This is a genomic window from Ruegeria alba, assembly GCF_022321465.1.
In the GTDB taxonomy this organism is placed as follows: domain Bacteria; phylum Pseudomonadota; class Alphaproteobacteria; order Rhodobacterales; family Rhodobacteraceae; genus Ruegeria_B; species Ruegeria_B alba.
Window position 1 is genome coordinate 224,799 of record NZ_JAKOEM010000002.1, and the last position, 54,899, is coordinate 279,697.

At 63.5% G+C, this 54,899-nt stretch carries 61 protein-coding genes (1 of these 61 only partly in view); 27 read left to right on the top strand and 34 right to left on the bottom strand.

The features are described 5' to 3' along the window. Positions 1-118 precede the first annotated feature (118 nt). The 9 genes from sdhA to MB818_RS04845 all read right to left on the bottom strand — a co-directional run bounded on the left by sdhA (position 119) and on the right by MB818_RS04845 (position 6,934). On the bottom strand, positions 119-1,924 hold the full coding sequence (sdhA, locus tag MB818_RS04805) for a succinate dehydrogenase flavoprotein subunit (RefSeq protein ID WP_238904165.1): 1,806 nt from the start codon (positions 1,922-1,924) through the stop codon (positions 119-121). A 16-nt stretch (positions 1,925-1,940) separates the two neighbouring features. Further along, complete coding sequence (sdhD, locus tag MB818_RS04810) at positions 1,941-2,312, bottom strand: succinate dehydrogenase, hydrophobic membrane anchor protein (protein WP_011046120.1); 372 nt, start codon at positions 2,310-2,312, stop codon at positions 1,941-1,943. Positions 2,313-2,324: 12 nt separating this feature from the next. Continuing rightward, complete coding sequence (sdhC, locus tag MB818_RS04815) at positions 2,325-2,711, bottom strand: succinate dehydrogenase, cytochrome b556 subunit (RefSeq protein ID WP_234165621.1); 387 nt, start codon at positions 2,709-2,711, stop codon at positions 2,325-2,327. Positions 2,712-2,929: 218 nt separating this feature from the next. Beyond that, on the bottom strand, positions 2,930-3,589 hold the full coding sequence (locus tag MB818_RS04820; protein ID WP_234165620.1) for a DUF1194 domain-containing protein: 660 nt from the start codon (positions 3,587-3,589) through the stop codon (positions 2,930-2,932). A gap of 105 nt (positions 3,590-3,694) precedes the next feature. Beyond that, the gene (locus MB818_RS04825) at positions 3,695-4,141 is read right to left on the bottom strand and encodes a DoxX family protein (RefSeq protein WP_234165619.1); all 447 of its coding nucleotides are present in this window, start codon (positions 4,139-4,141) and stop codon (positions 3,695-3,697) included. Between the two features lie 127 nt (positions 4,142-4,268). Then, positions 4,269-5,297, bottom strand: a complete 1,029-nt coding sequence (locus tag MB818_RS04830; RefSeq protein WP_234216093.1) for a MaoC family dehydratase — start codon at positions 5,295-5,297, stop codon at positions 4,269-4,271. Continuing rightward, positions 5,297-5,503 (bottom strand): DUF1737 domain-containing protein, encoded by a 207-nt coding sequence (locus MB818_RS04835; RefSeq protein WP_234216094.1) that lies wholly within the window; start codon positions 5,501-5,503, stop codon positions 5,297-5,299. The genes MB818_RS04830 and MB818_RS04835 overlap by 1 nt, the downstream gene beginning before the upstream one ends. Before the next feature lie 12 nt (positions 5,504-5,515). Further along, the gene (locus MB818_RS04840) at positions 5,516-6,070 is read right to left on the bottom strand and encodes an NnrU family protein (protein WP_234171139.1); all 555 of its coding nucleotides are present in this window, start codon (positions 6,068-6,070) and stop codon (positions 5,516-5,518) included. A 6-nt stretch (positions 6,071-6,076) separates the two neighbouring features. Beyond that, on the bottom strand, positions 6,077-6,934 hold the full coding sequence (locus MB818_RS04845; protein WP_234184475.1) for an HpcH/HpaI aldolase/citrate lyase family protein: 858 nt from the start codon (positions 6,932-6,934) through the stop codon (positions 6,077-6,079). A gap of 311 nt (positions 6,935-7,245) precedes the next feature. Between MB818_RS04845 and MB818_RS04850 the strand changes: the two genes are divergently transcribed. After that, positions 7,246-7,560 carry a hypothetical protein gene (locus MB818_RS04850; protein WP_011046112.1) on the top strand — a complete coding sequence of 105 codons (315 nt, stop codon included), beginning with the start codon at positions 7,246-7,248 and terminating at the stop codon, positions 7,558-7,560. Positions 7,561-7,642: 82 nt separating this feature from the next. Here MB818_RS04850 and MB818_RS04855 read toward each other — a convergent pair whose 3' ends face one another. Beyond that, a complete protein-coding gene (locus MB818_RS04855) occupies positions 7,643-8,398 on the bottom strand; it encodes a sulfite exporter TauE/SafE family protein (RefSeq protein WP_238904167.1) in 756 nt (251 codons plus the stop codon). Between the two features lie 162 nt (positions 8,399-8,560). Here MB818_RS04855 and mdh point away from each other — a divergent pair, with 162 nt between their 5' ends. Continuing rightward, positions 8,561-9,523 carry a malate dehydrogenase gene (gene mdh / locus MB818_RS04860; protein ID WP_234137245.1) on the top strand — a complete coding sequence of 321 codons (963 nt, stop codon included), beginning with the start codon at positions 8,561-8,563 and terminating at the stop codon, positions 9,521-9,523. Between the two features lie 50 nt (positions 9,524-9,573). Here mdh and MB818_RS04865 read toward each other — a convergent pair whose 3' ends face one another. After that, positions 9,574-10,659, bottom strand: coding sequence for a glycosyltransferase family 2 protein (locus MB818_RS04865; RefSeq protein WP_234219691.1), 1,086 nt, complete (start codon positions 10,657-10,659; stop codon positions 9,574-9,576). Between the two features lie 314 nt (positions 10,660-10,973). Here MB818_RS04865 and sucC point away from each other — a divergent pair, with 314 nt between their 5' ends. The 8 genes from sucC (at position 10,974) to lpdA (ending at position 20,911) form a co-directional block, all read left to right on the top strand. After that, positions 10,974-12,167, top strand: a complete 1,194-nt coding sequence (gene sucC, locus MB818_RS04870) for an ADP-forming succinate--CoA ligase subunit beta (RefSeq protein ID WP_234137243.1) — start codon at positions 10,974-10,976, stop codon at positions 12,165-12,167. Positions 12,168-12,256: 89 nt separating this feature from the next. Beyond that, on the top strand, positions 12,257-13,141 hold the full coding sequence (gene sucD, locus MB818_RS04875; RefSeq protein WP_234216097.1) for a succinate--CoA ligase subunit alpha: 885 nt from the start codon (positions 12,257-12,259) through the stop codon (positions 13,139-13,141). Between the two features lie 49 nt (positions 13,142-13,190). After that, on the top strand, positions 13,191-13,742 hold the full coding sequence (locus MB818_RS04880; protein ID WP_234137240.1) for a DUF805 domain-containing protein: 552 nt from the start codon (positions 13,191-13,193) through the stop codon (positions 13,740-13,742). Beyond that, positions 13,739-14,500, top strand: a complete 762-nt coding sequence (locus MB818_RS04885) for an alpha/beta hydrolase family protein (protein WP_238904169.1) — start codon at positions 13,739-13,741, stop codon at positions 14,498-14,500. Before MB818_RS04880 ends, MB818_RS04885 begins: the two co-directional genes overlap by 4 nt. Positions 14,501-14,517: 17 nt before the next feature. Beyond that, a complete protein-coding gene (locus MB818_RS04890) occupies positions 14,518-17,475 on the top strand; it encodes a 2-oxoglutarate dehydrogenase E1 component (protein WP_238904171.1) in 2,958 nt (985 codons plus the stop codon). 3 nt (positions 17,476-17,478) lie between these two features. Next, positions 17,479-18,999 (top strand): 2-oxoglutarate dehydrogenase complex dihydrolipoyllysine-residue succinyltransferase, encoded by a 1,521-nt coding sequence (gene odhB / locus MB818_RS04895; protein ID WP_238904173.1) that lies wholly within the window; start codon positions 17,479-17,481, stop codon positions 18,997-18,999. A gap of 182 nt (positions 19,000-19,181) precedes the next feature. Then, a complete protein-coding gene (locus MB818_RS04900; protein WP_234137236.1) occupies positions 19,182-19,451 on the top strand; it encodes a hypothetical protein in 270 nt (89 codons plus the stop codon). 71 nt (positions 19,452-19,522) lie between these two features. Next, positions 19,523-20,911, top strand: coding sequence for a dihydrolipoyl dehydrogenase (lpdA, locus tag MB818_RS04905; protein ID WP_234162792.1), 1,389 nt, complete (start codon positions 19,523-19,525; stop codon positions 20,909-20,911). Between the two features lie 124 nt (positions 20,912-21,035). On the opposite strand, the gene MB818_RS04910 is transcribed toward lpdA, so the two are convergent. The 3 genes from MB818_RS04910 to MB818_RS04920 are packed head-to-tail and all read right to left on the bottom strand — an operon-like array spanning position 21,036 to position 23,337. Further along, positions 21,036-21,767 carry a lysophospholipid acyltransferase family protein gene (locus MB818_RS04910; RefSeq protein ID WP_234162793.1) on the bottom strand — a complete coding sequence of 244 codons (732 nt, stop codon included), beginning with the start codon at positions 21,765-21,767 and terminating at the stop codon, positions 21,036-21,038. Beyond that, on the bottom strand, positions 21,764-22,663 hold the full coding sequence (locus tag MB818_RS04915) for a cell division protein FtsX (RefSeq protein WP_234137233.1): 900 nt from the start codon (positions 22,661-22,663) through the stop codon (positions 21,764-21,766). Before MB818_RS04915 ends, MB818_RS04910 begins: the two co-directional genes overlap by 4 nt. After that, the gene (locus MB818_RS04920) at positions 22,660-23,337 is read right to left on the bottom strand and encodes a cell division ATP-binding protein FtsE (protein ID WP_234137541.1); all 678 of its coding nucleotides are present in this window, start codon (positions 23,335-23,337) and stop codon (positions 22,660-22,662) included. Before MB818_RS04920 ends, MB818_RS04915 begins: the two co-directional genes overlap by 4 nt. 194 nt (positions 23,338-23,531) lie before the next feature. Here MB818_RS04920 and MB818_RS04925 point away from each other — a divergent pair, with 194 nt between their 5' ends. Continuing rightward, complete coding sequence (locus MB818_RS04925) at positions 23,532-24,350, top strand: zinc-ribbon domain-containing protein (RefSeq protein WP_234137232.1); 819 nt, start codon at positions 23,532-23,534, stop codon at positions 24,348-24,350. An 18-nt stretch (positions 24,351-24,368) separates the two neighbouring features. Here MB818_RS04925 and MB818_RS04930 read toward each other — a convergent pair whose 3' ends face one another. The 4 genes from MB818_RS04930 to argH form a co-directional block, all read right to left on the bottom strand. Continuing rightward, positions 24,369-26,927: a TIGR02302 family protein gene (locus tag MB818_RS04930; RefSeq protein WP_238904175.1), complete on the bottom strand. Its 2,559-nt coding sequence runs from the start codon at positions 26,925-26,927 to the stop codon at positions 24,369-24,371. A 39-nt stretch (positions 26,928-26,966) separates the two neighbouring features. Further along, positions 26,967-28,232: a diaminopimelate decarboxylase gene (gene lysA / locus MB818_RS04935; RefSeq protein WP_234137230.1), complete on the bottom strand. Its 1,266-nt coding sequence runs from the start codon at positions 28,230-28,232 to the stop codon at positions 26,967-26,969. A 206-nt stretch (positions 28,233-28,438) separates the two neighbouring features. Beyond that, complete coding sequence (locus MB818_RS04940; RefSeq protein WP_234137229.1) at positions 28,439-28,621, bottom strand: hypothetical protein; 183 nt, start codon at positions 28,619-28,621, stop codon at positions 28,439-28,441. Further along, positions 28,618-30,009 (bottom strand): argininosuccinate lyase, encoded by a 1,392-nt coding sequence (gene argH, locus MB818_RS04945; protein WP_234216102.1) that lies wholly within the window; start codon positions 30,007-30,009, stop codon positions 28,618-28,620. Before argH ends, MB818_RS04940 begins: the two co-directional genes overlap by 4 nt. Positions 30,010-30,033: 24 nt before the next feature. On the opposite strand from argH, the gene MB818_RS04950 reads away from it, so the two are divergent. The 9 genes from MB818_RS04950 (at position 30,034) to yddG (ending at position 38,006) form a co-directional block, all read left to right on the top strand. After that, positions 30,034-30,597 (top strand): TlpA disulfide reductase family protein, encoded by a 564-nt coding sequence (locus MB818_RS04950; RefSeq protein WP_234137227.1) that lies wholly within the window; start codon positions 30,034-30,036, stop codon positions 30,595-30,597. 181 nt (positions 30,598-30,778) lie between these two features. Continuing rightward, on the top strand, positions 30,779-31,144 hold the full coding sequence (locus tag MB818_RS04955; RefSeq protein WP_234137226.1) for a hypothetical protein: 366 nt from the start codon (positions 30,779-30,781) through the stop codon (positions 31,142-31,144). A gap of 73 nt (positions 31,145-31,217) precedes the next feature. Next, on the top strand, positions 31,218-31,604 hold the full coding sequence (locus MB818_RS04960; protein ID WP_234137225.1) for a hypothetical protein: 387 nt from the start codon (positions 31,218-31,220) through the stop codon (positions 31,602-31,604). Beyond that, on the top strand, positions 31,601-32,533 hold the full coding sequence (locus MB818_RS04965) for a sterol desaturase family protein (protein ID WP_234137224.1): 933 nt from the start codon (positions 31,601-31,603) through the stop codon (positions 32,531-32,533). Before MB818_RS04960 ends, MB818_RS04965 begins: the two co-directional genes overlap by 4 nt. A gap of 218 nt (positions 32,534-32,751) precedes the next feature. Next, the gene (locus tag MB818_RS04970) at positions 32,752-33,591 is read left to right on the top strand and encodes an EAL domain-containing protein (protein WP_238904177.1); all 840 of its coding nucleotides are present in this window, start codon (positions 32,752-32,754) and stop codon (positions 33,589-33,591) included. Between the two features lie 167 nt (positions 33,592-33,758). Then, positions 33,759-34,934 (top strand): acetyl-CoA C-acetyltransferase, encoded by a 1,176-nt coding sequence (locus tag MB818_RS04975; protein ID WP_238904178.1) that lies wholly within the window; start codon positions 33,759-33,761, stop codon positions 34,932-34,934. 188 nt (positions 34,935-35,122) lie between these two features. Next, positions 35,123-35,845 (top strand): acetoacetyl-CoA reductase, encoded by a 723-nt coding sequence (gene phbB, locus MB818_RS04980; protein WP_234162798.1) that lies wholly within the window; start codon positions 35,123-35,125, stop codon positions 35,843-35,845. 350 nt (positions 35,846-36,195) lie between these two features. Beyond that, on the top strand, positions 36,196-37,143 hold the full coding sequence (locus tag MB818_RS04985; RefSeq protein WP_234137220.1) for a transcriptional regulator GcvA: 948 nt from the start codon (positions 36,196-36,198) through the stop codon (positions 37,141-37,143). Continuing rightward, complete coding sequence (yddG, locus tag MB818_RS04990; protein ID WP_238904181.1) at positions 37,140-38,006, top strand: aromatic amino acid exporter YddG; 867 nt, start codon at positions 37,140-37,142, stop codon at positions 38,004-38,006. The genes MB818_RS04985 and yddG overlap by 4 nt, the downstream gene beginning before the upstream one ends. Here the strand turns inward: yddG and MB818_RS04995 are convergent. The 3 genes from MB818_RS04995 to MB818_RS05005 form a co-directional block, all read right to left on the bottom strand. Next, positions 38,003-38,167 (bottom strand): YdcH family protein, encoded by a 165-nt coding sequence (locus MB818_RS04995; RefSeq protein WP_011046083.1) that lies wholly within the window; start codon positions 38,165-38,167, stop codon positions 38,003-38,005. The two genes, yddG and MB818_RS04995, sit on opposite strands and share 4 nt — an antisense overlap. A 113-nt stretch (positions 38,168-38,280) precedes the next feature. Beyond that, complete coding sequence (locus MB818_RS05000; protein ID WP_238904183.1) at positions 38,281-39,054, bottom strand: tRNA1(Val) (adenine(37)-N6)-methyltransferase; 774 nt, start codon at positions 39,052-39,054, stop codon at positions 38,281-38,283. Beyond that, positions 39,051-39,266, bottom strand: a complete 216-nt coding sequence (locus tag MB818_RS05005) for a putative signal transducing protein (RefSeq protein ID WP_234137217.1) — start codon at positions 39,264-39,266, stop codon at positions 39,051-39,053. Before MB818_RS05005 ends, MB818_RS05000 begins: the two co-directional genes overlap by 4 nt. Positions 39,267-39,322: 56 nt before the next feature. On the opposite strand from MB818_RS05005, the gene MB818_RS05010 reads away from it, so the two are divergent. After that, positions 39,323-40,321: a polyprenyl synthetase family protein gene (locus tag MB818_RS05010; RefSeq protein WP_234137216.1), complete on the top strand. Its 999-nt coding sequence runs from the start codon at positions 39,323-39,325 to the stop codon at positions 40,319-40,321. 77 nt (positions 40,322-40,398) lie between these two features. Here the strand turns inward: MB818_RS05010 and MB818_RS05015 are convergent, their stop codons facing one another. The 3 genes from MB818_RS05015 to MB818_RS05025 all read right to left on the bottom strand — a co-directional run bounded on the left by MB818_RS05015 (position 40,399) and on the right by MB818_RS05025 (position 44,744). Then, positions 40,399-41,226, bottom strand: a complete 828-nt coding sequence (locus MB818_RS05015) for a 4-(cytidine 5'-diphospho)-2-C-methyl-D-erythritol kinase (RefSeq protein ID WP_234137215.1) — start codon at positions 41,224-41,226, stop codon at positions 40,399-40,401. Continuing rightward, a complete protein-coding gene (locus tag MB818_RS05020; protein ID WP_234176310.1) occupies positions 41,216-42,922 on the bottom strand; it encodes a tetratricopeptide repeat protein in 1,707 nt (568 codons plus the stop codon). The genes MB818_RS05015 and MB818_RS05020 overlap by 11 nt, the downstream gene beginning before the upstream one ends. Before the next feature lie 175 nt (positions 42,923-43,097). Continuing rightward, the gene (locus MB818_RS05025) at positions 43,098-44,744 is read right to left on the bottom strand and encodes an electron transfer flavoprotein-ubiquinone oxidoreductase (protein ID WP_234142528.1); all 1,647 of its coding nucleotides are present in this window, start codon (positions 44,742-44,744) and stop codon (positions 43,098-43,100) included. A gap of 231 nt (positions 44,745-44,975) precedes the next feature. Here MB818_RS05025 and MB818_RS05030 point away from each other — a divergent pair, with 231 nt between their 5' ends. Further along, positions 44,976-45,284 carry an EthD family reductase gene (locus tag MB818_RS05030; protein ID WP_238904185.1) on the top strand — a complete coding sequence of 103 codons (309 nt, stop codon included), beginning with the start codon at positions 44,976-44,978 and terminating at the stop codon, positions 45,282-45,284. 7 nt (positions 45,285-45,291) lie between these two features. On the opposite strand, the gene soxR is transcribed toward MB818_RS05030, so the two are convergent. Then, positions 45,292-45,747, bottom strand: a complete 456-nt coding sequence (gene soxR / locus MB818_RS05035) for a redox-sensitive transcriptional activator SoxR (RefSeq protein ID WP_234165600.1) — start codon at positions 45,745-45,747, stop codon at positions 45,292-45,294. A gap of 83 nt (positions 45,748-45,830) precedes the next feature. On the opposite strand from soxR, the gene MB818_RS05040 reads away from it, so the two are divergent. The 3 genes from MB818_RS05040 (at position 45,831) to MB818_RS05050 (ending at position 47,838) form a co-directional block, all read left to right on the top strand. Then, positions 45,831-46,211, top strand: coding sequence for a VOC family protein (locus tag MB818_RS05040; protein ID WP_234142523.1), 381 nt, complete (start codon positions 45,831-45,833; stop codon positions 46,209-46,211). A gap of 135 nt (positions 46,212-46,346) precedes the next feature. After that, on the top strand, positions 46,347-46,817 hold the full coding sequence (greA, locus tag MB818_RS05045; RefSeq protein ID WP_234137209.1) for a transcription elongation factor GreA: 471 nt from the start codon (positions 46,347-46,349) through the stop codon (positions 46,815-46,817). A 13-nt stretch (positions 46,818-46,830) separates the two neighbouring features. Then, positions 46,831-47,838, top strand: coding sequence for a hypothetical protein (locus tag MB818_RS05050; protein ID WP_234137208.1), 1,008 nt, complete (start codon positions 46,831-46,833; stop codon positions 47,836-47,838). Positions 47,839-47,861: 23 nt separating this feature from the next. On the opposite strand, the gene MB818_RS05055 is transcribed toward MB818_RS05050, so the two are convergent. The 5 genes from MB818_RS05055 to fdhD form a co-directional block, all read right to left on the bottom strand. After that, the gene (locus MB818_RS05055; RefSeq protein WP_238904187.1) at positions 47,862-49,121 is read right to left on the bottom strand and encodes a molybdopterin-binding protein; all 1,260 of its coding nucleotides are present in this window, start codon (positions 49,119-49,121) and stop codon (positions 47,862-47,864) included. Further along, positions 49,118-49,918, bottom strand: a complete 801-nt coding sequence (locus MB818_RS05060) for a molybdopterin guanine dinucleotide synthesis (RefSeq protein WP_238904189.1) — start codon at positions 49,916-49,918, stop codon at positions 49,118-49,120. Before MB818_RS05060 ends, MB818_RS05055 begins: the two co-directional genes overlap by 4 nt. Then, positions 49,915-50,406, bottom strand: a complete 492-nt coding sequence (mobB, locus tag MB818_RS05065; RefSeq protein ID WP_238904191.1) for a molybdopterin-guanine dinucleotide biosynthesis protein B — start codon at positions 50,404-50,406, stop codon at positions 49,915-49,917. The genes MB818_RS05060 and mobB overlap by 4 nt, the downstream gene beginning before the upstream one ends. Continuing rightward, on the bottom strand, positions 50,403-51,044 hold the full coding sequence (gene mobA, locus MB818_RS05070) for a molybdenum cofactor guanylyltransferase MobA (RefSeq protein WP_234137204.1): 642 nt from the start codon (positions 51,042-51,044) through the stop codon (positions 50,403-50,405). Before mobA ends, mobB begins: the two co-directional genes overlap by 4 nt. A gap of 61 nt (positions 51,045-51,105) precedes the next feature. Beyond that, complete coding sequence (gene fdhD, locus MB818_RS05075; RefSeq protein ID WP_238904193.1) at positions 51,106-51,996, bottom strand: formate dehydrogenase accessory sulfurtransferase FdhD; 891 nt, start codon at positions 51,994-51,996, stop codon at positions 51,106-51,108. A 49-nt stretch (positions 51,997-52,045) separates the two neighbouring features. On the opposite strand from fdhD, the gene MB818_RS05080 reads away from it, so the two are divergent. Together MB818_RS05080 and MB818_RS05085 are read left to right on the top strand one after the other, a co-directional pair. Then, complete coding sequence (locus MB818_RS05080; RefSeq protein ID WP_234142515.1) at positions 52,046-52,762, top strand: AzlC family ABC transporter permease; 717 nt, start codon at positions 52,046-52,048, stop codon at positions 52,760-52,762. Then, a complete protein-coding gene (locus MB818_RS05085; protein ID WP_234137201.1) occupies positions 52,759-53,091 on the top strand; it encodes an AzlD domain-containing protein in 333 nt (110 codons plus the stop codon). Before MB818_RS05080 ends, MB818_RS05085 begins: the two co-directional genes overlap by 4 nt. A gap of 8 nt (positions 53,092-53,099) precedes the next feature. On the opposite strand, the gene MB818_RS05090 is transcribed toward MB818_RS05085, so the two are convergent. The 4 genes from MB818_RS05090 to MB818_RS22035 all read right to left on the bottom strand — a co-directional run. Further along, positions 53,100-53,717, bottom strand: coding sequence for a hypothetical protein (locus MB818_RS05090; RefSeq protein ID WP_238904195.1), 618 nt, complete (start codon positions 53,715-53,717; stop codon positions 53,100-53,102). A gap of 19 nt (positions 53,718-53,736) precedes the next feature. Then, complete coding sequence (locus MB818_RS05095) at positions 53,737-53,871, bottom strand: aa3-type cytochrome c oxidase subunit IV (RefSeq protein ID WP_234137199.1); 135 nt, start codon at positions 53,869-53,871, stop codon at positions 53,737-53,739. A 62-nt stretch (positions 53,872-53,933) separates the two neighbouring features. Further along, entirely contained in the window at positions 53,934-54,494 is a 561-nt protein-coding gene (locus tag MB818_RS05100) for a hypothetical protein (RefSeq protein WP_234137198.1), read from the bottom strand. Beyond that, a protein-coding gene (locus tag MB818_RS22035; protein ID WP_238904197.1) for a glycerophosphodiester phosphodiesterase crosses the window boundary here: on the bottom strand, positions 54,481-54,899 show its 3' end. The gene runs 1,426 nt beyond the window's last position; 419 of the gene's 1,845 nt are visible here — the last part of the coding sequence; its start codon lies beyond the right edge, outside the window; its stop codon occupies positions 54,481-54,483. Before MB818_RS22035 ends, MB818_RS05100 begins: the two co-directional genes overlap by 14 nt.

The window sequence follows — 54,899 nt, forward strand, 5'->3', positions numbered from 1 at the left end:
TCCCTTCGACTGCGCACAGCGATGACGGCCCGAAAACGGGCCGGGCCATAGTGGCAGGATATGAGCGCGGTGTCGGCCATGGGAACGGAGGACCGCCAAAGCGGTCCCTACCTCCTGTCTAGAAAGTCCGCGCCTTGGGCGCGATTTTCTTCAGGCTGATGCCACCCTGCTCTTCGGTGGTGAGCGGGTCGGTGATCACCGGGCGATAGCTCAGATCGACCTTGTTGCCCTCCACGCGCGACACGGTGTGAACGCGCCAGTTTTCGTCGTCGCGGGTCGGGAAATCCTCATGCGCATGGGCGCCACGGCTTTCCTTGCGCGCTTCGGCACCGACGATGGTGGCCAGCGCGCTGGGCATCAGGTTGGTCAGTTCCAGCGTTTCCATCAGGTCGCTGTTCCAGACCAGGCTGCGGTCGGTGACGCTCAGATCGTCCATCTTGGCCGCGATCGCGGTCATCTTTTCGACGCCCTCGGCCATGGTCTTGGCGGTGCGGAACACGGCGGCGTCGGCCTGCATGGTCTTCTGCATCTCCAGCCGCAACTCGGCGGTGGCGACATTGCCCTTGGCGTTGCGCAGCCCGTCGAACCGGTCAAACGCCTTTTCAACCGAGGCGAGGTTCAGCACCGGGTTCGGCGCCGCGGGGTCCACCACCTTGCCAGCGCGAATGGCCGAGGCACGGCCAAACACAACAAGGTCAATCAGCGAGTTCGAGCCGAGGCGATTGGCCCCATGCACCGAGGCGCAACCGGCCTCGCCCACGGCCATCAGGCCGGGCACGACGGCGGTCGGGTTGTCGGCGGTGGGGTTCAGCACCTCACCCCAATAGTTGGTCGGGATGCCGCCCATGTTGTAATGCACGGTGGGCAGAACCGGGATCGGTTCCTTGGTCACGTCGACGCCCGCAAAGATCTTGGCGCTTTCCGAGATGCCCGGCAGGCGTTCGGCCAGCGCCTCGGCCGGCAGGTGGCTCAGGTTCAGGTGAATGTGATCGCCATCCTTGCCCACGCCACGGCCTTCGCGGATTTCCATGGTCATCGAGCGGCTCACATAGTCGCGCGGCGCCAGGTCCTTGTACTGGGGCGCATAACGCTCCATGAACCGTTCGCCTTCGGAGTTTGTGAGGTACCCGCCCTCGCCGCGCGCGCCCTCGGTGATCAGGCAGCCCGAGCCGTAGATGCCGGTGGGGTGGAACTGAACGAATTCCATGTCCTGCAACGCCAGGCCGGCACGTGCCACCATGCCGCCACCGTCGCCGGTGCAGGTATGGGCCGAGGTTGCGCTGAAATAGGCGCGGCCATAACCGCCGGTTGCCAGCACCACCATCTTGGCGTTGAAAACGTGGAAGGTGCCGTCATCCAGCTTCCAGCAGACCACGCCCTGACACTGCCCATCTTCAGACATGATCAGGTCGATGGCGAAATACTCGATATAGAATTCCGCGTTGTTCTTGAGGCTCTGACCATAGAGCGTATGCAGGATCGCGTGGCCGGTCCGGTCCGCCGCTGCACAGGTGCGCTGCACGGGCGGGCCTTCGCCGAACTCGGTGGTGTGGCCGCCAAACGGGCGCTGATAGATCTTGCCCTCTTCGGTGCGCGAGAAGGGAACGCCATAGTGCTCCAGCTCGTACACCGCCTTGGGGGCTTCCCGCGCGAGGTATTCCATTGCGTCGGTATCGCCCAGCCAGTCCGACCCCTTGACGGTGTCGTACATGTGCCACTGCCAGTGGTCGGGCCCCATGTTCGACAACGACGCGGCAATCCCGCCCTGCGCGGCGACAGTGTGCGAGCGGGTCGGGAACACCTTGGTCACACAAGCGGTGCGCAGGCCTTGTTCGGCCATGCCCAGCGTGGCCCGCAGACCGGCACCGCCGGCGCCGACCACGACCACATCATATTCATGCGTTTCGTATTCGTAAGCAGCCATTGAAAAAGCTCCGGTCTTAAAGGGCGATGCGGGCGATGGCGAAAAGGCCGGTCGCAGCAGCGGCATAGGAAAGGCAGATCACCAGGATGATCAGGATTTTCTGCATCAGGCCATGCACGTAATCCTCGATCAGCACCTGGGCGCCGTCGGCGAAGTGTTTGAAACCGACGACCAGTGTCAGGGCGGCGACGATGGCCGGGAAGGGGCGCGAGAAATAGTCCAGCACCGCCTGGTGTGGCTCACCCAGCATCGGGCCAAAGGTAAAGACGAACAGCGGGATCAGGATCAGCAGGGCCACCGAGCTGACCTTCATCGCCCAGAAATGGGCGGTGCCCGTCTTGGCCGAGCCCATGCCAACGGCGCGTTTGCGGTCTGTGAGATAGCGCATCTTTGGCCTCCGTTACGCGATGACCAGAAGGGTCAGGATGGTGAGGACGACAGACCCGACCACAACGGCCCAGCCCAGTTTCTCGGCTGTCGGAAGGTCAAGGCCCAGCGCGTTGTCCCAGATCAGGTGCCGGATACCGGCCAGCGTGTGATACCACAGCCCCCAAAGCGACAGCGCCATCACCAGATCCCCGATCAGCGAGGTGACCACTGCATCGGCGACAGCGAAATACTCGGGCGAGGTCGCGGCGGCCAGGAACCACCAGACGATCAGCAACGCCGCAAGCAACAGCGCATTGCCCGTGATCCGCGTCAGGATCGAGGTGATCGAGGTCAGCTGCGGTCGATAGATCGAAAGATGCGGCGAAAGCGGGCGGTTACCCCGATTGACATCGGCCATGATGGCTCCTTTCCGTTGGCTGCGCTTGGTTTTACCTCTTTTTTGCGTCCTGTCACGCGCCGCAACTGCAAAAGGGCGCGGTTTTTTGGCACGCATGGCAAGATTTGCCCCTTTGTGATCACGGTGATCTAGCGTGTGATCACATTATTCTCCGTATTCTCCGCATGTGAGCGTTAGCATAGCAGGTCGGATGTGATCACGAATCTCTCACCGGCACCTCAGTCCAATGCCGCAGTCTGCTGCGTGACCTCGCGCAGCAGCTTTTTGCGGATGCGCGCGGGATAGTCAGCGAAACCATTGGCAGTCTCGACAAAGGCCCCCTCGCCCACGATGACGTTTTCATAGAAATAGGCGGTCAGGTCCGGTTCACTCTGCTCTATGGCAATCGCGTTCACCGTAATCCCCAGCGCACGCAGGTCGCGATGCACCGCCAGCGGCTCGATCCCCTCGTTCGAAGGGCCATCGCCGGAGACGTCGATCAAATGGCGGGAACATTCGGGAACCTGGGAAAAGGCGGCCATGGTAATTTCCAGCGCCTCGCCGATTGCAGTGGAATAATTACGCCAGACACGCGGATCGGCAGCGACCCGGTCGGCAAACCGGTCCAGCGCGTCGAAATTGCTGGCTTGGGTCCAGGGGATGGTCACCCGCTGGCGGGCAGCGCCGGTCCATTGCACCAACATCAGCTGCGCCTCCGCCCGCACCAGCGCCTCGGACACCACCGGATCGCGCAGCGCATGAGCAAGCCCGTCCATCTGAGTACGGTACTCGCCTTCATCGACGGATCCGGAAACGTCCACGGCCAAGGCCAAGGCCAGATCACAAGCCGCGACGGGGCCAGAGATCGAAAACGCTAACGTCGAAAGCAAAACTCGCATGGCAAACAGGCTACAACAGGCAGAGCAACCTGTCGTGTGATAATGGAGCCATACCCAATTTCTATCACCAGCGCCCAGCGCCATGAGATTGCAGGTCTTGTGGCCTCAAGCGTTGTTCCCTCTGAAAACAAAGAACAACGCAACGGCGATCAGTGTAACCTGAAACTCCATCCCACCATAAGGATGTGTTTCACTCGGCGCAAAGCTCCACTGCCCCCAATGCACCACCGATATAGCCCCGACCAGAATCACGATTGCCAGCAGCCCCGCAAGCCTTGTCAGCATGTCGCCCAATTGATTGCTTGAAACACCCCCCAAGGCCAGAAATGCGGGGACTGCGAACTCCACGGAGGCAACCATGCTCATCGTCCCGACCGACAAACCGAACGCCTCAGCTGCATTCGGAATCTGCGTTGCTTTGTTTGCACCGTGGAACAGGAACGTTGCCGACAACGCGAATCGTAGAAGCCAATGCGCAGCTGGCGCATCCATGGAAAACGTGGCTCCTAGGTTTTTTCTTTGAAAATCATATTCCTTGTAACGCTCTGTCACGGGTCGAATCCTTTCGATTGCGAGTCCGTCAACTTCAAGTCTGGAGTATAGCAAAAACGCGATCCATTGACACGGACCGCGCTATGTTTCTTCCAAGACGCCGCTTCGATCGCGTCGGAGGTCGCCTTCAGACCGGCATCAGTGCCCAATAGTCTAGGTCAAGCAAAACGTCAGACCTATATTTCCCTGCGGGGTCGCGCAACTCGAACGGCGCGCCGCCTTTGGTGGCCACCAATCGCAGACGCAACGCTCCGACGCCGGGCGCTGTCGTATCGGCCTTGTCCAGCACCTCGGTCCAGGCCTTAATCGTGTCGCCGGCAAAGCAGGGATTGGCATGCGCCCCGCCGTTCAGCCCGACGACCATCTGCGCATTGGCCAGCCCGTTGAAACTCAGCGCGCGCGCCATCGAGATCACGTGCCCGCCGTAGATCAACCGCCCATCGGGGCGGAAGGTCAGGTCGAAATGCACCTTGGCGGTGTTCTGCCACAGGCGGGTGGCCAGCATATGCTCGGCCTCTTCCACAGTGACACCATCCACATGGTCGATGGTTTCGCCAACGGCATAATCATCCCAACGATGCGGCTCGCCCGCCAGTGCAAAGTCGTAGGCCGAGAAATCCAGCCCGTCGGGCACCACCAGATCGGTTGGCGCCAACGCCTTTTTCAGTTCGGGCACCACTGTTTCGGGCGCAGGCGCATCCAGGTCGCGTTTGCGCACCATCACCCAACGGACATATTCCATCACGGTCTCGTCACGCTGGTTCAAGCCGCGCGTGCGGACATAGACCACCCCGGTCTTGCCGTTGGAGTTCTGTTTGAGCCCGATCACCTCGGAAACCGAGCGCAGCGTATCGCCCGCATAAACCGGCTTCAGCCAGCGGCCTTCGGCATAGCCGAGATTGGCCACCGCGTTCAGCGACACATCCGGGACCGTCTTGCCGAAGACCACATGAAACGCCGCCAGATCGTCGATCGGGCTGCCCGGCAAGCCGCACGCCTGCGCAAACGCATCCGAGGAGTAGAGCGCATGCCGCGCGGGATAGAGCGCATGATAGAGCGCGCGCTCGCCATTGGTCACGGTGCGCGGCACCGCGTGATGCAGGGTCTGGCCGACAGTGTAGTCTTCGAAGAAGCGGCCCGGATTGGTCTTTGCCATCATTGTTGTCCCAGTTTCATGTCAGGGGAATAGTCGGCCGGAACATCCTTGGTCACAGCCTGCGCACAGCGCATGATGCCGTTCGCCGCGTCATAGGCATAGGCGGGGGAGCCATAAAGCTCCCACCCCTTGGCCAGCGCATCGGAAACCTTGTGGCAGAAGGCGGAGGTATCCTCCTCGGTCAGGAGGCGATAGAGCTTGGCCATGATCGCGCGTCCTTATGCCGGGAAGGGCCAGGGGCCGACCAGCCCGTGAATATACCCAATAACCGCCATCAGCACGACCGAGGCGACCAGGAACATCGCATCCTTGCCCAGCGTGCCGGGTTCGCCCGGGCTCCACTCGGGTTCAGCGGCGTTGATCGCGGCGACCTCGACAATGCCCCAGACGAATAGTCCGCCGAACAGGATAATCGACGCCAGATCTCCGTTCACCAACAGGTGCGCCGCCGCCCATGCGCGAAAACCAGCCAATTGCGGATGGCGCATCTTGTTGAGCAGCTTGCCCTTGGTTCCGGCCGGGCTCATCATCCAGATCGCAACCAGCACCAACAGGTTGTTGGCATGGGTCAGATAGGCGGGCGGCGCCCAGACATGCACATAGGGCGTCATCCTGAACCCGATCACCATCAGCACGACCGAGCCCAGCAACACCAGCGCCACCTTGCCCTTGCCGCGATCGCCCATTGCGGCGCGCTGCGCAGGCCGAACCCGCTTGAACAGATGCGCGGCCCACCAGAGTGCCACACCAAGGATCAGAAGAACGAAGCCCATGAGAGTTTATCCCGCTTGCAAAGCCAATATCGCCTCTGCTTTTGCCAGAGTTTCACGGGCGGTGGCAACGTGCAGGTTTTCCACGATCTTGCCATCCACCACGGCAACGCCCTGCCCGCTGGCCTCGACCTCGGCAAAGGCGGCGATCTGGCGCCGGGCAAGGTCGATCTCGGCCTCGGACGGGGCAAAGGCCGCGTTGGCAATATCCACCTGCGCCGGATGGATCAGCGTCTTGCCGTCAAACCCCATGTCGCGGCCCTGCGCGCATTCGGCCGCCAGCCCCTCGTCATCCTTGAACGCGTTATAGACGCCGTCGATGGCGATGAGCCCCTCGGCCTTGGCCGCCAGCAGGCACAGGCCCAGCGAGGTCATCATCGGCAGACGGTCGGCCCGAAAGCGGGTCTGCAACTCCTTTGCCAGGTCGTTGGTGCCCATCACGAACCCGGTCAGCAGTGGATGCGCGGCGATCTGCGCGGCGTTCAGCATGCCACGCGGGGTTTCCATCATCGCCCAGATCGGCAGGTCGCCGGTGATCGCGGCCAGCGCATCCACATCCGCCGCGCTGCCCACCTTGGGCAACAGCACCACGTCGGTATCCATCTCGCGCACCGCCTCGGCGTCGGCCCGGCCCCAGGGCGTGTCCAGCCCGTTGATCCGCACGATCTTGACCCGCGCGCCATAACCGCCCTGCGCCAGTGCCGCCTTCAACGTCTCGCGGGCGTTGTCCTTTTCATCGGCGGCGACCGCATCCTCAAGGTCAAAGATGATCGCATCCACCGGCAGGCTGCGCGCCTTGTCCAACGCCCGCTCCTTGGAGCCGGGGATATAGAGGACGGAACGATAGGGGCGCTGGCGCGGATCCATGTCAGATCTCCCAAGAGAAATATTGTTGCGCGGAGAGGTGCATTTTTTGCCGGAATGTTCAAGGCAAAAAACGCCGCAATGCAGCATCAACCTTGCGCAACGGGCTGGCGCGCGCCGGATTAACCGGTTTTCAGCACCTTTTCGGCAGGGTTTTCGTATCGGAACAGGGCATGCGGGTCCTTGGGGCAGGCCACCGGGCAAGACGGGCCGAGACATGTTCTGCCATGACCACCGGCAACGGGCGGTGCGGCTGACCGGGAATACCGGCAGGCCTGGGCGCATCGCGGCTGCCCCGGAAAAGGGGACGACCCATGAAGACGATGATGATCAAGATGACGATGGGCCTGGGCCTGATGGCGCTGGCCGCCGGCCAGCTTCAGGCGCAGGGCAACAACTGCGCGCCGCGCCAGATGGTGCTGGATCAACTGGCGCAGAAATATGGCGAAGCGCGGCGCGGTATCGGACTGGTTCAGCAGGGCTCAGTGATGGAGGTCTTTGCTTCGGACGAGACCGGAACCTGGACCATCACGGTGACCCTGCCCAATGGCATGACCTGCATGGTGGCCAGCGGCCAGTCTTATGAGGCGCTGGCCGAGGCACTGCCGACCAGCGGCAACGACGCCTGAAACGGGTTGCGCGCCGGTCCGATGTGCCCCCGTCCCTCGTGGGGGCCTTGCGGATCGGATCGGCGCGCCACTTTGACCCGGCTCAGTTGAACGCATCCCAAATCAGCTTGATCCCGGTGAGTGTCAGCATGACATGGGCCAGCGCAAAAAAGGCCCGTTCCGGCACCAGGTGATGGGCCTTGACGCCCAGCCACGCCCCGAGCAGGGCAAAGGGTGCCAGCAAGAGACCCGCTCGCGCGGTGTCGAGCGTGAACATTCCCAGCCACGCATAGGGAATGAACTTTGCGATGTTGAGCGCCCAGAAGGTCAACACCGTGGTGGCCTGAAACTCGGTCTTTCCCAGCCTTTGAGACAGCAGATAGACTGCCGCCGGCGGCCCGCCCGCATGGCTGACAAAGCTGGTGAACCCGGCCACCGTCCCCGCCAGCAACCCAGCCATCGGAGGCAGGCGCGAGGCGAATTCGCGCACCCAACCGCGCCCGCGCGCCATCTGCCAAGCCACAAACGCCAGAGAAATTCCCCCGATCAGCAGGCGCAACAGATCAGCATCGGTCGCGCGATAGAGCAGCGCTCCCAGCGCCACACCGGGCAACCCACCCAGGATCAGCAACCGGGCATCCGGCCAACTCCATCTGCGCCAATAGGGCTTCAACGTCGCCAGGTCGATCAGCATCAACAAGGGTAGCATCAGCGCCAGCGCCTGCCCGGGATCGAGATAGACCGCCAGAATCGAGGCAGAGGCAAAGGCCACACCCGAGCCGAAGCCGCCCTTGGAAATACCCGCAAAGATCACCGCTGGAATGGTCACCGCGAAAAAGCCGATATCCGGTTCCAGCACGCGCCAATTCCCCCTAACCTGCTACATCACAACACTTTTAGCGCAATCACCCGCTTTCGGACAGGGGGAATGCGCCGTGATGCCGCGTCGCAGAACACTTGCGCGACGCCGCTTTACGCACTAGCACAGCGACGATTTTCAACCGGACCGGAGATACTCCAAATGGCCAGACCCAAGATCGCGCTCATCGGCGCAGGTCAGATCGGCGGCACGCTCGCCCACCTCGTCGCGCTGAAGGAACTGGGCGATGTTGTCCTGTTCGACATCGCCGAAGGCACGCCCGAGGGCAAGGCGCTCGACATCGCGGAATCCGGCCCCTCGGAAGGGTTCGACGCCAAGCTCAAGGGCACCCAGTCCTATGCCGATATCGCGGGCGCCGATGTCTGCATCGTCACCGCCGGTGTGCCGCGCAAGCCGGGCATGAGCCGCGACGACCTGCTGGGCATCAACCTCAAGGTCATGAAATCGGTCGGCGAAGGCATCCGCGATAACGCGCCTGACGCCTTCGTCATCTGCATCACCAACCCGCTCGACGCGATGGTCTGGGCGCTGCAACAGTTCTCGGGCCTGCCCGCGAACAAGGTCTGCGGCATGGCAGGCGTGCTCGACTCGGCCCGTTTCCGCCACTTCCTGGCCGAAGAATTCAACGTGTCGATGAAGGACGTCACCGCATTCGTGCTGGGCGGCCATGGCGACACCATGGTGCCGTCGGTCCGCTACTCGACCGTTGCCGGCATTCCGCTGCCGGACCTGGTCAAGATGGGCTGGACCAGCCAGGAGAAGCTGGACGCCATCGTGCAGCGTACCCGTGACGGCGGCGCCGAAATCGTTGGCCTGCTGAAAACCGGTTCGGCCTATTACGCGCCCGCCACCAGCGCCATCGAAATGGCCGAAGCCTATCTGAAGGACCAGAAACGCGTTCTGCCCTGCGCCGCGCATTGCAACGGCGAACTGGGCGTCAAGGGCATGTATGTAGGTGTGCCCACCGTGATCGGCGCCGGCGGGATCGAGCGCATCATCGACGTGACGCTGACGAAGGAAGAACAGGAGATGTTCGACAACTCGGTCAACGCGGTCAAAGGCCTGGTCGAAGCCTGCAAGGGCATCGATAACTCTCTGGCCTGATCCCCGGCGATGCAAGCTTCAAGGCCGGTCCCCATTGGGGCCGGCCTTTTTCATGCCTGTTTCCGATCGGCTTCTGCAAAATGCAGGCGATAGAGCCGTCGCCACCTGATCCGGTGTCGGTCGAAATCCGGGATGTCGAACTCCAGCCCCTCGTCAAAGCTGGCTCGTGATAGGTCGGCGGGTTGCCCCAGCGCGCGAAGGGCGGCGCCCGGATCGATCCGCGAGCGTCGCAACAAGCCGATCGCCTCCAACCGCTCCAGATCGCTCAGAGGCAGGGCCTTGAGTTGCTGATGAAGCTGCAACAGGGCAAACATGTCCCCCCTGTTCTCGTCGACATAGGCAATCTGCGCCTGTCGAGCGGGTGCAAGCCCTGCATGAGCGGCCGCCCCTCCGCCCCGGTCTGTCCAACCGCGCAAAAGCTTCATGATCCAATGGAACCCTGTCAGCCCGTCGAAATGCAGAATTCGCGCATTGACGGCAGGCCAGAGCAGTAACCTGTCGTGGCCCGCCGGCGCGCGAGGCGAGTGAATGCCCGGCCACAGCTTGCGACCGGTCCGAACCGCCGATTTCCCCTGCGAATGCGCGACAATTCCCCGATGCAGAAAGGGCTGGATCGCCGGATCGAGCATATCGGCCTGCTCCGGCCAGCCCCGGAGCAACGGTGCGCGCATGTAGCCGTCGAACAAGTTCTCCTGGGGTTCTGCTGCATCGAAGACTCGTTCGAGATTGGGCAGGTGCAGGAAATCCACCGTTTCGGGCAGCCCGCCCAGGATCCGGACCAAAGGCAGATCGGTTTCCAGAAACTCGTCCGCATCCAGATGCAGCAGCCAATCGGCCTCTGCCCGCAAATAGGACCGGCTTGCGTTGCGGATCTGACGCTTTTCATTGGTCGCCGGGCGCGGGCCGCCAAGTTCGTCCTGCCAATAGCTGTGGTCGCACAGTGTGACCCGGCACCCCGAAATGCCCGCCAATGCCGATTGCAGCGCCGGATCCGGCGCATCGAGGTAAAGCTCGACATATTTTGCGCCGAGCGAAAGGTGATGCGCGACAAAGGCAAGAACCAGCACCGCCGGTTCGCGGCAGGTGGTCACCACCGCCCAACTGGCTTGCCCGTCTCCACCCTCTCGAAAATACATTCCTGCTCTCGCTACGCTCTCTGACGGCGCGGGACCCACGCTATCGGCCACCCTGGTCCAGATCAACCACCAGCCCGCCGAGCCGTTAGCGCAAAAGCCGCAAAACCCCGCTACAAAGCCGTTTTTCCCTGCAGTCGCAAACAGCGAATCACAAACGTTCGCAAGGTTTCGCATATGTGATCACAGCCAGAAACCGTGTGATCACAAACGTGCAAAATCTTCACGATATTTCCCGTCCGCGTCAAATAACCCTTTAAAAATGGCCGCTAGACCACCCTATATCGGGTCAATCGCAGTCAGACGGGACAGATGCAATGAACATCCATGAATATCAGGCAAAGGCCCTTCTGCGCAGCTATGGCGCGCCGGTTTCGGACGGCCGCGTGGTGCTGCGTGCAGAAGACGCCAAGACCGCCGCAGGCGAACTCGATGGCCCGCTATGGGTCGTCAAGGCGCAGATTCACGCGGGCGGCCGTGGCAAGGGCAAGTTCAAAGAGGCCGATGCCGGTGAAAAGGGCGGTGTCCGTCTGACCAAATCGGTCGAAGAGGCCGCCGAGGAAGCCAAGAAGATGCTGGGCCGCACCCTGGTCACCCACCAGACCGGCCCGGCAGGCAAGCAGGTCAACCGCATCTATATCGAGGCCGGATCGGGCATCGAACGGGAACTGTACCTGGCCCTTCTGGTCGACCGTCAGACCAGCCGCATCTCGTTTGTCTGCTCCACCGAGGGCGGCATGGACATCGAAGAGGTCGCCGCCAGCACGCCCGAGAAGATCCTGTCCTTCAGCGTCGACCCGGTGACCGGCTACCAGCCCTATCATGGCCGCCGCATCGCGTTTTCGCTCGGCCTTTCCGGCCCGCAGGTGAAACAATGCGTCTCGCTGATGGGTCTCCTCTACAAGGCCTTCGTCGAGAAGGACATGGAGATGCTGGAAATCAACCCGCTGATCGTGGCCGAGGGTGGCAGCCTCAAGGTGCTGGACGCCAAAGTCGGCTTTGACGGCAACGCGATCTACCGCCACTCGGACATCGCCGAACTGCGCGACACCACCGAGGAGGATCCCAAGGAACTGGAAGCCTCCAAGTACGACCTGAACTACATCGCACTGGATGGCGAGATCGGTTGCATGGTCAACGGCGCCGGTCTGGCGATGGCAACCATGGACATCATCAAGCTCTACGGTGCCGAGCCCGCCAACTTCCTCGACGTCGGCGGCGGCGCCACCAAGGAGAAGGTGACCGAAGCGTTCAAGATCATCACTTCGGACCCCAACGTCAAAGGCATCCTCGTGAACATCTTCGGCGGTATCATGCGCTGTGACGTGATCGCCGAGGGCGTGGTCGCCGCGGTCAAGGAAGTGGGCCTTCAGGTTCCGCTGGTCGTCCGTCTCGAAGGCACCAATGTCGAGAAAGGCAAGGAGATCATCAACACCTCCGGCCTGAACGTCATCGCCGCCGACAACCTGTCGGATGGTGCCGAGAAGATCGTGAAAGCGGTCAAGGGCTGAACGTAGGGTGGGCGGCCCGCCCACCATCCCTCAATGAATGGTGGGCAAGTCTGCCCACCCTACGACAGATTTCAAAGGAGAACGCCAAGATGGCAGTCCTCATCGACGAAAATACCAAGGTCATCTGCCAGGGCTTCACCGGCTCGCAGGGCACCTTTCATTCGGAACAGGCCATCGCGTATGGCACCAAGATGGTCGGCGGGGTCACCCCCGGCAAGGGTGGCCAGACCCACCTGAACCTGCCCGTCTTCAACTCGGTGCACGAGGCCAAGGCCGTGACCGAGGCCAATGCAACCGTGATCTATGTGCCGCCCCCCTTTGCCGCCGACTCGATCCTCGAGGCAATCGACGCCCAGATGGAGGTGATCGTCTGCATCACCGAAGGCATCCCGGTACTCGACATGATGAAGGTCAAGCGCGCCCTCGAAGGCTCGTCCTCGCGCCTCATCGGCCCCAACTGCCCCGGTGTCATCACGCCCGATGCCTGCAAGATCGGCATCATGCCCGGCCATATCCACAAGCGCGGCAGCGTCGGCGTGGTGTCCCGTTCGGGCACCCTGACCTATGAGGCGGTGAAACAGACCTCGGATATCGGTCTGGGCCAGTCCACCGCCGTGGGCATCGGCGGCGACCCGATCAAGGGGACCGAACATATCGACGTGCTGGAATGGTTCCTGGCCGACGATGAAACCGAAAGCATCATCATGATCGGCGAGATCGGCGGCAGCGCCGAGGAAGAGGCCGCCCAGTTCCTGAAAGACGAGGCCAAGAAGGGCCGCAAGAAGCCGGTCGCCGGTTTCATCGCGGGCCGCACCGCGCCTCCGGGCCGCCGCATGGGCCACGCGGGCGCCATCGTCGCCGGCGGCAAGGGCGGCGCCGAGGACAAGATCGAAGCCATGCGCTCGGCCGGGATCGTCGTAGCCGACAGCCCGGCAACCCTGGGCGAGGCCGTTCTGGCGGCCATCGGCAAGTAACCGGCCTGCCCCGCGTCAATGCGGGGCGGCGCGCAAATCGGGAGGACACATGACGTTCGGCAAGGCCATAGGAACGTGTTTCTCGAAATACTTCACCTTCTCCGGGCGGGCCTCTCGCCCGGAGTACTGGTATTTTTTCCTGTTCATGGTGCTGGGCAACGTGGTGGCAACCCTGCTCGACGCGGCGCTGTTCGATTCCGTGACCACCACGGTCGAAACCTCGGACACCGGCGCCAGCGCCAGTATCGAGAATACCGGCCCCCTCGCCGCGCTGTTCTCACTCGCCGTGTTCCTGCCGCATCTGGCGGTGGCCTTTCGCCGGATGCACGACACCGGCCGCAACGGGCTTTTTGCGCTGTTTCCCATCTTGCTGATGATCGGCGCCGGATTGATCCTGGTCTTCGGCATCGGCATCGCCTCCAGCTTTGCCGCTGGCGGCTCGCTCGACCTTCTCTTCACCCGCGCCACGCTGCTGTTGCTGATCCCGACTGTTGCCGTCCTGATCGTCTCGCCGCTTCTGGTTCTGTGGTGGCTGACCCGGCCCAGCCAGCCGGGCACCAATCAATACGGTCCCCATCCCAACCAGGCGGTGTCGCCATGAGTGCCCACGTCTCGCATCCGGCCCGCTTTCACCAGCGCCTCGCGGCTGGCCTTGCCGCGCTGTTCCTGTGTCTTGGCACGCCGTTGCTGGCCGAGATGTTCGGTCCGGTTTCAGGCCAGGTTCATGGTGTGGGACCAAAGGTGCTGGTTATCGTCCTGCATGGAGATTCCGGGCCGGACTACATCACGTCCTTTGCCACGGAACTGGCCGCGCGAAACCCGCAGGCAACCGTCATCCAGATGGCGCGGCCCGGCTATTCCGTCGCCGGGCGCCGCAGCAAGGGATCGAATAACGGCAGTCGTGACCATTACACCAAGCAGAACAACAATCTGCTGGCACAGGGTATCTCGGCGGCTGGCCAGGCATATCCGCATCAAAAGCTGGTGGTGGTGGCCCATTCCGGCGGAGCGGCACAGACCGCCACCCTGCTGGGAACGGTACCCGGCCTGATCGACACGGCAATCATGGTGTCCGGCCCGTTCGACATTCCGCGCTGGCGGGCTGCGCGCGGCACGCCCTGGCCCAAAAGCCAGTCGCCGATCCGCTATCTTGACCAGATACCACGGCAAACCCGGATCATCGCGGTGACCGGCCAGAACGATTCCAATACGCAGCCCGGCCTTGCCCGGGACTATGTGGCCAAGGCCCAGGCACGGGGCCTGAACGCCACATTCACCACAATACCGAATGCAGGCCACAGTTTCAGATCGCTCAAAGAACCCGTTCTGGCCATCGCAACGCGCGAAATCCAGAGCTAGGAAAGTCAGGTGACCCAATGACCGAACAATCGCCCAACTCCCAGTTTCATGCCTCGAGCTTCATGCAGGGGCACAATGCGGAATACCTCGAACAGCTCTATGCCCGATACGCCAGCGATCCCGCGTCGGTCGATGCCGCCTGGGCCGAATTTTTCCGCGCCATGGGCGATGCGGATACCGATGTAAAGAAAGAGGCCGACGGCCCCAGCTGGGCGCGCGCCGACTGGCCGCCGATGCCCGCCGACGACCTGACCGGCGCGCTGACCGGACAATGGGCCGAGATCGACGCCAAGGCCGCTGGTGGCAAGATCAAGGAACAGGCCGCCAAGGCCGGCGTTCCGGTCAGTGATGACCAGATCAAGCGTGCGGTGCTGGATTCGATCCGCGCCCTGATGATCATCCGCGCCTATCGTATCCGGGGCCATCTGGTGGCCGATCTGGACCCGCTTGGCATGCGCGCGGGCACCCCGCATCCCGAGCTGGATCCCAAGACCTATGGTTTTGCCGATTCCGACATGGACCGGCCGATCTTCATCGACAACGTGCTGGGGCTGACCCATGCCTCGATGCGGCAGATCATCGACATCGTCAAACGCACCTATTGCGGCACCTTTGCGCTGCAATACATGCACATCTCGAACCCTGAAGAGGCCGCTTGGCTGAAAGAACGGATCGAAGGCTATGGCAAGGAGATCTCGTTCACCCGCGAAGGGCGCAAGGCCATCCTGAACAAGATGGTCGAGGCCGAGGGTTTCGAAAAGTTCCTGCATGTCAAATACATGGGAACCAAGCGCTTTGGCCTTGATGGCGGCGAGGCGCTGATCCCCGCGATGGAACAGATCATCAAGCGTGGTGGCGCGCTGGGGGTCCGCGAGATCGTCATCGGCATGCCGCACCGCGGCCGCCTGAACATCCTCGCCAACGTGATGGGCAAGCCCTATCGCGCCATCTTCAACGAATTCCAGGGCGGCAGCTTCAAGCCCGAGGATGTCGATGGCTCGGGCGACGTGAAATACCACCTCGGCGCCTCCTCGGACCGCGAGTTCGACGGCAACCGGGTGCATCTCAGCCTCACCGCCAACCCCTCGCACCTCGAGGCCGTGAACCCCGTGGTTCTGGGCAAGGCTCGCGCCAAGCAGGACCAGTTCGGCGACAAGGACCGCACTTCGGTCATGCCGGTGCTGCTGCATGGCGACGCTGCCTTTGCCGGTCAGGGCGTGGTGGCCGAATGCTTCCAGCTTTCGGGCATCCGCGGCCATCGCACCGGCGGCACCATGCATATCGTGGTCAACAACCAGATCGGCTTTACCACCGCGCCGCATTTCAGCCGCTCCAGCCCCTATCCGACCGATATCGCCCTGATGGTCGAGGCGCCGATCTTCCATGTCAACGGCGACGACCCAGAGGCGGTGGTTCACGCCGCCAAGGTGGCCACCGAGTTCCGGCAAAAGTTCCGCAAGGATGTGGTGATCGACATCTTCTGCTATCGCCGGTTTGGCCATAACGAGGGCGACGAGCCCATGTTCACCAACCCGATCATGTACAAGCGGATCAAGACCCACAAGACCACGCTCAGCCTCTATACCGAGCGTCTGGTCAAGGACGGGTTGATCCCCGAAGGCGAGATCGAGGACATGAAGGCCGCCTTCCAGGCGCATCTGAACGAAGAGTTCGAGGCCGGCAAGGATTACAAGCCCAACAAGGCCGACTGGCTGGATGGCCGCTGGTCGCATCTGGACAAGAACAAAGAGGAATATGTGCGCGGAGAGACCGCGATCACGCCCGAAACGCTGGCCGAGGTCGGCAACGCCCTGACCCGCGCGCCCGAGGGGTTCGCGCTGCACCGCACGGTCGAACGCCTGCTTGAAACCAAGAAGGCGATGTTCGATACCGGTACGGGCATCGACTGGGCCACCGGCGAGGCGCTGGCCTATGGCTCGCTATTGACCGAGGGCTATCCGGTCCGGTTGGCCGGTCAGGACGCCACCCGCGGCACCTTCAGCCAGCGCCATTCCGGCCTGGTCAGCCAGGACAGCGAAGAGCGATACTATCCGCTCAACAACATCCGCAACGGTCAAGCGCAGTACGAAGTTATCGACTCGATGCTTAGCGAATACGCGGTGCTGGGCTTTGAATACGGCTATTCTCTGGCCGAACCAAACGCGCTGACCCTTTGGGAGGCGCAATTTGGCGACTTCGCAAACGGTGCCCAGATCATGTTCGACCAGTTCATCAGCTCGGGCGAAAGCAAATGGCTGCGGATGTCGGGCCTTGTCTGCCTGCTGCCGCACGGGTTCGAGGGCCAGGGTCCCGAACACAGCTCTGCCCGTCTGGAACGGTTCCTGCAAATGTGCGGTCAGGACAACTGGATCGTGGCCAACTGCACCACGCCGGCCAACTATTTCCACATCCTGCGCCGTCAACTGCACCGCACCTTCCGCAAGCCGCTGATCCTGGTCACTCCGAAATCGCTGCTGCGCCACAAACTGGCAGTGTCGAAGGCCGAGGAATTCACCACCGGCTCGTCCTTCCACCGGGTTCTGTGGGATGATGCGCAATATGGCAACTCGGAGACCAAGCTGGTCGCCGACGACAAGATCAAGCGGGTCGTGCTGTGCTCGGGCAAGGTCTATTTCGACCTGCTCGAGGAACGCGACGCGCGCGGCATCGACGATGTCTATCTGCTCAGGATCGAGCAGTATTACCCCTTCCCCGCCCATTCGCTCATCAACGAGTTGGAGCGGTTCAAGGGGGCCGAGATGGTCTGGTGCCAGGAAGAACCCAAGAACCAGGGCGCGTGGAGCTTCATCGAGCCCAATATCGAATGGGTGCTGACCCGCATCGGCGCCAAACACACCCGCCCGACCTATGTGGGCCGCGCCACCTCGGCCTCTCCCGCGACCGGTCTGGCCAGTCAACACAAAGCCCAACAAGAGGCGCTCGTGAACGAAGCGCTGAGCATCGAAGGAAAATAAGCGATGACGATCGAAGTTCGTGTCCCCACGCTTGGCGAATCCGTGACCGAGGCCACAGTGGCCACCTGGTTCAAGAAACCCGGCGACGCCGTCGCAGTGGACGAGATGCTCTGTGAGCTGGAAACCGACAAGGTAACCGTCGAGGTCCCCGCCCCCGCCGCAGGCGTGATGGGTGAAATTGTGGCCAAGGAAGGCGAAACCGTTGGCGTGAACGCGCTGCTGGCAACCATTGCCGCCGGCGAAGGTGCGGCCCCTGCCGCAGGCGAAAAACCCGCGAAAGCGGCGGCAGAGCCTGCCGCCGAGGCGGGCGGTTCGGTTGACGTGATGGTGCCCACCTTGGGTGAATCGGTGACCGAAGCCACTGTCTCGACCTGGTTCAAGAAGGTGGGCGACACCGTCGCGCAAGACGAGATGCTGTGCGAGCTGGAAACCGACAAGGTCTCGGTCGAGGTGCCCGCGCCTGCATCCGGCGTGCTGGCCGAAATCATCGCGGCCGAAGGCGCGACGGTGAACGCATCGGCCAAACTCGCGGTGATCTCGGGCAGCGCCTCGGGCGTCTCTCCCGCACCCGCCGCCCCGTCCACCACTGTCGCTGCCGCAGCTTCCACCGGCAAGGACATTGCCAACGCGCCCTCGGCCGAAAAGGCGATGGCCGAGGCCGGGATCAACCCGGCACAGGTCACCGGAACCGGACGCGATGGCCGCATCATGAAAGAGGATGTCGCCGCAGCCGTTGCCGCCGCAGCCGCCGCACCGGCCGCCGCACCTGCCGCGGCTTCGGCCCCCGCCGCGGCCCCCCGCGCGCCTGCCCTGGCAGAGGATGCCGCGCGCGAGGAGCGCGTTCGCATGACGCGCCTGCGCCAGACCATCGCCAAGCGCCTGAAGGACGCCCAGAACACCGCCGCGATCCTGACCACCTATAACGAGGTGGACATGACCGAGGTTATGGCGATCCGCAACCAATACAAGGACGCGTTCGAGAAGAAGCACGGCGTGCGCATGGGCTTCATGTCGTTCTTCACCAAGGCCTGCTGCCACGCGCTGAAAGAGGTGCCCGAGGTCAACGCCGAGATCGACGGCCAGGACATCGTCTACAAGAACTACGTGCATATGGGCGTCGCCGCCGGTACGCCGCAGGGCCTGGTGGTGCCGGTCATCCGCGACGCCGACCAGATGTCCTTTGCCGAAATCGAAAAGGCCATCGCCGAAAAGGGCAAGCGCGCCCGCGACGGCAAACTGTCCATGGCCGAGATGCAGGGCGGCACCTTCACCATCTCGAACGGTGGCGTCTACGGCTCGCTGATGTCCTCGCCGATCCTGAACCCCCCGCAGTCGGGCATCCTCGGCATGCACAAGATCCAGGACCGCCCCATGGTCATCAACGGCGAGATCAAGATCCGCCCGATGATGTACCTGGCGCTCAGCTACGATCACCGCATCGTCGACGGCAAGGGCGCCGTGACCTTCCTGGTGCGCGTGAAAGAGGCGCTCGAAGATCCCCGCCGCCTGCTGATGGATCTGTGATCCAAGACAACCGGTCTCGCACCATGTCCGGTGCGAGGCCGAAACCATCTCAGGCCGGACAGACAAGAAAGCCGAGTAAGACGGATCAGATGATTGACGGAATGCTATCCAGATTCGCCGCGCTCCGGGTCACGCATCGGCGACCCGCTGCCTTACATGCCGGATTAAAAGGACACTGACCCATGGCAACCCACGCCCTCTGGCAGGCCGATGTGGCCGATTTCGACGCCTGGCTCAAGGTGTTCCGCGAGGATCGCGCGATGCGCAAGGCCGCGGGCATCCGCGATTTGCATATCTGGCGCGACCCTGATCGCGCCGATCATGCGGTGGCTTTGTTCGAGATCACCGACCTCGCCTCGGCCAAGGCCTTCTTCGACAGCGAAGAACTGGCCATGCACCACGAACGCGGCGGCATTGCCCATATCACGGTGAAGCTGCTGACGCCGGTCTGATCCGGCACCGGCACGACATTTCAGGCACCGGGCCGCACTACCCCACCCGGCGCACACGAAGGAGAGTTAAAATGGCTAACTATGACGTCATCGTAATCGGCGCCGGTCCCGGCGGCTATGTCTGCGCCATCCGCTGCGCCCAGCTGGGACTGAAGACCGCCGTGGTCGAAGGCCGCGAAACCCTGGGCGGCACCTGCCTGAACGTGGGCTGCATCCCCTCCAAGGCGCTGCTGCATGCCTCGCACAGCCTGCACGAGGCGCAGCACAACTTTGCCAAGATGGGGCTCAAGGGCAAGGCGCCCTCGGTCGACTGGAAACAGATGCTCGCCTACAAGGACGAGGTGATCGAGGGCAACACCAAGGGCATCGAATTCCTGTTCAAGAAGAACAAGATCGACTGGATCAAGGGCTGGGCCACCATCCCTGCCGCGGGCAAGGTGCAGGTGGGCGACGACACCCACGAGGCCAAGAACATCATCATCGCCTCGGGGTCCGAGCCCGCCTCGCTGCCCGGTGTCGAGGTGGACGAGAAAACCGTCGTGACCTCCACCGGCGCGCTGGAACTGGGCAAGATCCCGAAATCCATGGTGGTGATCGGCGCCGGTGTCATCGGGCTGGAACTGGGCTCGGTCTATGCGCGCCTGGGTGCCGAGGTGACCGTGGTCGAATTCCTCGACGTGATCACCCCCGGCATGGATGGCGAGGTGCAAAAGACCTTCCAGCGCATCCTGAAAAAGCAGGGCCTGAACTTCGTCATGGGCGCCGCAGTGCAAAAGACCGAAGTGGCCAGGGGCAAGGCCAAGGTCACCTACAAGCTGATGAAAAAGGACACCGAGCACGAGATCGAGGCCGATACCGTGCTAGTCGCCACTGGGCGCAAACCCTATACCGCCGGTCTGGGCCTCGACAAGCTGGGGATCGAGATGACCCAGCGCGGCCAGATCAAGGTCGGCAAGGACTGGCAGACCAACGTGCCCGGCATCTACGCCATCGGTGACGTGATCGAAGGCCCGATGCTCGCTCACAAGGCCGAGGACGAAGGCATGGCCGCCGCCGAGCAGGTCGCTGGCAAGCATGGCCATGTCAACTACGGCGTCATCCCCGGCGTGATCTACACCACGCCCGAGGTCGCCAATGTGGGCGAAACCGAACAAAGCCTCAAGGAGGCGGGCCGCGCCTACAAGGTCGGCAAGTTCATGTTCATGGGCAATGGCCGCGCCAAGGCCAACTTCGCGGGCGACGGTTTCGTCAAGATCCTCGCCGACAAGGAGACCGACCGCATCCTTGGCGCCCACATCATCGGCCCGGCGGCGGGCGAGCTGATCCACGAGGTCTGCGTCGCGATGGAATTCGGCGCCTCGGCCGAGGATCTGGCGCTGACATGCCACGCGCACCCGACCTATTCCGAGGCGGTGCGCGAGGCTGCGCTGGCCTGCGGCGACGGCCCAATCCACTCGTAACCCTAAAACGCTTCGGGGCGGCAGCACCGCCGCCCCGTCATACGCGCCCTCAAGGCTTCATTTCGCTCGAAATACTCCGGGGGAGTCGCCGTCAGGCGACGGGGGCAGCGCCCCCTGTCATGCCTCAACTCTGAGCGTTCTCATATCCTGCTTCACGCATCAACCGGTCCGAGGCGCCCTCGATCTCGGTCTCCAGCCGTCGCATGAAGGCGTCGCGCGGCACCCCCGGCGGAATCGGCTCGAGGAACTCCACGATCGCGCGCCCCGGCTTGCGCAGAAGCCCGTCACGCGGCCAGAACAACCCCACATTGGTCGCCACCGGGATGCAGCTGTATTGCAACCCCTCGTAAAGGACGGCACTGCCTACCTTGTAGGGTTTGGATACGCCCGGCGCGACCCGGGTCCCCTGCGGATAGATTACCAGCTGACCGGGTTCGGCGAATTCCTTGGCCACGTCCTTGACCATCTTGGCCACCGCTGCACCGCGCTTGCCCCTGTTCACCGGAATACAGCCCAGCCGCTTGGCATAGACCCCGATCACGGGCGTCCACAAAAGCTCGCGTTTCATGATGAACTTGCCATGCGGCACGGCGTGAAAGATCAGCAGGATGTCAAAGAAAGACTGATGCTTGGCGGCGATCAGCACCTCACCCGTCGGAACCGGCCCGCGTATCTCGCCCTGAATGCCGACCATCCAGCGCGCCATCCAGATCGTGCTGCGGGCATATAGCTTGCAGGCCCTGAGCGCGCCCTTCTTCGAGACCAGCGCATAAGGGGTGAAGAGCAGCCCCAGGATGGCCATCCAGATGTAAATGACGATGGTAAAGACGATGGAACGCACCCACTGGATCATCATGCAAGCTCCTTCAACCTGCGTCGGGCCGCGTTCCAGGTTGCGGCAAACGCAACCACAGCGCCCAGAACCGGGATCAACAAAGGCAGCAGCCAACCGGCACCACGAAAACCGAGCCCGGTCAGAAAGCCACCCTCGTCCGAGGCTTCGGGCAGCAACAACACTCCGCCCATGCCCAGCACCACCCCCACGGCGGACCCGATCAACGCCCGCAGGGTGAACCGGCGCACGAAGGCGCCCGCGATATAGCGGTCGCGCGCGCCAACAAGCCGCAAAACCTCGATAACCTGCGCATTGGCCGCCAGCGCGGCATTGGCCGCCAGCGTGATCATCGCCGCCGTGGCGCCACCGATCAGCAGGATCGACACCAGCGCCAGACGGCGCAGCGAATTGGCGGCATCCACCAGCGGCTCGCGCCAGCGCCGGTGATCATCCAATACAGCGCCCGGAACCTCGGCCACCAGTCGCAGTCGCAACCCCTGTGCGTCATAGGCGGGTTCGCCGCCAACGATCTCGATCAGTTGCGGCACCGGCAGGGTGTCCAACGGTACATCAGGCCCAAGCCAGGGCGCCAGCAGCGCCGCCTGTTCCTCGCGGCTCAGCGCGCGGGCCTCGGCCACACCAGGTGTCTGTTTCAGGATCGAGAGCGCCGCCTGCGTCTGTGCGGCGACCTGATCGGCGGGCGCGTTGATCCGCAGCGTTGCCGCCTGGGCCAGTTCCGAGGCCCAGCGATCCGCCAGCCGCCCCGAAGCCAGCGACAACGCCAGCGCAAACACCGCCAGAAAGGCCATGGCGCCGGAGACGAACAATGTCAGCTGCGCGGTAAAGCCCGAGGGCGGCACCACCCGGTCGGCCTGTTTGTCGGCCATCAGCAATGCACGGATCGTTCCCTTGCTCACAGATCCGCCCCCGCCAGTTGCAGCCGCTTATTCGAGATTCGCAGCACACGCGCCTGAACCTGGCTTTTAGCGGCGCGGATCAGGCTTAGGTCATGGGTGGCGATCAGCACTGTCTTGCCCATCCGGTTCAGCTCGACCAGCAGCTGCAACAGCCGTTGCGACATCTCCCAGTCGACGTTTCCGGTGGGTTCATCCGCTACCACCACATCGGGTGACATGATCACCGCACGGGCAAGTGCCGCGCGCTGGCGCTCACCCCCCGACAGTTCCGGTGGCAGGGCCTCGGCCCGTTTTGACAGCCCGACCCAAGCCATCAACTCACGCAAATTCTCCTGCTCGCCCTCCAGATCATGGCCTGAAACAGTGAGCGGCAATGCGATGTTCTCGGCCAGCGGCAGATGGTCGAGGAATCGGCAATCTTGATGCACCACACCGATGCGGCGGCGGAACAGCGCCATCTGATCCCGATCCAGCCGCCGCATATCCTCGCCAAAGGCGCGCACTTGGCCCGAGGTCGCCAGCAGCGCCCCGTAGCAGAGTTTCAGCAGCGTGGTCTTGCCAGAACCCGAGGGGCCGGTCAGGAAATGGAAAGACCCCGGCGACAGCTCAACCGAGATATCGTCCAGCAATTCACCGCCCCCATAGCTATAGCCCACATTCTCAAGCTCGATCACATCGGCCCCCTGACGTTTCCGGCTCTTCTTGCCCGATGGGGCACGCGGTTTCAATGCCCGCCTGCCTGGCTGCTGAGTCCGTTGGGCGACACTCGCGGGTCCTTGCCGCAAAACGCTCTTCCCGCGATTGGCGCAAGCGCCTATGATCAGCGGAAAAACGAAGATCAGGCAGAACGAAGAAACCGGGAGACAGCATGCGTCTGACATGTCCGAATTGCGACGCCCAATACGAGGTGCCAGACGAGGTTATCCCGCCCGAAGGCCGCGATGTACAATGCTCAAACTGCGGCCATACCTGGTTTCAGCCCCCCGCTGGTGAGGCACTCGACACGGATCAAGGCGATGCCGGGGACGGTTTCGCGTCCAATCCGACACCAGTCCCCGAAGAAGACACCAACGAAAGCCCGGACCAGCGCGACGATCAGGACGACTGGGACGAGGATGAGGATGATTTCGACAACGACCCCGAGCCGGCGGAGCCCGCGCTGGGCCGCGGCGTCGGCCCCGATGTCTCGGACATCTTGCGCGAAGAGGCCGCGCGCGAGGCTGAATTGCGCGCGCGCGAAACCGAAGCGCTGGAAAGCCAGCCCGATCTGGGTCTTGATGCCTATCCCGGCGACGAACCCGGCCGCCGCGCGCGCGAAGCCCAGGACCGTATGGCCAGGATGCGCGGCCAGGAACCAGTGGCACAAGAGGCCGATAGTACCTCGCGCCGGGGCCTATTGCCGGATATCGAGGAAATCAATTCAAGTCTGCGCAACTCGGACGGGTCAGCGGTTGCGCCTGCGACTGTACATGCCGGTCCTGCCCGAAAGCGCCGTCCCGGCGGTTTCATGCGCGGTTTCCTGATGATGCTGATCTTTGGTGCAGTGCTGTTCCTGCTTTACGCGAACGCCCCGCTGGTGGCGCGGACCCTGCCGCAGGCGGACCCGATGCTCAGCGCCTATGTGGCGCTAGTGGATCAGGCGCGGCTCTGGCTCGAGGCACAAGCCGGCGACCTGATGCCGCGATAAAGCACCCGAGAACCTTCCTCAGAACCGGTCGAGCAGGCGCTTGAGATAGTCGCGTTCGATCTTGGGCCGATCACTTTCTCCAGAGCGGCGTCGGATCTCGTCAAGCAGATCCCGCGCCCGGCGATAAACATCATCGCCCGGTACCAGCGACTCGTCGGTGTCGACACCCCCCTGAGAACCGGGAGTGCGCCCCAACGGGTCCTGGCTGCGGGCGCGCTGATCGCCTTCCTGGCTGCCTTGTCCCGGCTGGCTTTGCTGCGCCAGCGCCTCGCCCAGCGAACGCATGCCCTCGCGCATGGCTTCCATCGCCTCGGCCTGGCGGTCGATTGCCTCGGCCAGATCGTTCTCGCGCAGCGCCTCCTCAGCGCCCTCCATCGCGCGCCCGGCGCGATCCAATGCCTCGCGCGCGGCGTCGCCCTCGGGGGTACCCTGACCGGGCAGGTTCTGTTCCTGCCGTCCCAGTTCGTTGCGCAAAGCCTGCTGCCGGTCGGCCAACGAACCCTCGCCGGTCTCGCCGGGTTCACCCGGTTGCGCACCATCCTGTCCGGTGCCCGACTGGCGGCTGCCCTGGCCCTCGCCCTCGTGGCTTTGCCCCCGGCCCTGGCCCCCATTGCGGCCTTCGTTCTGCTGGCTCTCCCCCGCCTGCGCGCCCGGGTTGAACTGTTCCTGAAGATCACGAAAGGCCTGATCGCTCAGTCCTTGCTGGTTGCGCAGCGTCTCGGCCAACCCCTCCATCGCGCGCTGCCCTTCGGACTGGCCATTGTCGCCCTGTCCCTGGGTGACACGCATGTTCTCCATCATCTGCTGGAACTCTTCCAGCGCCTGCTGCGCCTCGGCCATGCGGCCCTGTTCCATCAGTTCCTGGATGCGGTCCATCATCTTTTGCAGGTCGTCCTGCGTCATTTGCAGGCGCTCGCCCTCTTGCGCCTGCCGCTCGCCATCCTGCTCGTTCTGCTGGTTCTGCGCCAGTTGCCGCAGATAATCCTGCGTCGCCTCGCGCAACTCCTGCATCAGTTCTGCGATTTCTTCGTCCGAGGCGCCGTTCTTCATCGCCTCGCTCAGTCGCTCCTGAGCCCGACGCATCCGCTCCAGCGCGTCCGACAGGGTGCCGTCCTCGAGCATGATCGCCAGATCCCAAAGCGCCTGGGCGATCTCCTCCTGCTGTGCGGGTTGCAGGCCAAATCGCTGCAACGCCTCCATCCTGCGCAGAATGACCCGCAGACGCAGATAGGCGGTTTGCGAGCGGAACACGTCGTCGGGGCGGTGCGAAATCGCGCGCAATATCTGGGACACACGCGGGGCGTTGTCGCGCGACCAGAGAAGGTCGCGGCGCTGTTCGATCACAGCCCCTGCCAACGGGTCAAAGAACCGCCGCGCCGGCAAGATCGTGCCAAAGGGCAACGTCTCGGCCTCCTGCCCCGCCGCATCGCTGGCGATCAAGGTAATCGTCACCGGCAAGTGTGCCCAAGGATGCTGTGAAAAATCCTCGATCAGGTTCTCGGTGAATTCGCGCCGGTCCCCGGTGATCGGCAGAGGCAGATCGGCGACCACCGGGTCGCGCGGTTCGGGGTCGATCCGAAGCCCATGCCGGCGGTCGACGGCCTCGATGTCCAGTGCAATGATCGCCCGTCCAACGGTGATGCCATAGTCGTCCATCGCGGCAAAAGGCAGGACCATCTGTCCACCCGCCCGGGTTTCGGCGCTGCCCGCAATCTCGACTTGCGGGGCATTGTCTGACAGCATCACCACCTGCCAGCCACGGCCACCGCGCCCTTCGATCTCAAGCGGACCGCTCCGGGTGACCTTGATTGTCTGTTCGGGATGTTCGGGACGCTCCACCGGTATGCCCGAGACATCCTCGGCCAGACGCAGCTGCCCTAGCTCGCCATAGAACCGCAGCGTGATACGGCTGCCCTGCGGCAGTTGCAGAACCTCGCCCGTCTGATCGTTCAGATAGAGCGTCGGCAGACCGGTATAGCGTGGAGGTTCGATCCAGCCTTCCCAGCTTGGCCCTGCCGCAGCCTGCGCCGCACCCGGCGCCAGATCGGCCACGCTCCCCACCCGCCAGACCGAGCCAAAGAGAAGCGCCGCGACGAAACAAAGCGCCGCCATGAAGCGCAGACCATAGGGATCGCGCTTGGTCAGTACCAGATCGGGCGCAACCGGTTCGGCGCTTGCGACCCGCGCCGCCATGCGGGCCTGATGCGCCCGCCAGAGCGCGGCCGACGACGGATCTTGCGCGCCGACCGCCTGTTCATCGAGGAGGGTCTGGATCGGTCGGCCCGGCAGCGCGGCGTCGAGCCGCGACAGCGCCTCGCCCCGGGACGGCCTGCGGAATCGCCGCAAGCCCATAACCAGCGTCGCACCCGCCATCAGGGCCAGCAGAGCTGCGAGCCCCCAGGCCCATTCCAGCGGCACATGCGCGTGCAGACCCAGCAGCAGAGGTGATGCCGTCAGCATCAGGACCGAAAGGAACGGCCAGAACGCCCGCCACAGCCGTTCGGCCCAAAGGCCCGCATGGGTCAGGCCCAGCGCAAAGCGAGGCAGCGGCAGGTTCGGCTGGCGGTTCGGGATCACATCGGGCCTCCTGTCGGCCCGCACGATGAGGTCACCGCGTCAGAGCCATGAGGGAATGGTATCGCGGTTTATGATTTCGTCAAAGCTCGGGCGTGGGCGAATAACCGCGAATTGATCCCCATGCACCAAAACCTCGGGGATCAGGGGGCGCGTATTGTACTCGCTTGACATCACCGCGCCATAGGCGCCGGCGCTGCGAAACGCCACCAGATCGCCGGCGGCCAGCGGCGGCATCATCCGCGCCTTGGCAAAGGTATCGCCGGTTTCGCAAACAGGTCCAACGATATCATAGGGCTGTGGCTCGACCCCTGGTTCGGGTTCGATCACCGGCACGATGTCGTGATGGGCGTCATACATGGCCGGGCGGATCAGGTCGTTCATCGCCGCATCAAGGATCAGGAAATCGCGCCCCTCGCCGGATTTGACATAGATGACTTTCGACACCATCAGCCCGGCATTGCCCGCGATCAGCCGTCCCGGCTCGATCTCGATCTCGCAACCCAGATGGCCCAGCGTTCGCTTGATCAACGCGCCGTATTCCATCGGCAGCGGCGGCGCCTCGTTCGAGCGGGTATAGGGAATGCCGAGCCCCCCGCCCAGGTCGAGCCTGCGGATATCGTGGCCCTCGGCGCGCAGCCGCTCGGTCAGTTCCGCCACCTTGCGATAGGCGGTTTCGAACGGCGCCAGATCGGTGAGTTGCGAGCCGATATGAACGTCGATCCCCACTACCTCCAGCCCCGGCAAAGCCGCGGCCTGGGCATAGACCGCGCTGGCGCGCGCGATCGGAATACCGAACTTGTTCTCGGACTTGCCGGTCGCGATCTTGGCATGCGTCTTGGCATCCACATCCGGGTTCACCCGGATGGTGATCGGCGCCACCTTGCCCAGTTCCAGAGCGATGGCGTTGATGACCTCCATCTCGGGTTCGGATTCCACATTGAACTGGCGGATGCCACCTTCGAGCGCGATCCGGATCTCCTCGGCCGTCTTGCCGACGCCGGAAAAGACGATTCGCTCACCTGGCACACCTGCCGCCCGTGCACGCAGATATTCGCCGACCGAGACCACATCCATCCCCGCCCCTGCCTGCGCAAGGGTGCGCAGGATGGCCTGGTTGCTGGCTGCCTTCATCGCATAGCAGATCAGGTGCTCGGTCCCCTCCAAAGCCTCGTCAAACAGCTGGAAATGCCGCAGCAGCGTCGCAGTGGAATAGACATAGAATGGCGAACCCACCGTGGCCGCGATCTCGGCCAGGGGAACATCCTCGGCGCAGAGCGCACCGTCACGATAAAGAAAATGATCCATGTCGCGCGCTTAGCCTGAAATCCGGTGGCGGATCAATTGCCGCCACGCAAAGCGGAGAAGATTTTTGCGAGGCTCCGCCTCGCGCTCCGGAGTTTTTTGAACCAGAAAGAAGCAGCAGCCCCAAGATCATTCACTTTGCCGAAAATACTCCGGGGGAGTCGCGGCTTGCCGCGGCGGGGGCAGCGCCCCCGGACACGACGGGCCGCTCAGAACCCGAGCCAGAGGTTGAACGGACCCTTGCCCAACCCGACACCGCCGCTCACATGGGTACCGCTGCCCGAGACGCCGACATTTGCGGCAACCGTCGGCTGCACCGGTTCGCCATCGGCACCGCAACCGGATACCAGCGCGGCCAGTGCAAGGGCGAGGGTCAGGCGGATCGGTGTCATGCCAGCATCTCTTTCCAGCGGGCGAGCTGCGCGCGCACCTGCGCGGGCGCGGTGCCGCCATAGCTCTGACGCGAGTTTACCGAATTTTCCACCCCAAGGACACCATAGACATCCTCGGTGATCGCGGCATGGGCCGATTGCATCTCGTCCAGGCTCAGATCCGGCAGGTCGCAGCCCTTGCCTTCGGCCAGCGCCACCAGCGCGCCGGTCACGTGGTGCGCATCGCGGAACGGCAGGCCCAGCACGCGCACCAACCAGTCGGCCAGATCGGTCGCGGTCGAGAAACCGGAGCCCGCAGCCGCGGCGAGGCTGTCGCGGTTCGCGGTCATGTCACGTACCATCCCCTCCATCGCCGCCAGCGCCAGCATCCAGTTGTCGGCGGCGTCAAAGACCTGTTCCTTGTCCTCCTGCATGTCCTTGGAATAGGCCAGCGGCAGCCCCTTCATCACCATCATCAGCGCGGTATTGGCGCCAAAGATGCGGCCCACCTTGGCCCGGATCAGCTCGGCCGCGTCGGGGTTCTTCTTCTGCGGCATGATCGACGAGCCCGTCGAGAACCGATCAGACAGGACCACGAACCGGAACTGGGCGCTGGACCAGATCACCAGTTCCTCGGCAAAGCGCGACAGGTGCATGGCGCAGATCGAGGCGACTGACAGAAACTCCAGCGCAAAGTCTCGGTCGCTGACCGCGTCCAGCGAATTGGCCGTGGGCCGGTCGAACCCGAGCGCCGCCGCCGTCATGTGCCGGTCGATCGGGAAAGAGGTGCCCGCCAGCGCCGCCGAGCCCAGGGGCGATTCGTTCATCCGCGCGCGGGCATCGCGCACCCGGCTCAGATCGCGGCCGAACATCTCGACATAGGCCATCATGTGATGACCCCAGGTCACCGGCTGCGCCGTCTGGAGATGGGTGAACCCCGGCATCACCCAATCGGCCCCCGCCTCGGCCTGACCGAGCAGCGCCCGGATCAGCGCCAACAGCCCCTGCTCGGCGGCGTCGAACTGGTCGCGCACCCACAGTTTGAAATCCGTCGCCACCTGGTCGTTGCGCGACCGCGCCGTGTGCAGCCGCCCCGCCGGCTCGCCGATGATCTCCTTCAGCCGCGCCTCGACATTCATGTGAATGTCCTCCAGCGCGGTGGAAAAGGTAAACTCTCCCGCCTCGATCTCTGACAAAACGGTGAGCAGCCCTTCCCGAATGGCCTCTGCATCACTATCCGTAATAACGCCCGTGGCCGCCAACATGGCCGCATGGGCCCGCGAACCCGCGATGTCCTGGGCCGCCAGTCGCTTGTCGAACCCGATCGAGGCATTGATCGCCTCCATGATCGCGTCCGGTCCGGCGGCAAAGCGGCCGCCCCACATCTGGTTCGAGGTCTTGTCGGTCATCTGAGAGAACCCTTCGGAGGGGATATGAAGAAACTGTTGCTCGCCCTCGTCTATACCGCCGCCGCGCTGGGCGCAAATCCATCGCTCGGCCTGGCCGCCGACCGCGCCGAGATCGAGGCGCTGCGCGACGGTGACATGAAGAAACTGATCGTGCTGCCCGAGGCGCGCGCTGTCTCGCAGGTACCGTTTCAACTGGCCGACGGCGCGGGAGAAGCCACATTGGGCGATTACAAGGGCAAGGTGGTTCTGCTGAATTTCTGGGCCACCTGGTGTGCCCCCTGCCGCAAGGAGATGCCACAGCTTTCGGCGCTCCAGTCCGAACTGGGCGGCGACAGGTTCGAGGTGCTGACCATCGCCACCGGCCGCAACTCGCCCGCCGGGATCGAGAAGTTCTTTGGCGAGATCGGCGTCGACAACCTGCCCCGGCATCAGGACCCGCGTCAGGCGCTGGCACGCGAGATGGCGGTGATCGGCCTGCCCATCACGGTGCTGATCGATGCCGACGGGATGGAAGTCGCCCGCCTGATCGGCGATGCCGACTGGAACTCGGACAGCGCCCGCGCGATCATCGCAGCGTTGATGCAATAGCGCGGCGCTGCGACGCCAAAGCGACCAGGCATATCCCGGATCATTCCCTCAGCGGGGCGCCTTTGGGCGCTCCTTTTTTGTCCGGACAAGGGAACGTTTGATTCGACCTCTTTGATCCTGCAGTATTTCAGGGCCCTGTTTTGGGGCGTTTTACAGCGATCATTCAAATCAGAGGGTTTTCATGAAACGTACCGCCTTCGTCATCCTTTCACTCTCTTTTGGCCTCGCCGGTTCCGCTGCGCTGGCCGAGTTCAAGCCGATCAAGAAAGAGAAGGACTTTCGCGCCCAGCTTGTTGACCGCAAGCTGACCGACGCCAACGGCAACTGGACCATCATCAAATCCGATGGCAGTCAGACCGGAAGCTTTGGCGGCAAGACCTACAAGGGGGCATGGACCTGGAACGGCAAGTTCTGGTGCCGCAACGGGATCATCGGCAAGAAGGAAATCGGCACCGACTGCCAATTGGTCGAGATCGATGGCAATACGACCCGCTTCACCCGTTCCAAGGGCAAAGGCAAGGTCGGTGATCCATTCACCATCAATTGAGAGAGCGTTGACGCGACGCGACCTTTGACAGAGCGCGCGCTCGGGTTTCACTCTGCGTCGCAGGGAGACGCCCATGCCACTTGAAATCCTGCTGATCCTGGTGATCGGCGGCATATCGGCCATCGCCATTGTTCTGCATCTGACCGGCCGGTCAGAGCGCGCGATACTGCACCCTGAGACACTGCAAGCCGCTTGGTTGCGACATTTCCCCGAAGACCACGTGATGGGCACGCTGCTCGCACGCGATTGTCATGCGGCTCTGGTCGAGACACAGAGCGGTCCTGGCCTGATCTGGGCACTGGGTGCCGATACCGTGGGCCGACACCTTCGGGGCTATGAGATAGACGAGGTTACGGGCGGGTTGACCATCACGTTCCACGATTTCACCGCGCCCCGCGTCACCCTGAGACTCGACCCCGATGAAGCCCCCATCTGGCAACAAAGACTGGCCCGCGCATGACCGATTCGATCAGCTACCCCGATGCAACCCAGCTGGCTGTGCCTTTCTTCATCGCTGCGATCCTGATCGAATTCCTGTGGATCGCCATCAAGAAACGCGGCGGGCGGTACGAGACCCGCGATGCCGTCACCTCACTTATCATGGGGGCCGGATCGGTGGCCGAGGGCATTGTGCTGGGCTTCATCGCCTGGGGGTTCTTCATGCTGCTCTGGCAGATTACGCCACTGGACATGGGCACATCCATCTGGGCGCTGCTGATCTGTTTCGTGCTGGACGACCTGCGCTATTATTGGGTGCACCGTTTCGGCCATAGGATACGCTGGGTCTGGGCCAGCCATGTGAACCATCACTCCAGCCAGCACTACAACCTGACCACAGCCCTCAGGCAGACCTGGACCGGCACGTTTACCTTCATGATGGTGGTCAAGGCGCCGCTGGTGCTGTTGGGCTTTCATCCGGCTTTGGTCCTGTTCTGCGGTGGGTTGAACCTGATTTACCAGTTCTGGATCCATACCGAGGCGATCGACAAGCTGCCCCGCTGGTTCGAGGCGGTGATGAACACGCCCAGCCATCACCGCGTGCACCACGGCCGCAACCCGCGCTATCTGGACTGCAACTATGCCGGTGTCTTCATCATCTGGGACAAGATGTTCGGCACCTTCGTTCCCGAGCAGGACGATGAGAGGGTCGATTACGGCCTCGTCCACAACTTAGGCACATTCAACCCGCTGCGCGTGGCCTTTCACGAATGGCTGGGCATCTGGCGCGATGTGACCCAACCGGGCCTGACCTGGCGCCAGCGGCTGGCCTATGCCTTCGCTCCGCCGGGCTACAGCCACGATGGCAGCCGAGAAACCTCGGAGGGGATCAAGGCGCGCTACCTGGCCCGTCACCCCGAACAGAAGGGGACACCCGGTTTCGAAGGTTAGAAACTCGGTCACATTCTAACAATCTCGTCGCAAGATCATGGGCCGCGCCATCGTAATTGCCGTGAAATTCCACTGAAATCAGATGGATATTCGAGCGCGACATGACACAGCTCTGGGTGATCCGTCTTTTAGTCAAATCCTGCGCTTAACCTGCGATTTACGATTTTGGCCAAGGCTGGGCACATCTCTCGTTCTGGCCTGTCCGACAAGGAACCTCGATGCGCCCCCGGATCAAGAAACTGGCAGACTTGCCCGAAGGGGCGGAAAACCCCCTGAGCGCGGCGGTGTCGAGCCGTGACCGATCCGCCGTGGCCATGGCGACCGAGGCTGTACGGCATGGCGATTGTCTGCTCGCCTATCAGCCGGTCCTGCAAACCGCGCCACCACATGGCACCGCCTTCTATGAAGGCTTCATTCGCGTGCTGGACGAAACGGGCCGGGTCATCCCCGCTCGCGATTTCATGCCAGCTGTCGAGAATACCGAAATCGGACGGGAACTGGACTGTATCGCGCTGGAAACCGGTCTGCGGGCGCTGGTTCGCAATCCGACGCTGCGCCTGTCAATCAACATGTCCGCCCGCTCGATAGGCTACCGCAAGTGGATGCAGGTGCTGGAACGCTTTCTCAAGCGGGACGAAACCTTGGGTGATCGGCTTGTCCTCGAGATCAATCAGACCTCGGCCATGGCCGTTCCGGAACTCGTGATCGACTTCATGGACAGGCTGCAACCACGCGGGATCGCCTTTGCGCTGGATGATTTCGGTGACGGCCCCATCGACTTCAACAGTTTCCGCGACTTCTTTTTTGACGCGGTCAAGATCGACGGTCGTTTCATCCGTCAGGTCAGCACCGACGCCGCCAATCGCGCTACCGTGAGAGCGTTGATCGCGCTGGCCCGCGAGTTCGAAATGCTGATTATCGCCGAATCGGTCGAAACCGAAGAGGACGCGCGCTTTCTCGCTGAAAACGGGGTCGATTGCTTGCAAGGTTACCTCTACGGCGCGCCGACCGTCACGCCGGCCTGGGAACGACCCGAAACCGCAAAGGCCAACGGCTGATCACCATCCTGGCACTACTTGTGAGACAAGCTGTCAGTTGCTGCATGTGCAGCACTCGGCTATGTCAAGGGGGCTAGAGCGGGGATAAGGGCGCTCCGGGGTCGACATCGCCCCGTCATGCCGTCAGATTTCCCCAATAGGATCATGACGGCAAAGGATCGGATCACATGACCAACGTAGTAATTGCATCTGCCGCCCGCACCGGCGTCGGCAGCTTTGGCGGCTCTTTCGCGAATACCCCGGCGCATGACCTGGGCGCCGCGGTGCTCGAAGCCGTTGTCGAGCGCGCCGGCATCGACAAGGCCGAGGTGAGCGAGACCATTCTGGGTCAGGTCCTCACCGCCGCCCAGGGTCAGAACCCCGCCCGCCAGGCCCATGTCAACGCCGGTCTGCCCAAGGAAAGCTCGGCCTGGGGCATCAACCAGGTCTGCGGCTCGGGCCTGCGCGCCGTGGCGCTGGGCGCCCAGCACATCCTGCTGGGCGATGCCGAGATCGTTGCCGCCGGCGGCCAGGAGAACATGACCCTGTCACCCCATGCCGCCGCCCTGCGCGCCGGTCACAAGATGGGCGACATGAAATACATCGACACCATGATCCGCGACGGGCTCTGGGACGCGTTCAACGGCTATCACATGGGCCAGACCGCCGAGAACGTGGCCGAGCAATGGCAGATCAGCCGCGAGATGCAGGACGAATTCGCCGTCGCCTCGCAGAACAAGGCCGAAGCCGCCCAGAAGGCCGGCAAGTTCGCCGATGAAATCGTTCCCTTCATCATCAAAACCCGCAAGGGCGACGTCGTGATGGACAGCGACGAATACATCCGCCACGGCGCCACCATCGAGGCGATGCAGAAACTGCGCCCCGCCTTCACCAAGGACGGCAGCGTCACCGCCGCCAACGCAAGCGGCCTGAACGACGGTGCCGCCGCCACCCTGCTGATGACCGCCGAGAATGCCGAAAAGCGCGGCATCGAGCCGCTGGCCCGCATCGCCTCCTACGCCACCGCCGGGCTCGACCCGTCGATCATGGGCGTCGGCCCGATCCACGCCAGCCGCAAGGCGCTGGCCAAGGCCGGTTGGAAGGTCGAGGACCTGGACCTGGTCGAGGCCAACGAAGCCTTTGCCGCCCAGGCCTGCGCGGTGAACAAGGACATGGGCTGGGATCCGGCCATCGTCAACGTGAACGGCGGTGCAATCGCCATCGGCCACCCGATCGGCGCCTCGGGCTGCCGCGTCCTGAACACCCTGCTGTTCGAAATGAAGCGCCGCAACGCCAAGAAGGGTCTCGCAACCCTCTGCATCGGTGGCGGCATGGGCGTGGCCCTCTGCGTGGAGCGTGACTGATCGCCCGAACCGGCCATAGGAACAGGGCGCCGTCAGGCGCCCTTTTTCGTGGCATTCCAAGAGCATGCTGCATCTGCGACAATATTGACGTTCTGCAACGCGGAAAATCTCCGCGAAACAATATTGCGTATTTTGCCCCCGCAGCGTAACAGCATTATCAAGCCAATTCAGATCTGGAGGATTCTTCAATGGCACGTACAGCACTCGTCACCGGCGGTTCGCGCGGCATCGGCGCCGCGATTTCCAAGGCGCTCAAGGCCGAAGGCTACAATGTCGCCGCCACCTATGCCGGTAATGATGAAGCCGCAGCCAAGTTTACCGCAGAAACCGGCATCGCCACCTACAAGTGGAACGTCGCCGATTACGATGAATCGGCCGCTGGTATCGCCAAGGTCGAGGCCGAAATCGGCCCGATCGACATCGTGGTCGCCAATGCGGGCATCACCCGCGACGCACCGTTCCACAAGATGACCCCGGAACAGTGGCATCAGGTGATCGACACCAACCTGACCGGTGTGTTTAACACCGTCCATCCGGTCTGGCCCGGTATGCGCGAGCGCAAGTTCGGCCGCGTCATCGTGATCAGCTCGATCAACGGCCAGAAGGGCCAGTTCGCACAGGTGAACTATGCCGCGACCAAGGCGGGTGATCTGGGCATCGTCAAGTCGCTGGCCCAGGAAGGCGCCCGCGCCGGTATCACCGCAAACGCCATCTGCCCCGGCTATATCGCCACCGAGATGGTGATGGCGATCCCCGAAAAGGTGCGCGATTCGATCGTCGCTGGCATCCCCGCTGGGCGCCTTGGCGAACCCGAGGAAATCGCGCGCTGCGTGACTTTCCTGGCGTCTGAGGACTCGGGCTTCATCAACGGCTCGACCATTTCGGCAAACGGCGCACAGTTCTTCGTCTGACCTGGTGCGATCCGGGAGATTGGCCGCCCCATTGCGGGGCGGCCTTTTTCGTGCCTGCAATACGACGAAGGGGCCGGCGCATCTGGCCGACCCCTCATCCCGTAAGTCCGCGCGCGCAGCGGTCAGCGGGAACCGAAAAGCCATCCCCAGACTGTGCGCAAGGCTTGTGCGCGTTCCATGTGCGCACGGTCCATAGCCCGACGGGCGGCGGGATTGGTTGTCATCTCGATCATGGCGGGGCTCCTTCGTGAATTATTCAGTTTTGCTTGACTTGATGTGAATATGCGCCCAATCAAAAAACATCACAAACGAGACATTTTCGACCTTCAGACAAGAAAAACTGAATCGACATGAGCGACCGCCTGCCCCCGCTGACCGCCCTGCGCGCCTTTGATGCCGCGGCCCGACACATGTCCTTTGCCAAGGCGGCAGCCGAGTTGAGCGTGACCCCTGCGGCGCTGTCCTTTCAGATCAAATCGCTGGAAGAGCATCTGGGTCGCCCCTTGTTCCGGCGTCTCAATCGCGCGGTAGAACTGACCGAGGAAGGGCACGCCCTGGCCCCGGGTGCACAGGAAGGGTTCGAGGTCTTGACCGCCGCTTGGCGGGCCGCCCGTCGGCTTCAGGACAACACCACTCTGACGGTGACCGCCGGACCCGCGCTCACCGCCAAATGGCTGGCGCCCCGCCTTTACGATTTTGCGCGGGCGCATCCCGAGATCGACCTGCGCATCTCGACCAGCCTGCGGCTGGTCGACCTGGCACGAGATGGGGTCGATGTGGCGATCCGCTTTGGCCAGGGGCTGGACGCGGGTCTTTATTCCATCTCTGCCCGCAAAGAATGGATGATCCCGGTGATGACCCCCGAGCTGGCGAGCCGCTACCCGACACCAGAAAGCCTGCGCGAAGCGCCGCTGATCTTTGACGAATCTATCAGCTTTCTGGATCCACCCATCGACTGGCCCACATGGTTCCGCGCAGTGGGCATGGATTTCGCCCCCAAACGCGGGGCGCATTTTTCCAATGCGGACCATGCCATCGACGCGGCGGTCGCAGGGGTGGGCGTGGTGCTGGGCCGCCGCCCGATGATCATCAAGGACGTCATCGAGGGGAGACTCGTGATGCCGTTCAAGACTGCGGTCGAGACCGATGCGCGGTTTCGCTTCGTCTGCCTTGCCGGCTCGGAAACCCAACCCAAGATCGCGGCATTCCGTGATTGGTTCCTTGCCGAGATCGCAAAAACCGCTCATATCTCGGACGGTTTGACAATCGTTCACGTCAAGGACATCCCGCCCACATGACCCGCACCCGCGCCACCGCCATCGGCTTTGTAGCCGTCCTTCTCTGGGCGTTGCTGGCGCTGTTGACGGTCGGATCGGCGCCGGTGCCACCGCTTTTGCTGAACGCGCTCTGCTTTACCGTCGGCGGGGCGCTGGGGTTGATCTGGGTCATGGCCACCGGCAACCTCTCGCAATTGCGCAGCGTCGGCTGGAGGGTATATGCCTTTGGAACGCTGGGGCTGTTCGGCTATCACGCGCTCTATTTCTCGGCGCTCAGGCTGGCGCCTGCGGCCGAGGCGGGACTGATCGCCTATCTCTGGCCTTTGTTGATAGTTCTGTTTTCGGGCCTGCTGCCGGGGGAGCGCCTGCGGCGGGGCCATCTTGTGGGTGCGGGTTTGGCCTTCTCCGGGGCGGCGTTGATCATCACCGGCGGTGGTGGTCCCGGATTCCAGACACAGTTTCTGCCGGGCTACGGGCTTGCGATGCTCTGCGCGCTGACATGGTCGGGCTATTCGGTCCTGTCCCGGCGCCTTGGGAATGCCCCCACCAGTTCGGTCGCCATATTCTGCCTTGCCACCGCGGCGGCCTCATGGGCGCTGCATTTCATGGTCGAAGAAACGGTCTGGCCGCGCGACACGCTGGGCTGGGCCTCGACCCTGGCATTGGGCCTGGGGCCAGTGGGTCTGGCCTTTTACGTTTGGGACATCGGGGTTAAACGTGGAGACATCCAACTGCTGGGAACGAGCTCTTATGCCGCCCCCCTGCTGTCAACACTTGTTCTGGTGATCAGCGGCATCGCAGCGCCCAGCTGGGTTCTGGCAATCTCTGCGCTTCTGATCACTGGCGGCGCGCTGCTGGCAGCGCGCGCCAGCTTTGCGGCTTAGACGGACAGCCGCTCGATTTCTTCCTTGAGCTTCAGCTTCTGTTTCTTCAGCTGGCTGATCTGAAGGTCGTCAGTACCTGGCGAACGCTGGGCTTGTTCAACTTCGAGACTGAGATTTGCGTGCTTTTTCTTCAGTTCGGTCAAATGCGCGCTCACACTCATGGCGATCCTCCTTCTCTGTTATGAATGAATCAAGTTGAGCACATCCCAAGCGGCCTGTCACGCGGGCAGCGGTCGCATTCTGTCATAAAACCGACATATCGGCCAAACCCGGCCTATCCGGCACCGGGCCAGTGCAGCGGCGCCGGTTCGCGCAGAACCTTGGCGATTTCAGGCAGGTAGTGGTCGCGATCACCCGGATGCCGGGCGCCCTGATGCAGGATCAGGCCGGAATACAGGCGAAACGGCGCCCGCCCGCCCTTGCGGGCGCGCAGAATCACCAACTCGGCGGCGCGACCCTGACGCGGAACCAGTGGCAACACCTCGAGCGAGCCCAGTCTGTCGTCGCAGGCGGCCAGCATGTCGGGCAAACGGTCGGCCTTGGCGATCATGTGCAGATAGCCGCGATGGGTCAGCCGCCGCGCCGCCGCATCGATCCAGAGCGCGAGCGGCGTTTGCTCTCCCAACGCGGTGGCCCGGCCCGCGTCGCTGGCCGGGCTGTGGGTACCAGCCAGATAATAGGGTGGGTTGGCGATGACATGGTCAAAGCTCCGCTGTCGCAGCGTCTGTGGCAGGGCCGCGATATCGCCTTCGACAACGTCGAGCGCGATATCGTTCAGCGCCGCATTGCGCCGGGCCAGATCGGCATAGCCCGACTGCAATTCGACCCCCGTCAGCGCCAGTGCCGGCACCCGACGACCAAGGCACAGGATCGCCGCACCAGCGCCACAGCCCAGTTCCAGCACCGATTGTCCTGCCTGCGCCGTGACGCTGGCGGCCAGAAACACCGGATCAACCCCGGCCCGATACCCGGCCCGCGGTTGATAGAGTTGCAGATACCCACCCAGGAAAGCGTCGCAGGTCAGTTCGCTTTCGGCAAAGGTGGTCATCTTCCCAGCGGAATGCCATTGTCGGTGACCACGCGCAGGGCGTCGTCATAATCCTCGTCCCGCACCATCATGCGGCGCGGAAAGATTCCGATGCCGCCTTCGAGGATGCTCATATTTACGTCCATCTGAAAGCAGTCTATATCCTCGCCCTCGAGAAGGGCGGATGCAAAGGCCATGACGGTCGGGTCGGTGCTGCGCAAAAGTTCCTTCATAAGGATGGATGTAAGGGCAAGGCTGGCGCATTGTCGAGCCTTGTTGCAGGAGAGCGATGGACGCCAAGGTGAGCACGAAACCGCATGAGATGCTGGCCGCAACCCTGTCCGATGAGATGGCGGCGGTAAACACGCTGATCCGTACCAGGATGGCGTCGGACCACGCGCCCCGCATCCCCGAGGTGACGGCGCATCTGGTCGAGGCGGGTGGCAAGCGCCTGCGCCCGATGCTGACACTGGCGGCGGCGCGGCTGTGCGGCTACCAAGGCGAGGACCACGTCAAACTGGCCGCCACGGTCGAGTTCATCCATACCGCCACCCTGCTGCATGACGACGTGGTGGACGAAAGCGGCCAGCGCCGTGGACGTCCTACGGCCAATTTGCTCTGGGACAACAAATCCTCGGTGCTAGTGGGCGATTACCTGTTTGCCCGCAGTTTCCAGCTGATGGTGGAAACCGGCTCGCTCAGGGTGCTGGACATCCTTGCCAATGCCGCCGCAACCATCGCCGAGGGCGAAGTGCTGCAAATGACCGCGGCCAGCGACCTGCGCACGGACGAGAGCATCTATCTGCAAGTGGTGCGGGGCAAGACGGCGGCGCTGTTCTCGGCCGCGACAGAGGTTGGCGGCGTGATCGCGGGCGTTCCCGAGGCACAGGTCAAGGCGCTGTTCGACTATGGCGATGCCCTGGGTATCGCGTTCCAGATCGCCGACGATCTGCTGGATTATCAGGGCGACGCCAAGGCGACGGGCAAGAACGTGGGCGACGATTTCCGCGAGCGCAAGCTGACCCTGCCGGTGATCAAGGCGGTGGCGCAAGCCACCGACGAAGAGCGCGCATTCTGGGTGCGGACCATCGAAAAAGGCAAACAGACCGAGGGAGACCTGGGCGAGGCGCTGGCGCTGATGGAAAAATACGGCACGCTGGAGGCGACCCGGGCCGATGCCCGCGCCTGGGCCGCGAAGGCACGCTCCGCACTGGATGTGCTACCCAATCACGAGATCCGTGCCATGCTGAGCGATCTTGCCGATTATGTGGTGGCGCGGCTGAACTGAAGCGAGGGGGCGCTGCCCCCTCGGCCCTGACAGGCCTCACCCCCGGAGTATTTCTGGCGAAATGAATGGGACAGGGGTCAGAGCACCCGACCCCGGGCGCACCACCAGTCCGGGTGACGTCGTCTAAGCACCGGCTCAGCGGGCGGATGATCGGGTGAAAACAATCCAAAGCAGGTCGCCCCGGATCCTGACATACCGGCAAAAAGTGCGCCGGCCTCGCTCAATGCATCGATGACTTCGGTGATCACCGGTTGCTGGGCAATGGCTGGCAGGGCCAGATCGTTGCGCTGGTTTGCGAGCCAACCGGCGAAATCGGGCAGATCGCGCCATCGCGGCAAGTCCCGCTCCATGGGCGGATTATTCTTTTCAGCAAGCGTGCGGAAGATGGTCGGCGTCGAGACTGCAACGCGCGGATTGACCAGCAGGATATCCATCGCGGGCAGCGGCGGCACCGGGTTCAGCCGCTCGCCGATCCCGCTCATGCGGCGCGGCATCGCGGACAGGCAGACCGGAACATCGGCCCCCAGCGAAAGGGCCTGCTCGGGCTCTGGCAGGGACATATCCCAAAGCTGCGCCAGCGCGCGCAGACCTGCCGCCGCATCCGCCGAGCCGCCGCCGATGCCCGAAGCGACGGGGAGCCGTTTCGTCAGGGTGATCGCAGCGCCACGGTCGGGCGCCAGCAGGCGTGCGGCACGCAGGACCAGATTGTCGGGCTCGGCGTCAAGCCCGCCCGCTTCGGGCCCATCGATATCGAGGCTAAGCCGATCCGCCGAGGTCACCCGCACCGTGTCACCGACATCCGCGAAGACAACCAGCGAATCGAGCAGGTGATAGCCGTCGTCACGCTGGCCGGTCACATGCAGGGTCAGGTTGATCTTTGCCGGCGCAAAGACCTCAATCGCCATTGGCGACCTTCAGCGGCGGCACACCCTCCTCGGCCAGAACCCGGTCGAGGCCGATTTCCAGCTTGCGGCGAATACGGTCCGGGTCGGCCTCGCCATCGGTATCGTCGGGTTTGATGAAGGAGAGCGCGCGTTTCCACTGGAATTCGGCCTCGCGCACGCGGCCCACCGCCCAGAGCACATCGCCCAGATGATCATTGACCACCGGATCGACCGGCATCAGCTCGACCGCGCGCTCCATATGCCCGACGGCCTCGTCATAGCGGCCAAGCCGGAACAGAACCCAGCCGAGGCTGTCGACGATATAGCCGCTGTCGGGTCGCGCCGCGACGGCACGTTCGATCAGGTCCAGTGCTTCGTCCAGCTTCTCCTGCTTTTCGACCAGCGAATACCCCAGGTAATTCAGCACCTGCGGCTGATCCGGGTTCAACTCAAGCGCCGACCGGAAATCGGCCTCGGCACCGGGCCAGTTGCCCAGACGTTCGTGACAGATGCCGCGTGCATAATACAGGAACCACAGGTTCGGCGCGCCGGATTCGGTGAACTCCAACGCCTTGTCATAGGCGGCAGCCGCGCGGTCATAGGCCTCTTGCTGCCGCTCCAGATCGCCCAGCGCCACAAAGGCCTGCGGTTGCGTCGGATAATCCTTGGCCAGTTTCTCCAGCACCTCGATGGCAGCGTCCGGTTTGGCCGAGCGGCGCAGCGCCTCAGCCCGGCCCAATTCCGCGGCGTGATAGTCGGGACTATCGCTGGGGATTTGCTTATAGGTGGCCACGGCCAGATCGTACTGGCCAAGCGATTCAAGCAGGCCTGCCGTCATCAGCAGCGCGTCGATATGGTCGGGGCGCAGATGCACCGCAGAGCGGATATAGATCAGGGTGAAATCATCCGCCGCCTCGCCATTCAACGCGGCGCCGATGGTAAAGAACACTTCGGCCAGACCATCCCGGACCGAGCGGACCAGAGAGAAGGGCAGCGTTTCCCCCGCTGCCAGACGATCGGCGATATCGGTCAATGCCGGGTCGAAACTGCCGTTGAATACGTCGGCCAGCATTTCGAGCGCCTGGTCATTCCGATCCAGTTGCGACAGGATCTCGGCGCGGGCCAGGGCCGCTCGCCGCGAGATGGTGGTCAATGCCCCGTCATCGGCGGCGAACAGCGCCTCGGCACCTTCGAAATCACCAACCGAGGCCAAGGCCATCGCCTTGTGGTAATTGGCGAAACCGCGCAGCCCAGCCTCGTCCGCCACCTTGTCGAACTGCGCCAGCGCACGGGCGACCGAGCCCAGCCCCATCTCGGCCCAGCCTGCAACCAACCCGTCGACCAGCTTGCCCACACCCCGGGTTTCAGGGTCGCGGTCCAGAATTTCCTGATAGCGCTCCTCGGCCAGCAGATGAACCGCGATGGCGATATTGGCAACTTGGCTTTTCAGCCCTGCCTCCTGCATCAGCAGCGCGATCGGATAGGCCTGCTCGTGCCGCCCAAGCGCCAGCTGAGACAGAACCATGTTTTCCATCAGGGCCGGGTTCTTGGGGTCGAAGGCGAGGGCGCGCGCGAAGTAATCCGCGGCAGCCGAGAAATCATTGTCATATGCCGCCTGGCGCGCTGCCAGATACGATCCCGCGCCCACATCCGCCGACACCGGCAGTGCCAGCGCCGAGACCAGTACCGCCGCCACCGCTTTTTTGACCAGAGACATCGCCAAGGATCCGCCTTTTCCTGCTGCTTTCCCGCAAAGCTAGGGCGTTGCGGGCGCGGGTGCAATGGCTGGGGGGTCCGGGATCGATAAGCAGCAATAAAGATCCGGTCATCTGCACAAAAGAAAACACCGGGCTGCATGTCGGCCCGGTGTCTGTCTTGGTATCAGCGCCCGATCACATGTTCGGATAGTTCGGACCGTCGCCGCCCTGCGGGGTGACCCAGGTGATGTTCTGGCTGGGGTCCTTAATATCGCAGGTCTTGCAGTGCACGCAGTTCTGGAAGTTGACGACAAAGCGCGGGCCCGCCTCGTCCTCGACCACCTCGTAGACGCCGGCCGGGCAATAGCGCTGCGCTGGCTCGTCGTATTTGGGCAAGTTGACCTTGACCGGCAGGTCGGGGTCGGTCAGCCGCAGGTGGCAGGGCTGGCTTTCCTCGTGGTTGGTGGCGGCAAAGGACACGTTGGTCAGCCGGTCAAAGGACAGCACGCCATCGGGCTTGGGATAGTCGATGGGCTTGTGTTTGCTGGCATCCTCGGTCGCGGCGGCGTCGGTCTTGCCATGGCCCAGGGTGCCGAACAGCGAAAAGCCCAGTGTATTGGTCCACATGTCGAACCCGCCCAGCGCCAGGCTGGCGGTCAGGCCCCATTTCGACCACATCGGCTTGACGTTGCGAACCTTTTTCAGGTCCTTGCCGATCGGGCCGCTGCGCACTTCGGTCTCGTAATCGCTCAGCTCGTCCGACTGACGGCCCGCCTTGATGGCGGCATGGGCGGCCTCGGCCGCGGCCTTGCCCGACAGCATGGCGTTGTGGTTGCCCTTGATGCGCGGCACGTTGACCATGCCGACCGAGCAGCCCAGCAGCGCCACACCGGGCGCCACCATCTTGGGCATCGACTGGTATCCGCCCTCGGTGATGGCCCGGGCGCCATAGGCCACGCGTTTGCCGCCCTTCAGCAGCTCGGCCACCATCGGATGATGCTTGAAGCGCTGGAACTCCATGTAGGGGAACAGGTGCGGGTTCTTGTAGTTCAGGTGCACCACGAAACCGACATAGACCTGGTTGTTGTCGAGGTGGTAGATGAACGACCCGCCCCCCGCATTGCCGCCCAGCGGCCAGCCCATGGTGTGCGTGACCGAGCCTTCGCGGTGCTTGGCCGGGTCGATCTCCCAGATCTCTTTCATGCCGACGCCGAATTTCTGCGGCTCCTTGCCTTTTTGCAGGTCGTATTTGGCGATCACTTCCTTGGCCAGCGACCCGCGCACGCCTTCGGAGAGGAAGACATATTTGCCGTGCAGCTCCATCCCCGGCTCTGTGTTGGGGCCATAAGAGCCGTCGGCCTCCAGGCCAAAGACACCGGCGACCACGCCCTTGACCTCGCCATTGTCGCCATAGACCAGTTCGGAACAGGACATGCCGGGGAAAATCTCGACGCCCAGTTCCTCGGCCTGCTCGGCCATCCAGCGGCAGACATTGGCCATCGAAACGATGTAATTGCCGTGGTTGTTCATCAGCGGCGGCATCGGGAAGTTGGGGATGCGGATCTGCCCGGCCTCACCCAGCATATAGAAGTTGTCATCCTTGACCGGCACGTTCAGCGGTGCGCCCTTTTCCTTCCAGTCGGGGATCAGCGCGTCCAGACCGCAAGGGTCCAGCACCGCGCCCGACAGGATATGCGCGCCCACTTCCGAGCCCTTTTCCAGTACGACGACGTTCAGGTCGGCATCGAGTTGTTTGAGACGAATGGCCGCCGACAGGCCCGCCGGACCCGCCCCGACGATCACCACGTCATATTCCATCGCTTCGCGTTCAATCTCGGCCATCGTGACGCTCCTTGGCTTTGGTTTGGCTCTCCGGTCGCGGGCCGGACGCAATAAAGTTTCGCGCTTGATTACAGGCTATGCAGGTCAAGCGTCAATTGAAACGCGAGGTTATATTCGCACATGCAGCATTTCCCGCGCCTGATGAGGGGTCTTGCGGGCCTTTCAGGATAATTTGCCGCATCCTCGGGAATCGCCCTACTCTGTCCCCACCCCTTTATCTGGAGAGAGTGAATGCCGGTATCCTTGCAAGTCGCCTATCCCGCCCGCGACGACACCAGCTTCGATTACGACTACTACCTTGGCACCCATATGGGTCTGGTTGCTGAACACATGGGCGCCCATATCCAGAACACGGTTGTGACCAAGGGTTTGGCAGGCGGTCCCGACACACCGCCCGCGTTCCACGCGATTGCAACCATCGTGTTCGCCGATCAGGGTGCGATGAACGCGGCGATGGCCGCCGCCGGGCCGGTGGTGGCGGATATCCCGAATTTCTACAACGATGCGCCGCAGATGCTGATCGGCGAGGTGGTTGGCTAAACCGGCGTCACAGGTCCCCGGTCTCGTCCAGCACCAACCGGGGGCCTGGTCCCTTGCTCCCGGCGCGGTCGGCCGGATTGTAAAGCGCACAATTGGGCAGGCTCAGGCAACCGCAGCCGATACAGCCGTCCAGATTGTCGCGCAGCCGTTCCAGCGTTGCGATTCGCTGGTTCAGCCGGTCGCGCAAGCCGGTGCTGATGCGGGTCCAGTCGGCGCGGGTCGGAGTGCGGTTGCCGGGTAGCCCGGCAAGGACCTCGCGGATTTCCGGCAACGTCAATCCCAATTGCTGTGCGATCATGACAAAGCTCAGCCGCCGCAGGTCGGCGCGCTGATAGCGCCGCTGCCCGCCTGCATTGCGCCAGGGCGCGATCAGCCCTTGGGTTTCGTAGTAGCGGATCGCCGACACCGCCAGCCCGGTGCGCCGCGCCAAAGCGCCGATAGAGAGGCCTTCGGAAGCCGACATATTTTTTCCCACACAGACCTTGACCTAAAGTTAGGTTTAGAAATTATCTTCACTCGTGGCAACAGAGCAAAAGGAAGATTTTCATGAAGGCCACACTGGAACACGCAAACTTCACCGTCGCCGATCCCAAGGCGACCGCCGCCTGGCTGAACACGGTCTTCGGCTGGGAAACCCGCTGGGAGGGCGCCGCGATGGCGGGGGGCTATACCGTGCATGTGGGCGATGCCCATACCTATCTGGCCCTTTACGCCCCGCCCGCGCCGGTCGCTTCGACCGAGAGCAGTTACGATGTGATCGGCGGTTTGAACCATGTGGGCGTGCTGGTCGATGACATCGACGCGACAGAGGAACGGGTTCGCGCGGCCGGGTTTAGCCCTCATAACCACGCCGATTACGAACCCGGACGCCGGTTCTATTTCGACGATGACAATGGCATCGAATTCGAGGTGATCAGCTACGCCTGAGGCGGGGTTCTGCCCAACCACCGCTTGTCCCCTCTTGCATTCCACGCCCGGTTTGGGTCAGGTAAACAGCAACCCAACAGTCGCCCCGGCGCATCGCGCGGCGGGGCGATACAATTTCTGCGTGGACAAGACGATATGGAAAAGATCCCCATGACGCCTTCGGGCTTTGCCGCGCTTGAAGCGGAGCTGAAACAGCTCAAGAGCGTCGAGCGCCCCGCCATCATCAAGGCCATCGCCGAGGCGCGCGAACATGGCGACCTGTCGGAAAACGCCGAGTATCATTCGGCCCGCGAGAAGCAGTCCTTTATCGAAGGTCGCATCAAGGAACTTGAGGGCGTTCTGTCTCTGGCCGATGTCATCGACCCTGCGAAGCTGACCGGCGCCATCAAGTTCGGCGCCCGCGTGACGCTGGTGGACGAGGATACCGACGAGGAGAAGACCTGGCAGATCGTCGGCGAACACGAGGCCAATATCGAAAAGGGCCTGTTGAATATCAAATCGCCGATAGCCCGCGCACTGATCGGCAAGGACGAAGGCGACAGCGTCGAGGTGAAAACACCCGGCGGCCAGAAGTCCTATGAAATCCTGAGTATCGAGTACTCCTGACGGAGCATCCCCCATGTCCGGCCCGTCGCCTGACCCAGACCCCGCCCGCAACACACCGCTCGGGCTCTATGACCGGCCCCGGCGCGCTTCGGTGACCGGCATCGAAATCATCGCCATCGCTCTGACCCTGCTTTGGCTGGCTGTGTCGGTTTATCTCTTCGCCTTCGCGGACGCTGGCGCGGGGGGCGGCATCGGGTTTCTGGTGACCATGCTGGCGATCTTCATGCCGGTGGCGATGATCTGGGTCGCGGCCACTGCCGCCAAGGCCAGCCGGGTCATGCGCGAGGAAAGTCAACGCCTGCAAGCGGCGATCGACGCGATCCGCCAGGCCTATATCACCCAGCAACAGAAACAGGCCGCCGGGCACGAACCCTCGGTCGCCAAGAAGCTGGACGAGATCGCCGCCGCCGCGAAAAAGACCGAGACCACGCTGGCCACCTTTTCGACCTCGCGGCGGGCGCGCCCCTTGCCCATCCCCGCCGCCGCACCGGAAAGCGCCGAGGATCAGGGCCTGCTCGCGCTTGGCACCCCAGCCGAGGCGCTGTCGCCGCCGCTCTCGACCGAGGATCTGATCCGCGCCCTGCATTTCCCGGAAACCGCCGAGGATGTCGAAGGCTTTGCAGCGCTGCGCCGCGCACTCAAGGACCGGTCTGCGGCGCAACTGATCCAGGCCGCGCAGGATGTGCTGACCCTGCTCAGCCACGAGGGCATCTATATGGATGACCTGCGCCCCGACATGGCGCGGCCCGAGGTCTGGCGCCAGTTTGCCCATGGCGCACGCGGGCGCGCTGTGGCCTCTTTGGGCGGGGTGCGCGACCGCTCGTCGCTGGCGCTGACCGCCGGCAGGATGAAGCAGGATCCGATCTTTCGTGATGCGGCGCACCATTTCCTGCGCCTGTTCGACCGGATGTTCGCCACCTTCGAGGCACAAGCCAGCGATGCCGAGATCTCGGCCCTGGGAGAGACACGTACCGCACGCGCCTTCATGCTGCTGGGCCGGGTGGCGGGCACGTTCGACTAACCCGCGCCCGACTGCCCAAAGATCTAGAGCCCGAAACTCCCATAGGGAATGAACCGCACCGGGTCGCCGGGCCGGATATGGCAGGCTTCGTCGCCGATCTCGACCAGCCCCTCGGCCCAGCTGAGCCCGCTGACCCGGCCCGACCCTTCGGAGGCGAAGACCTCGACCCGGCCCTCACGGATGCGGGCACGCAGATATTCGCGCCGACCGGGTTTCTTGCGTTTCTCGAACCCTGCCGGCACGTCATACCCTTGCGGAGCACTCCAGGTTTCACCCGCCAGAACCGCCATCGCCGGACGGGCAAAAACCAGGCTGCACACCAGCGCAGCCACCGGATTGCCCGGCAGGCCAAAGACCGGTTTTCCTTGCCACAAGCCCAGCGCCAGTGGGCGCCCCGGTTTCAGCGCGATGCGCCATTCCTGCATCGCGCCGGCCTCGCGCAACAGCGCCGAGACATGGTCCTCGTCCCCCGCCGAGGCGCCGCCGCTGGTCAGGATCACATCCGCCTCGGCGGCCGCCCGGTCCAGGGTCGCGCGCAGGCTCGCCCGGTCATCCGGAACCCGCCCCATGTCGCACACCCTGTATCCCAGCCGCTGCACCAATGCGCAGAGCATCGGCCGGTTCGCGTCATAGATCTGGCCTGGCCCGGCCTCTGCCCCCGGTTCGGTCAACTCGTCGCCGGTGGACAGGATCGCCACCCGCAACGTGGTCCGCACCACCACCTCGGCAATGCCGACCGACGCCAAAAGCGCCAGATCGGCGGGAGTCAACCGCCGCCCTTCGCGCAGCACAACCGCACCCGCGGCCACATCCTCGCCCGCCTTGCGCGTGTTCGCGCCGCGTTTGAGCGGCCCGCGAAAGGCGACCTCACCGTCGCCCAGCGTCACATCCTCTTCGAGGATCACGGTCTCGACCCCTTGCGGCAGCGCCGCGCCAGTCAACACCCGCAACGCGTGGCCCGTAGGCAAGACGCCATCAAACGGTACTCCCGCCGCCGCGCGGCCCTGCTTCAGCGGCATCACATGCGCGCCCTCGGGTACCGCCCCGGCAAAGCCATAGCCATCGACCGCACTGTTGGCCTGCGGCGGGCTGGCGCGCAGCGCTACCGCATCCGCCGCCAGCACCGCGCCCAGCGCCTGCGCCACCGGGCACGTTTCGGTCCCGGTCGTCGGTCCCAACCTGTCTCGGAGCATTTCCAGCGCCGCATCGACCGGTGTCCACTCGACCCCGGCGGGCAGGGCAAAGCAATCGTTGCGCAGCGGTGGCGGTTTCAGCCCGGTCATGTCTGGTTCACTCCCAATATCCAACCCTCCTCGGGCGCTGTTATATCCAGCAGGGAACCGAGCCTTGCCTGTGGCAACGCGGCCAGATCACCGGCCACACGCTCTACCTGCCAGGCATCCTTGATCCGGTCCATTGGCCCCTTTCCCAAGGTCAGCGAGGGCCAGATCTCCACCAGGGTCACGGGCTTGTCCAACGGTTCGAACGGCCAGGCAGAAACCCACCCGGCAAAGCGGCGGTGCAGCCGCGCCAGCACCGGCAGCCCCATCATCACCTGCCCGCCAACCGCCCCCGCCCCGGCCATCTGCCAGCAGGTAAAGGCGCCCGGAGCGAAACGCTCGACCAAGCGCCGGTCAGGGAACGGATTGTGGTAGTCCCGCTTGGTTCGTGGCAACCCGGCGATGTCGCGTTTCAACCCATTGGCCCAGAACGGCCCTTTGCCGCCCAAACCGCGATTGATCGCACCCGCGAGATCAAACCGGTTATTGGTCTGCGGCGTATCCTCGATCCGGGCCTCGAACCAGTCCCACAGGCGCAACGGGTCGTCCGTTCCGCTCACCGCCCGGGCAAATCCCGCCGGGTAGCCAAATGGAAAATCGAACCCCAGCATCAGCCGCCGACCGGCAGCCAGCGCGGTTTCGATCAGATCGCACAACCAGTTCTCGGCCAGCCCCCGGTTCCTGAAATACTGCGGCTCCTCCCCGGCAACACAGGCCCAGATCGCATCCTTGCGCGGGCGCGGGCCGGTATCGTTGCCGCCCGACCAATCGACCATGGCAATGGTGTCAAAGGGTGTCACAGCCCGACCTCGGAGAGGATGAAATCGGCGATCGCGGATGTGTCGTTCAGGTCGAACACCGGCCGATTGAGCGTCAGGGGCGTGTCACTGGCCACCGCGCGGATGGTCGGATCACCCGGCGCAATCAGGTCTGTGCCCGCCTCGGCCCGGAATGCCTCGACCTTGGGATGACCCTCGCGCTTGTAGCCCTCGATCAGCACCAGATCGACCGGAGACAAGCGGCCCAGCAGCTCGGCCAGGGGCGGTTCCGCCGCGCCGCGCAACTCGGTCATCTGCGCCACACGATAACCCGAGGCAAGGATCACCTCGGACGCCCCCGCCTGCCGATGCCGCCAGCTGTCGCGGCCCGGATGGTCGACGTCGAACGAATGATGCGCATGCTTGACCGTCGACACCGTCAGCCCGCGCCCGGTGATCTCGGCCACCAGCCGTTCCATCAGCCCGGTTTTGCCCGCATTCTTCCAGCCTGTGACGCCATAGACCCTCATGCGCGCTCCAACAGGGTTTCGGCCCGGGCCAGATCCTCGGGCGTGTTGACGTTGAAGAAAGGATCGAACGGCTCCGCGTCAAACAACGCCTCGCGCCCGCCATGCCGGTCGGTCCACAGCACCACCTTGCGCAACCCGCCGTTCAGCGCTGCGCGCAGATCACCGCGAAGGGCCACGGGCCAGAGACCGAAGGTCGGATGCCGGTTGACCTTGCCGCCCGATTTCAACGCCGCGCCATCGCGCGGGGTTGTGGCCAGCACCAGCGGATGCGTCTGCCCCTCGGACGCCTCGACCAGCCGCGCCACCAGATCGCGCGGAAAGAACGGCGTGTCGGCAGCGGCCGTGACGATGCTGTCGGCCCCCTGCCCTGCGGCCCAATCGAGCCCCGCGAGCACACCCGCCAGCGGCCCGGCAAACCCCTCGACCGTGTCGGGCAGAACCGGCAGGCCGAACCCGTCAAACCGCGCCGGATCACCATTGGCATTGAGCGCCAGCGCCCCTACCTGCGGCGCCAGCCGGTCGATGACATGGCCCAGCAACGTCTGTCTCCCAAGCGGCAGCAACCCCTTGTCGCCGCCACCCATTCGGGTAGCGAGCCCCCCGGCAAGGATCACGCCCAACGGTCTACGTCCTGTCATGCCCTCTCCTCCCGCGCCGGAAAACGCGCGTTTTCCGGTCCGAATTTCGTGCGAAATTCGGTCACCCTTCCACACTCTTCCTGCGATGTTTCCTGTCTTCGACCGGCACGCTGTCCGGGTCGGCATCCCAGACCAGCCGCTCGGCCCCAGACAGACAGACAAACCGTTGCCCACGCATCCGGCCGATCAGGGTCAGCCCCACCTGCCGCGCGATCTCGACCCCCCAGGCGGTAAAGCCCGAGCGCGAGGCCAGCACCGGGATGCCCATCATCGCGGTCTTGATCACCATCTCGGATGTCAGCCGCCCGGTGGTATAGAGGATCTTGTCCTCCGCCCCCTCGCCCGTCGACAGCATCCAGCCCGCGATCTTGTCCACCGCGTTGTGGCGGCCCACGTCCTCCATATAGACCAGCGGCCGGTTCTCACGGCACAGAACCGTGCCATGGATGGCCCCGGCCTCCAGATAGAGCGAGGGTGTGCGGTTGATCCGCGCCGCCAGATCGTAGAGCCAGGATGTACGCACCTCTACCTGAGGCAAGCGCACCTCTTCCAGCCCCTCCATCATGTCGCCGAACACGGTGCCCACGGCGCAACCGCTGGTGCGGGTCTTTTTCTTCAGCTTTTCCTCGTGGCTGGTTTCCACCGCGGTGCGCACCACGACGGTTTCCAGATCCTCGTCGTAATCGACGCCGGTGATCTCTTCATCCGGCCTCAGCATGCCCTGATTGCGCAGGAAGCCCAGCGCCAGATATTCGGGGTAATCCCCGATGGTCATGGCGGTCACGATCTCCTGACTGTTGAGGAAGATGGTCAGCGGGCGCTCCTCGACCACCGAGATACGCGCGGGCGCGCCGGTCTGGTCCAAACCCTCGACCGCGCGGGTCAGCCGGGCGGCTCCCGGGTCAGGGGCGATGATGTAATCCGACAGGTCGTCCGAAATAGCCAATTGCACCCCTTTCGATAGCCCGGTAGAGCGGTTGGGCTTACCTTAGGATTTAGGCATGTCCTTCACCACATCCAAATCCGTCTACTGGAAGGGTTTTCGCGACGGCGCACCCTTCATCATGGTGGCGGCCCCCTTTGGCACCCTGTTCGGCGTGTTTGCGACCGAGGCCGGGCTGAACCTGGTGCAGGTGATGACCTTTACCGCCACCGTTTTTGCCGGTGCGGCGCAGTTCACCGCGCTGCAACTCTTGCTCGATGACACGCCGACGCTGATCGTGCTGCTGTCAGCGCTGGCGGTGAACCTGCGGGTGGCGATGTATTCCGCCGCGCTGACGCCTTATCTGGGCGCAGCACCACTCTGGCAGCGGGCGGTGGCCGCCTATTTCACGGTGGATCAGTCCTATGCCTTGTCCGTGGTGCGGTTCGAGACCGAGCCGGACCTGACCGTGCCGCAGCGGATGGCCTATTTCTTTGGCACCGTCACGCCGCTGGCGCCCGCCTGGTATCTGGCGACCTATCTGGGTGCGGTGTTGGGCACCCGCATTCCCGAAAGCTGGGCGCTGGATTTCGCCCTGCCGATCACCTTTCTGGCGATGATCGGGCCGATGCTGCGCACCTTGCCGCATGTGATCGCGGCGCTGGTGGCAATCGTGACCGCGCTGCTGACGGCCGGTGTGCCGTTCAACCTGGGCCTGCTGATCGCGGGCACCGCCGGAATGATGGCCGGTGCGCAGGCCGAAGTGATGCTCGCCCGCAGGAACAAGAACACATGACCGAGATCGACCCATCAACCATGTGGATCGTCATCGCAGGGCTTGCCTTTGGCAGCTTTGGTCTGCGTTTTGTCTTTATCGGGCTGGTCGGCGACCGTCCGCTGCCCGACTGGCTGCTGCGGCATCTGCGCTATACCGCCGTGGCCATCCTGCCCGCGCTTATCGCGCCTTTGGTGATCTGGCCGCAGGCCACCGGCGGTCAGCCCGATGTGCCCCGGATGAGCGCGGCGGCAGTGGCGCTTGCCGCCGGATACTGGTCGAAAAACGTGCTGGTCGCGATCTTTTCAGGCGCAGGCACGCTTTACGGCCTGCTCTACCTGCTGGGCTGAGACAAGGCTCAGCCCGGCTGGTTCAGCTTGGCGTTGTTGGCGGCCAGACCCTTTTGCAGGTCGGCATCGTCCTGCTCGTAATACTTGTTCGTCACCGCACCGGGGCGCGAACCGAACTGATCGGCCAATTTGGTCGGCTGGAACGTGACCTTGATGTCACCGAACCCCGGAATCTGCTGCAACAGGCGCGCAGTATAATTGGCACAATAGGCACCCGGCACCGGCCCCATGGTACGCGCCAGCCGATAGGCCGCCTCTGCCTGTTCCGGGGATACTTCCAATTCTTGCACAACAACGTGATGCGTCTCTCGCGCATGCGAGCCCCGATAGGCAGTCTCGACAGCCGGAGTGATGCCGAACAGAACATCGTTCTGTTCCGGCACGATATCGGCCCAGAACGAGCCCGCCGGGTCAAAGATCACCCGCTCGCTGGCATTGATCATCAGCGAGGTATGCGCCCCTGCGCCCGACCGGTTGTTGACCATCGTATAAAGCGTCAGCTTTGCCGGCCCCGGATCGCGATAGCGAACGGCAGCGACGGTCGCATCATCGGCCTTTGGCGCGCTCTGGCGGGTACAAGCCATCAGGCTCAGCGCCAACGCGCCAGCAAGAAAAATCAGCTTCACGGGAAGGCCCCTCGCAGGATCAGGCGGTAAACACGGCCATGAACAGCAGGACGAAGAAGATCACGACACAGACCCAGATCATCGCCTTGATGAACCCATCAAAGGTCTTGGTCTGAGTGGTGATGTCCATCGAACCGGGTTTGAAGTCAGCCATAGCAATCATCCTATTCGCGTTTTTTCGGTTGGATAGCGGATTCTCGCCGCTCTGTCACGACGTCAATCGCGCGCAGGCGCGGTTGAGTCAAAGGGGGTGCAATGGGCATACCCATAGCCCCAGCGCCATGGCAGGCCAGAGCAGGGGCCACCGCCAAAGCGGACCGCCAGATACATCGCATCTGCGATGGTGCCATAGGCGGCGCGGACCGTTTCGGGCGTGGTGTCATAACGTGTCGCCAGATCCGCCAGATGGCTTTCGCCGGTGTCGCGCACACAGCTTTGCAAGGCCCGGTCGGCCTCATAACGCGCGGCATAGCTGTCCTCGGCAGTTTCTGACCCGCCTGCGTCGTGATAAGCGCGGTCATGAATGACACAGCAGGCCTCCCAAGGCGGAAGATTGCCCTGCGCGGCAGCAAAATCGGGAAACGTGTCGGCAACCATGGTCCAACCGGCGCTGAGCCCGCCCGAACAGCCATCAGTGGTGAACGGTGCCAGCGGCGCGGCCTGTTGCGCCGCCATCAGCGCGCGATGCGCCGGCAGTTCGAGCATCCGGTTCAGATCCTGCGCCGCGACCGGACTGCCCACGCAAAGGCACAGGATCAACAGGTTACGGGCTGTCATCGCGATAGGCCTTTGCATTCAGCTCCCACCCCATTTCCTGGGTCAGCCACAAGAGCAGCCGTTCAGCGGGGTTCAGCGTGGCGCGCACCTCCAGAACCTCGCGCGCCATGGCGGGTTCGTCGGTGATCAACCCATCGACCCCCAGAGAGATCATCTTGGACATCAACAACGGCTCGTTCACCGTCCAGACATAGACATCCTTGCCCGCCGCATGGGCGGCGCGCAGCAGCGACGGGCGCAGGCTGGCACTGCTGACGGCAACGAAATCACCCTCGAGCCCTGCCAGATTGCCCACTGCCGTCGCCGCCAGAACACCGGTGCGCCAATCGGGGCGCAAGGCACGCATCTTTTGCACCGCCGGGTATTTCAGCGACATGGTGGCGATCTGGTCCTGCATGCCGAATT

Excerpts from the sequence above, each read along its gene's own strand:
- MB818_RS04820 (WP_234165620.1), bottom strand. The coding sequence starts at position 3,589 with ATGCGAGTTTTGCTTTCGACGTTAGCGTTTTCGATCTCTGGCCCCGTC.
- MB818_RS05025 (WP_234142528.1), bottom strand. The coding sequence starts at position 44,744 with ATGGCCGAGATTGAACGCGAAGCGATGGAATATGACGTGGTGATCGTC.
- MB818_RS04950 (WP_234137227.1), top strand. The coding sequence starts at position 30,034 with ATGAAGAAACTGTTGCTCGCCCTCGTCTATACCGCCGCCGCGCTGGGC.
- sdhC (WP_234165621.1), bottom strand. The coding sequence starts at position 2,711 with ATGGCCGATGTCAATCGGGGTAACCGCCCGCTTTCGCCGCATCTTTCG.
- greA (WP_234137209.1), top strand. The coding sequence starts at position 46,347 with ATGGAAAAGATCCCCATGACGCCTTCGGGCTTTGCCGCGCTTGAAGCG.
- MB818_RS04890 (WP_238904171.1), top strand. The coding sequence starts at position 14,518 with ATGACCGAACAATCGCCCAACTCCCAGTTTCATGCCTCGAGCTTCATG.
- MB818_RS04885 (WP_238904169.1), top strand. The coding sequence starts at position 13,739 with ATGAGTGCCCACGTCTCGCATCCGGCCCGCTTTCACCAGCGCCTCGCG.
- odhB (WP_238904173.1), top strand. The coding sequence starts at position 17,479 with ATGACGATCGAAGTTCGTGTCCCCACGCTTGGCGAATCCGTGACCGAG.
- MB818_RS04975 (WP_238904178.1), top strand. The coding sequence starts at position 33,759 with ATGACCAACGTAGTAATTGCATCTGCCGCCCGCACCGGCGTCGGCAGC.
- MB818_RS04985 (WP_234137220.1), top strand. The coding sequence starts at position 36,196 with ATGAGCGACCGCCTGCCCCCGCTGACCGCCCTGCGCGCCTTTGATGCC.
- MB818_RS05095 (WP_234137199.1), bottom strand. The coding sequence starts at position 53,871 with ATGGCTGACTTCAAACCCGGTTCGATGGACATCACCACTCAGACCAAG.
- MB818_RS05085 (WP_234137201.1), top strand. The coding sequence starts at position 52,759 with ATGACCGAGATCGACCCATCAACCATGTGGATCGTCATCGCAGGGCTT.
- MB818_RS05055 (WP_238904187.1), bottom strand. The coding sequence starts at position 49,121 with ATGACCGGGCTGAAACCGCCACCGCTGCGCAACGATTGCTTTGCCCTG.
- MB818_RS04940 (WP_234137229.1), bottom strand. The coding sequence starts at position 28,621 with ATGACACCGATCCGCCTGACCCTCGCCCTTGCACTGGCCGCGCTGGTA.
- mobA (WP_234137204.1), bottom strand. The coding sequence starts at position 51,044 with ATGACAGGACGTAGACCGTTGGGCGTGATCCTTGCCGGGGGGCTCGCT.
- MB818_RS04910 (WP_234162793.1), bottom strand. The coding sequence starts at position 21,767 with ATGATGATCCAGTGGGTGCGTTCCATCGTCTTTACCATCGTCATTTAC.
- MB818_RS04830 (WP_234216093.1), bottom strand. The coding sequence starts at position 5,297 with ATGGCAAAGACCAATCCGGGCCGCTTCTTCGAAGACTACACTGTCGGC.
- MB818_RS05100 (WP_234137198.1), bottom strand. The coding sequence starts at position 54,494 with ATGACAGCCCGTAACCTGTTGATCCTGTGCCTTTGCGTGGGCAGTCCG.
- MB818_RS04925 (WP_234137232.1), top strand. The coding sequence starts at position 23,532 with ATGCGTCTGACATGTCCGAATTGCGACGCCCAATACGAGGTGCCAGAC.
- lysA (WP_234137230.1), bottom strand. The coding sequence starts at position 28,232 with ATGGATCATTTTCTTTATCGTGACGGTGCGCTCTGCGCCGAGGATGTT.
- sucC (WP_234137243.1), top strand. The coding sequence starts at position 10,974 with ATGAACATCCATGAATATCAGGCAAAGGCCCTTCTGCGCAGCTATGGC.
- MB818_RS05005 (WP_234137217.1), bottom strand. The coding sequence starts at position 39,266 with ATGAAGGAACTTTTGCGCAGCACCGACCCGACCGTCATGGCCTTTGCA.
- MB818_RS04865 (WP_234219691.1), bottom strand. The coding sequence starts at position 10,659 with ATGTATTTTCGAGAGGGTGGAGACGGGCAAGCCAGTTGGGCGGTGGTG.
- MB818_RS05000 (WP_238904183.1), bottom strand. The coding sequence starts at position 39,054 with ATGACCACCTTTGCCGAAAGCGAACTGACCTGCGACGCTTTCCTGGGT.
- MB818_RS05020 (WP_234176310.1), bottom strand. The coding sequence starts at position 42,922 with ATGTCTCTGGTCAAAAAAGCGGTGGCGGCGGTACTGGTCTCGGCGCTG.
- MB818_RS04850 (WP_011046112.1), top strand. The coding sequence starts at position 7,246 with ATGAAGACGATGATGATCAAGATGACGATGGGCCTGGGCCTGATGGCG.
- MB818_RS05050 (WP_234137208.1), top strand. The coding sequence starts at position 46,831 with ATGTCCGGCCCGTCGCCTGACCCAGACCCCGCCCGCAACACACCGCTC.
- MB818_RS04970 (WP_238904177.1), top strand. The coding sequence starts at position 32,752 with ATGCGCCCCCGGATCAAGAAACTGGCAGACTTGCCCGAAGGGGCGGAA.
- sucD (WP_234216097.1), top strand. The coding sequence starts at position 12,257 with ATGGCAGTCCTCATCGACGAAAATACCAAGGTCATCTGCCAGGGCTTC.
- yddG (WP_238904181.1), top strand. The coding sequence starts at position 37,140 with ATGACCCGCACCCGCGCCACCGCCATCGGCTTTGTAGCCGTCCTTCTC.
- MB818_RS04960 (WP_234137225.1), top strand. The coding sequence starts at position 31,218 with ATGCCACTTGAAATCCTGCTGATCCTGGTGATCGGCGGCATATCGGCC.
- argH (WP_234216102.1), bottom strand. The coding sequence starts at position 30,009 with ATGACCGACAAGACCTCGAACCAGATGTGGGGCGGCCGCTTTGCCGCC.
- MB818_RS04835 (WP_234216094.1), bottom strand. The coding sequence starts at position 5,503 with ATGGCCAAGCTCTATCGCCTCCTGACCGAGGAGGATACCTCCGCCTTC.
- sdhA (WP_238904165.1), bottom strand. The coding sequence starts at position 1,924 with ATGGCTGCTTACGAATACGAAACGCATGAATATGATGTGGTCGTGGTC.
- MB818_RS04955 (WP_234137226.1), top strand. The coding sequence starts at position 30,779 with ATGAAACGTACCGCCTTCGTCATCCTTTCACTCTCTTTTGGCCTCGCC.
- MB818_RS04840 (WP_234171139.1), bottom strand. The coding sequence starts at position 6,070 with ATGGGCTTCGTTCTTCTGATCCTTGGTGTGGCACTCTGGTGGGCCGCG.
- MB818_RS05010 (WP_234137216.1), top strand. The coding sequence starts at position 39,323 with ATGGACGCCAAGGTGAGCACGAAACCGCATGAGATGCTGGCCGCAACC.
- MB818_RS04900 (WP_234137236.1), top strand. The coding sequence starts at position 19,182 with ATGGCAACCCACGCCCTCTGGCAGGCCGATGTGGCCGATTTCGACGCC.
- mdh (WP_234137245.1), top strand. The coding sequence starts at position 8,561 with ATGGCCAGACCCAAGATCGCGCTCATCGGCGCAGGTCAGATCGGCGGC.
- soxR (WP_234165600.1), bottom strand. The coding sequence starts at position 45,747 with ATGTCGGCTTCCGAAGGCCTCTCTATCGGCGCTTTGGCGCGGCGCACC.
- sdhD (WP_011046120.1), bottom strand. The coding sequence starts at position 2,312 with ATGCGCTATCTCACAGACCGCAAACGCGCCGTTGGCATGGGCTCGGCC.
- lpdA (WP_234162792.1), top strand. The coding sequence starts at position 19,523 with ATGGCTAACTATGACGTCATCGTAATCGGCGCCGGTCCCGGCGGCTAT.
- phbB (WP_234162798.1), top strand. The coding sequence starts at position 35,123 with ATGGCACGTACAGCACTCGTCACCGGCGGTTCGCGCGGCATCGGCGCC.
- MB818_RS04995 (WP_011046083.1), bottom strand. The coding sequence starts at position 38,167 with ATGAGTGTGAGCGCGCATTTGACCGAACTGAAGAAAAAGCACGCAAAT.
- mobB (WP_238904191.1), bottom strand. The coding sequence starts at position 50,406 with ATGAGGGTCTATGGCGTCACAGGCTGGAAGAATGCGGGCAAAACCGGG.
- MB818_RS05040 (WP_234142523.1), top strand. The coding sequence starts at position 45,831 with ATGAAGGCCACACTGGAACACGCAAACTTCACCGTCGCCGATCCCAAG.
- MB818_RS04880 (WP_234137240.1), top strand. The coding sequence starts at position 13,191 with ATGACGTTCGGCAAGGCCATAGGAACGTGTTTCTCGAAATACTTCACC.
- MB818_RS05030 (WP_238904185.1), top strand. The coding sequence starts at position 44,976 with ATGCCGGTATCCTTGCAAGTCGCCTATCCCGCCCGCGACGACACCAGC.
- MB818_RS04845 (WP_234184475.1), bottom strand. The coding sequence starts at position 6,934 with ATGGATCCGCGCCAGCGCCCCTATCGTTCCGTCCTCTATATCCCCGGC.
- MB818_RS05015 (WP_234137215.1), bottom strand. The coding sequence starts at position 41,226 with ATGGCGATTGAGGTCTTTGCGCCGGCAAAGATCAACCTGACCCTGCAT.
- MB818_RS05080 (WP_234142515.1), top strand. The coding sequence starts at position 52,046 with ATGTCCTTCACCACATCCAAATCCGTCTACTGGAAGGGTTTTCGCGAC.
- MB818_RS04965 (WP_234137224.1), top strand. The coding sequence starts at position 31,601 with ATGACCGATTCGATCAGCTACCCCGATGCAACCCAGCTGGCTGTGCCT.